Here is a 47,285-nt window from a genome sequence, read left to right as displayed (position 1 = left end):
GTCGAGATGATCCTGCGCCTCGTCGATCAGGCGACAGGACCGATCCGCGCCGTCGAGAGCGAGCTGGAAAAGCTCGACAAGATCGCCGCCCGCGTCGAGACGCATCGCGGCGCCGCCGGGGCCGGCGGCTGGGCCGAGCAGAGCGCGGCGGTTCGCAAGACCACCGAGACGATCGAGCGCCATGCGCAGGCGGTGACGCGCGCCGGCGACGCGCAGGCGGCCGCCGCCCAGCCGATCCGCGCCGTCGAGAGCGAGCTCGACCGTCTGGGGCGGACCGCCGCCACAGCGGCGCGCGCCGATGCGGGCCCGGTGAAGGCGAGCGTCTGGATCGAGCAGCAACAGGCGATTCGCAAAGCGCGCGAAGAGGCCGAGCGTTACGAGCAGACCGTCGCGCGGGTGAACGCAGCGCAGGCGGCGGCAGTGTCGGCCGCGGCGGCGCGCGGCGTCGAGCGCGTCTCCACCGCCATGTGGCGGGCCGGCGTGCGCGAGGGCGTCGCCGGCGAGCATTCGCAGGTGAGCCTCGAAACGCAAGGCAACAGCCCGGCGCAAGTGGTGGAGATACAGCGGGCGGCGGCCGAGCTGTCGCGCCGGCATCGGACCTTCTCGCAAACGCAGATCGAGAACATGCTCGGCGACGCGCAGACCTTCGTCGGCTCGCTCGACCATGCGACGACATTGATGCCGGACCTGCTGCGCCTGCGCGCGATTCAGCAGGGCCAGCACGGGCATAGCGACGACAAGGAGTTCGGCTCTCTCGTCAAGGCGCTGGAGCAAGGCGGCGTCGCCTCAGATCCAGAACGAGCGCGCCGGCGCATCGATACATTCGCGCGGTGGATGGAGGTCTATCGCGACACGTTCCGCGTCAACGACATCAACGAGTTTTATCGGGGCTTGAAAGGCCCGATCGCGCGCTCGCTCGACGAGGATTTTTTGCGCGGCGCCGGCGGGCATTTCATTCAGGAAATGGGCGGCCACAGTGTCGGCAATGCGCTGACACAAATGGCGATGGCGATCCAGGCTGGCCGCGCGCAGCCCCGGGCGCTGGCGGCGCTCGACGAAATCGGGCTGCTCGACGAGAACAAGATCATCCGCGGCGGGCCGTTTGGGATCAAGGCGGCCGAGCCCGGCGCGATCAAGGATGGAGCCCTGTTCGGCCGTCGGCCGGACCTCTGGGTGTGGAACGTGCTCGGCCCGGCGCTCGACAAGCTCGCTCCGGACAAGCGCGAGGAAATCGAGGCCGCGCTATTCTCGGATCAGACGGCGCGCAACATCGCCGACAAGCTGCTGCACCAGCGGCCGGTGATCGAGAAGGACTATGGCTTCGTCATGCGCGCGCCCGGCCTGCCGGCCGCCGAGACCTGGGCGAGCAAGGACCCTGCGATGGCGGCGACCGCCACGCGGTCGCAATTCGACAATTTGATGCGCGATGCGGCCAAGCCATTCCTGCCCGGCGTGGTCAAATTCATGAACTGGCTTTCGGACATCGAGAGCCGGCTGGGCAAGGTCGCGGAGGAGCATCCGGCGGCTTCGGCGGCGGCAGGCGTCGGGGCCATATTCGCAGGATGGACGGCCGCCGCGGCCATCGCGCGCCGTGCGCTGATCTATGGCGGGCAGGCCTGGGGCGAGGGCCTGGCGCGGGCGACGGGCGATGTCGCCAAAGAACCGGGGATCATCCGCCAATCATTCGGCTCTGTGTCGAGGCTGATCGGCACGCCGAGTGATTTCACAAACGAATTCGTGCGCTCGGCCGGCGGTCCCGAGCGCGTCCTCGAAGTCGCCCGTGGCGTCGGCGCGACGATCCGCAACGGCCTCATCACCGGCGCGTTGCAATGGGCCGGGCAATGGGCGCTGGGGAAATTCGAGGAGAAGGCGTTCGGCTGGACGCCGGAGATCATCGCGGGGAAGGAAGCCGAGATCGCGCGGCGGTCTCATGAATGGTGGCGCTCGATCGGCGTCGATATGCCGTGGTGGGAAAAAGCGGAGCCCGCCTCGGCAGCATTCGCGCGCATGCGGAACCAGCACGCCTATGCGCTGCCGCCGGATTTTCAGCGGCCGATCGTGGAGGGCGCTCCGGCTCGGCAGCTCGAGCCGCTGGACCATGGCAAGAAGGGGCGAAAGCTCCCCTTCTTCGCGCGCCAGCCCGAGCCTCCGCCCATGGAGCTGGAGCCGATCGGCCCGCGCCTCGTCGTGCCGACCTTCGCAATGGCCGAGCGCGTGGCGCCGGACCGCCAGGCGGCGGCGTCGGAAGCCGCGACGCCGCATGTCGACACCAGCGAGATCGACGCCGCCAAGCAAAAGGCCAAGGCGGCGGGCGAGGAGATCAAGCAATCGCTCGATGTGACAGCCTCGCCGACGGTCGACGCCGGCTCGCTCGATTCCTTTCTGGCCAAGCTGCGCGAGGCGCGCTCGCTGCTCGGCCAGCTCGATCAATTGGGCGCGCATCTGCGGCGGCAGAGCTTTCAGCATCCGCTGCATGACGGGCCGGAGGCGCATTGATGGCGGCTGTGCTGATGGGCTGGGGACCGCATCGCTTCGAGGTCGGGCGCGCCGCCTTCGAGGAGCTGCGCCGGCGCGTCCATGCGCGCTGGGAAAAGCATGCGATCATCGGCCGGCGGCCGGCGGGCCAATATCTCGGGCCCGGCGAGGAGATCGTGAGCCTGCGCGGCACGATCTATCCGGTCGACCAGGGCGGCGGCGTGGAGCTGCTCATCGCCGCCTTGCTCGCCGATTGCCGGGCCGGTGCGACGCACATCCTGCTCTCCGAATCTGGCGATATCGCCGGGCCGCACCGGCTGGAGGCGGCGCAGACCGTCGAGAGCTTTCATCTTCCGGACGGGACGCCGCAGAAGCTCGTCTACGATCTCGATTTTGCTGTGCATGACGATGGCTTCGGCCAGATCTGGAGCCTATGGCCTTGAGGACTTATGTGACCAGCCGCGGCGACATGGTCGACGCGATCGCGGCGCGCGCCTATGGCGACGAGCATATCGGCGCGGCCGAGGCGATCCTCGCCGCCAATCCGGGCCTCGCCGAGCACGGGCCGATCCTGCCTGAAAATCTCACCATCCTGCTGCCCGATCTCGCCCGCCCGCGGCCGCAGATCGCCACCGTGGATCTGTGGTCGTGACGCCGATCGTCGACGTCTCGCTCGACGGCGCGCCGGTCGCGCTGATCGGCAAGCGGGCGCTCTCCGGCCAGATCGTCGAGAGCGATGGCGAGCGCGCGGATACGCTGCATCTCGAGATCAGCAATTACGACGGGCGGATCGCGAAGCCCGCGACCGGCCAGAAGGTCCTGGTGGCGGTCGGATGGGAGGAGACGGGCCCCGCCAAGATCGGCGAGTTCACGATCACCGAAGTGACCAAGACCGGGCCGCGCGCGGAGCTGCATCTGACCGGCGATTCGGCGGATTTGAAAAAGACTTTGAAGGGTCAGAAAACTCGCTCTTGGAAGTCTCCGAAGACGCTCGGCGACGTGCTGAAGGAGATCGCCTGGGACAATGGGCTGCAGGCGGCGGTTCACGATTCCCTAGGCTCGATCAAGATCGAGAAGCTGATCGCGCAGACGGGCGAGTCGGACATGCATCTGGTGATGCGGCTCGCGCGCCAATATGGCGCGCTGGCGAAGTTTCAGGGCGGCCGGCTGATCTTCGTTCCGCGCGGCGCGGGGCTCACCGCCTCGGGCGGTCAGGCGGGCCGCGTGACGATCACGCCCAACGATTGCGAGGGTTTCACCTTCACGACGAGGGACCGGCAGAAGCGCGGCAAATGCAAGGCGGTCCATTACGATCGCAAGACGGGCAAGCGCGAGGAGATCGCCAGCGAGGCCGGCGAGGCGGGCGACGGCGCGCCCGACTATGTGCATCCGCATGTGTTCGGGACGCAGCTCGAGGCCAAGCATCACGCGGCCTCGCGCAAGGGCAAGTTCGACCGCGACTGCCGGCCGTTTCACGTCACGCTGGCGACGGGACAAATCGGCGTCGGCCCCGGCGGCGTGGTGAGGACGCTGGGCTTCGGCGACGACGACGATCGCGACTGGGTGGTCAAGAGCCGGGCGTTCGGCTTCTCGGCCGCCGGCCTGGTGGTGCGGCTCGCCTGCGAGCCGAAGGAGGAGTGAGCCGACTCGAGGTAGCGGGGCCGGGTCGCCCCGGACGCGGGTAGCGGCCAAGCAAAGCCCGCGCAGCGCATCAGCCGATAACGCTCCCCGCCGCCGCCGTCGACGGCATGGCGCGGGTAGCATGCTCAGGCTTAAGATATGGTGGACGTTTCTGATTTTCGGCCTGTTTCTCCGGCCTCGCCGCCGGCGGCCTATATCGGCGGCAAGAAGCTGCTCGCCAAGCGGCTCTGCGCTCTCATCGAGCGGACTCCGCACGAGCTCTATGCCGAGGCATTCGTCGGCATGGGCGGCGTCTTTCTGCGCCGCCGATCGGCGCCGAAGGTCGAGGCGATCAACGACCTCAACAAGGATGTGGCGACCTTCTTTCGCATTTTACAGCGCCATTATCAGGCATTCATGGACATGTTGAAATGGCAGCTGACCAGCCGGGCCGAGTTCGAGCGGCTGCTCGCGGTCGATCCGGAGACAATGACAGACCTGGAGCGCGCGGCGCGCTTCCTCTATCTCCAGCGCCTGTCCTTCGGCGGCAAGGCGGCGAGCCGCCACTTCGGGATCAGCACCACCTATTCGGCGCGCTTCGACATCACGAAGCTCGGCAGCCTGCTCGAGGGAGTTCATGAGCGGCTCGCCGGCGTGACGATCGAATGCCTGGACTGGCGCGAGTTCCTGGCCCGCTGGGACCGCGCCGGCACGCTGTTCTACCTCGACCCGCCCTATTTCAAATGCGAGCACTACTATGGCGCGCCCTTCCCGCGGGAGGATCACGAGGCTCTGGCCGAGGCTTTGAGCGGCATTAAAGGCCGGTTCATCCTCTCGATGAGCGACACGCCGGAGACGCGCTCGATCTATGGCCGGTTCCGCGTGGAGAGCGCCGACGTGACCTATATGGCGGTGGGCGACAAGGGCGGGCGACGGGCGCGGGAGCTGATCGTCAGGGATAGCGCTTGACGGCTGCCCGTGGCGCGCCTATAAACGTAGGCGTCGGGGGCGGGATAGCCCGCCCCGCCCTAGGGATGGAGCCCTGAGATGACCACCGCGCCGATCACCGGAAACACGTTCGCTCACAAGGACGCCCTGAAGGCCATGGGCGGCCGCTGGGACCCTGCCGCCAAGGGCTGGCGCGTGCCGGCCGAAAAAGCGGCCGAGGCCAATGCGCTGGTCGGCTAAAATCGATCAAGCTGCGTGCGACGAGGCGGAGGACGGACTATGCCGCTGACATTTGTGACACTCGACACGGGCGACATCCAGATTTGCGAGCGCGCCGAGGCGGATGATGGGGCCGTGCGACACGCCGGCGACGTGCTGCGGCGCGCCTTGCACCCGCCGGCGACGCCGACTGCGACGGCGGAGCTGCTGCCCGATAGCTATGTGCGGGCGCTCGACATAGCGCTCGCAGCAATGCATCCGGCGGAACTGCATCCGCCGCCGGACATGAGGCTGCCGACGCATCCGAGCCCCGCCCAGGCCGAGCTCTACCGCTCCGCTGTGCGGCGCGCTCCTCTGAGCGGGTGGACGCTCGATGCGTGCTCGCTCGACGGCCTCGCTGGCCTGCTGGCGACGGTCTATCGTCCCGCCGCCGGGCTGAAAGCGCCAGTGTCGACTTTCGCCGTCGCCCGCGACGACTTCGCCGGCGAGCCGCTCTGGCGGAGGCTCCATGCGGGCGGCCACGGGCGAGGCCCGGTCGCGACCGATCCCGGCCTGCCGCCGCCTGCGCCTTGGCTCGGCGTGAGGCTGGAGATCGGCGCGGCGCTACCGGAAGGGGAGCGCCAGCCCTCGGACCTCGCCGCGCTGGCGGATGTCGAGCGGCTCATCGCCTGGGCATGGCTCGAGACGACCAGGGTGAGGACGTGACGCATCAGAGCATCATCATCGCGATCGGCGAGGCCCTGTGGGGCGAGCGCTGGCAGGCCGAGATGGGCCGCGCGATCGGCGTGCATAAGGACACGGTCCAGGACTGGCGTCAGGGTCGCTCTCGTCCTCGTGACGGCGTGTTCCGCGATCTGCTCACGATCGCGCGCGAGCGTCACTATGCGCTCGGAGACGCGCTGGAGGACCTCGCTCGGTTTATCGACGATCAGCCGCCCGGCGGCTGATCGAAATGTGAGAGAGGCGGGCGGCGCCCCACGATCAAGACCGCGGTCGCGGCCCGGGCGAGGCGAGGCCCCTTTTTTTTTGCCCGCGACAGTTCTCAGCCTATGCCAAATGATCTGTCGCGAGATGCCATTTGATTTGTCGCGCTACAGCGGCGCCGCTCCGAAAGCGTGGGCGCAGCCTTCGAGGGGCGACAGCGCAGCCGGGTCGGGGGACGGCCGACCGCTCCCGGACCGCCAACCGGCCGTCGCCGCTCACGCCATGTGATTGCGCACGAAGGTGATGAGCCCGATCAACGCCCCCCACAGCGTGAGCGAGCCGAGGAAAACCAGGCCGGGATAGAGAATGCGCCGGGGATAGCGCGGCTCTTCGGGAGTCGAGGGCGACTCGATCACCTGCAGGTAGAGCATTTTTCTCTGGCTGAGCTGGCGCGCGGCGTCGAGAGCCGACACCGCCGCCTGATAGCGCGCCTGGGCGATGTTATGCTCGAGATCGAGGCTGGCGAATTTCGTCATTTTGCCCGACAGCGTGCGCTGGGCGAGCGCGGCGACGCCTTTGCTCTCCTGCGCGGTCATCTGCGCCCTGCGCTCGGCCACTTGGCTCTCCAGCGCCTCGATGCGCCGCCGCATCACCCGCAGCTGCGGCGCCGATTCCTCGAGGTAATGGCTGCGAATCTGATATTCCTTCTGCGCCGCCAGCAGCTCGCTCTCGACGCCGGCCAGAACGTCGGTCTGCGACTTGCTCGCGAGATCGACGTTGAGCAGACCCTCTTCATTGCGCGCCCGCTCGAGATCGACCCAGGCCGTCTTCAGGCGGTCCACGGCGAGAGCGACATCCTGCTCCGAGGATCTGACGGTGTCCCCGCGCATGCGCTCGTTGAGGCTGTTGATCAGCGCGTCGCAGTCGGCGACGACGGCGTCGGCGATCCGCCGCGCATGCTCGGGCGAGAACGCGCGCACGGTCAGAGTGACGATGCCGGAGGGAATGCCCATCTTCGCCTCGGCCATCTTCCCCCAATAATCGACGAACAGCTCGATCGACTTGCTCGCGTCGAAACGCGCCCAACGATCGATGGAGGGCGCGCTGTAGAGCGCGCGCAGATCGACCTGCCGCTCGAGCTGCTCGACCAGCGTGCGGCTCTCGAGGAAGCTGGTGATGATCAGCGAATCCTGCATGATCATCATCATCGGCAGATCGATCGTCGCGCCCGATCCGTCGGGCTTCGGCGTCTCCGCGCCGCTCACCGTGAACTTGGCCTCCGCGACATATTGGTCGGAGGCGATGAGGCCGAAATAGACGACGCTCACGATATTGGGAATGGCGACCAGAAGGACGAACAAGGTCGCAAAGGCGACGCGTATCGCCCGCGCGCCGCGGCGCGAGCCGAAGCTGCTGTCCTTATAGGCGCCGCGCACGCGCGCGGAAAAGCGCGCGCGTCGCGCCGCTTCGGCGAGGAAACGCGAAACCGCCTCCGCTCTCTCCATCGGATTGGGCGAGCGCAGCTCGGGCGGCTTTGGCGCGTCGTTCATTGCGTTCCGCTATCTGTTCATCCGATTATAGAACTCGGCGGCCTTGCCGACGGTGTCGAACATCAGCAGCTGCCCGTCGACCAGCACTCCCGCCCGGTCGCAAAAACGCGCGACCGTGTTCATGGAATGCGACACGAAGATCACCCTCGTGTTCCGGCGCCGTTCCGCGAACACTTCCGCGCAGCGCTTCTGGAAGCGCGAATCGCCGACGCCGGTGATCTCGTCGATCAGGAAGACGTCGAAATCAATGGCCATCGACATGCCGAAATTGAGCTTGGCGGCCATGCCGGTGGAGTAGGTATTGACCGGCGCGTCGAAATAATCGCCGAGCTCGGCGAAATCCTCGACGAAAGCCGCAGTCTTGAGCGGATCGGCGCCATAGATGCGCGCCACGAAATGCGAGTTCTCCCGCCCGGTCAGCTTCGGATGCACGCCGCCCGCGAAGCCGAGCGGCCAGGACACGCGCACGGTCCGGATCACCCGCCCCGAGTTCGGCAGCATCGTGCCGGCGATGATTTTCAGCGTCGTCGATTTTCCGGCGCCGTTGACGCCGAGGATTCCATAGGAATAGCTGCTGTCGAAGACCGTCGAGACATGGTCGAGGACGACCTTCATATGCCTCTCGGTCTTGAAGAATTTGAAGACCTTGTTCAACTGGATCATCGTTGAATTGCGGCTCCGATCGATCCCCCCGGACGCGACGAACGGGGCCTTATAGCGTGCCCTCCCGGCTTCGTCCATGCTCGACCGACATGCTCGACCGGCGGCTCCTCCGGCCGGTCTGGCTTATTCGCCGCGCGTCGCGTATAGAAGCCTCGACTCGCCGCCCGCGCCGCCGACCCACGCGGACCGGCGCGGCGCGCCGAAGCAAACGAGGGCGATTGGAAGCGAGCCTTGCTGTTCAAAATTCCCTCCGTGAGACATGCAGGCTTACGAAGACTCGGATGGGAGCGATGGCGGGCGATCGACGCCGATCCGCAATTCGTGTTCGCTCCCTGGCTCGTCGGCGCTTCCTTCCTCCTGTTCGAGATCGAGAACGCCGACCGCGACCTCGATCCGCGCGTCTTCCTCGACTATGGCGAGGACTTCGAGCGCGGCGAGGAGATCGAGCTGCGGCAGACGCGCGACGGCCTCTATGTCGTCGCCGTCAAGAGCTTCGGCCGCGTTCGCCGCGTGCGGTTCGACCCCTCCTCTTTTCCCTCGCGCTTCGCCTTCCGAGCCTTCGCGGCGCGCGATGAGAAGTCCATTCGCGCTTTCGTCGGGCAGAAGCTGCGCAAGGCCGCGATGAGCGGAGCGGCGGCGCCGAGCTGCGAGATCGTGGCGCGCGCCGGCGCCGGCGAGCTCTCCGCCCTCGGCCCGCGCGCCACCAAAATTCGCGGCGTGCCGCAGCATTTCGATCAGGTGATCGCCATGGCGAGCAGCCGCTACGGCGGCGCGGAGCCCTGGCGCGGAACGCGTCCGCTGATCTCCTTCCTCACGCCCGTCTATAATACGAAAGCGTCCTATCTCGATCAGCTGCTCGATTCCTTCCGGCTCCAGCGGCCGGGCGCGGCCGAGCTGATCCTCGCCGACGACGGCTCGACGGACAGGGAGACGACGTCCTGGCTCGATCGTCACGCCGGCGATCCGCGCCTGACGATCCTGCGCGCGGCGGAGAACGGCGGCATCGCCGCCGCGACCAATCTCGCTCTTTCGGCCGCGACCGGCGAATGGATCGCCTTCATCGATCATGACGACGCGCTCACGCCTTTCGCCGTGGACGCGGTCATCGAGACGATCGAACTCAATCCCGAGGCGCTGTTCGTTTACACGGACGAGCTCGTCACCGACGGCCATTTGCGCCCGAAATCCTATGTGCTGAAGCCGGCCTTCGACCCGGTGCTGCTGTCCGGCGTCAATTACGTCAATCATCTCTCGCTCTACCGCCGCTCCCGCCTGACGGCGCTCGGCGGCTTGCGGCAGGGCTTCGACGGATCGCAGGATTATGATCTGCTGCTGCGCTATATGCGCGGCCTCGCGCCCGAGGAGATCGTCCATCTCCCCTACCCCGCCTATCTCTGGCGGCGCGACGGGTCGAGCTATTCGGCCAATTTCCTCGACCGCGCGACCGAGAATGCGCGTCGCGCGCTGTCCGAGGACTATGCGGAGGACGGCGCGCCGGCGCGTGTGGAGCCGGCGCTCAACTCCAATCTCCACCGCGTTCGCCTGCATCCTCCGGGCGGCGATTGGCCGCTCATATCGGTCGTCGTGCCGAGCAAGGACGCCTTCACGCTGATCTCGCGGTTGATGGACGATCTGACGCGCAAGACGGATTATCCGGCGCTCGAGATCATCGTCGTCGACAATGGCAGCACGGATCCGCGCGTTCTCGCGCTCTATGACGACATGCGCAGGACGCATCCCGCGTTTCGCGCCGACATCGTCGCGGCGCCGTTCAACTTCGCCCGCCAGGTCAATCGCGGCCTGCGCGCCGCGCGCGGCGATTGCGTGCTGCTGCTCAACAATGACATAGAAGTGATCGAGTCGGGCTGGCTGAAGGAGATGGCGTCGTGCCTCGCTTATCCGTCGACGGGCATCGTCGGCGCGCGCCTGCTCTATCCCAACGGCTCGCTCCAGCATGCGGGCGTCATCGTCGGCTTGGGGTCCGTGGCCGGGCATTGGTTCTGCGGCATGCCGGGCGATTATCCCGGGCCGATGGCGCGGCTGAAGGTGCGCCACTCCTTCGCGGCGGCGACGGGCGCCTGCCTGCTGATCTCGCGGCCGTGCCTCGAGGCGGTCGGCGAGCTGGACGAGGAGAACTTCGCCATCGCCTATAACGACATCGACTTCTGCCTGCGCGCGGGCCGGGCGGGCTATCGCGTCGTGTGGACGCCGTTCGCGACGCTCTATCATCACGAATCGGCGAGCCGCGGCAGCGACGAGACCAAGGCCAACATCGACCGCTTCAAGCGCGAGCAGGAGGCGCTGCGCAGCAAATACGGCCTGCTCGATTATGACGATCCCGCATTCAACCCCTGGTACAGTCGCGATAACGCCACGCCCCGCCTGGTGCTTCCCGCGCGGCTGCCGCAGCCGCGCCGCTTCCGGACCTGAGCCGGAGGCTGCGCATGTGGTTCAAGCGAAAACGCCCGCCGGAATTCGTCGGCTATGTGGATGGCGCGAACGCGCGGCGCATCGCCGGATGGGTTCATGACCGTACGCGGCCGAGCGAGCGGCTCGACGTCGAGATCTGCTCCGCCGGCGCCGTCATCGGCGTCACGCGCGCCGATGCGTCGCGCGCCGATCTGGTCGAGGCCGGGATCGGCGACGGCTGCTACGGCTTTCGCTTCGACCTGCCCGAGGGCGTGCCGGAGGAGACGCTCGCCGCGCGCGTGAAGCACGGCGGATTCTGGCTCGTCAACAAAGCTTCGGCAATGGGCGTCGGCGCACAGCTGATGAACTCGGCAGGCCGTGGGTTGCCGCTGCTGGAGCCGACGCTTTCTCTGCGCATGGCCGACGAGCGCGACGTGGAGATCGCCGAGCGCCTGCAGAGCGAATGGCGCGCGCGCATCGCCGAATCGCATGCGCGCGCTCTCGGCGGCGGCGGCGCGATGTGGACGACGATCGTCGCCGATCGCCACCAGCAGCTGCTGCGTCTGCTCGAATGCCGCGATCCGCGCGCGCTCGCCATCTATCTCGTGGGCGTGCAGAAGACGCCGGCGGCCGAGGGCCTCGAGCAGGGCGATCGCGCCTATCGCGATTTTCGCGCGGCGACGCCGCAAGGGCGCCGCGCGGCGGTCGCGCCCTATCACGACATGCTGGCCTCGCTCGCGCAATATATGGGGCTGGCGCGCGCCGAATGCGCCGAGCAGAATTACATGGGCGAGACAATGTTCCTCGCGTCGCGCGCGCTCGCCGCGGAAATAGAATCCGCGCTCGGCTTCGAGATCGCGTCGCCCAATGTGTTCGACGGATTGTTCGGGCTCGCCGTCGACGACCGCGTGCTCGACGGCCGCGACATTCAGGCGCTCTATGCGGCGCTGCGCGTCATCGAGGCGAGCGGACTGTCGGCGCCGCGCGTCTGCGAGATCGGCGGGGGCTTCGGCAAGGTCGCGCGCTATGCGCTGATGCGCGACGCGCGCCATTACACTATCGTCGATCTGCCGACCGTCTCGGCGATGCAATATTTCTTCCTGAGCCGCGCTCTTCCGCAAGCGCGCGTCGCCTTCCGCCATCCCGCCGACGCGCCGGGCGAAACCGGCGTCGATCTCGTCTTCGCGCCGCTCGCCGATGCGAGCGCGAAGATCGCCGCCGACATCGTCGTCAATTGCGACTCCTTTCCCGAAATGGGCGAAGCGGTCTGCCGCTCCTATTTCGGCAGGATCGGCGCCTGGGCGCCGCTGCTGCTGAGCATCAATCAGGAAGCCAATCGCAAGGTCGGCGAGTCGGGCGAGCGGCAGTCGGTGGTCGGCGACCTGCTGCCGGATTACGGCTTCGTCCGCCGCTATCGCTTCCGCAGCTGGATCCGCCGCGGCTATATCGAGGAATTGTGGAGCGCGCCGGCGGCGTGAGCGCCGTCGTCGCTTCTGGAGCCTCCTTCGAGACGCGCCCTTCGGGCGCTCCTCAGGATGAAGGACCGGGCTCGCCCGATCAACGCTCATCCCAACAACACCCCCTCACCCTGAGGAGCCCGCGCAGCGGGCGTCTCGAAGGGTGGACGCTGCGCGTGCAGACTCACCCCTGCACGGATTTGGCCGCAGCCGGAGGCGCGCGAAAGCTGATCGCCATGCGATTATACGCATTCATCAGCGAGATCGCCAAGGTGAGGTCGACGACCTCCTTCTGATCGAACTGCGCGGAGACTGCGGCGAAAGCGTCGTCCGGCGCTCCCGTCTCGGAGACGCGCGTCACCGATTCCGCCCAGGCGAGCGCCGCCTGCTCGCGCGCGTCGAAGAGGGCTCCGGCCTCACGCCAGACCGAGACCAGCGCCAGCTTCTCGATCGTCACCCCCTCCTTCAACAGCGCGCGCGTATGCAGGTCGATGCAATAGGCGCAGCCGTTGATCTGCGACACGCGCAGATAGACGAGCTCGACAAAGGCTTTGCCCAGCCCGCAATGCGCGACATAGGAATGCACCCCCGCCATGGCTTTCATGCCGTCGGGAGCGATGGCGGCGTAATCGAGACGCTTGGTCATGAGCAGCCTCCTTCGGTCGAAGCTCACAATTTGCGCAGCGCGACTTCCTCGATTCTGTGATCCGCGCCCTTGGTCAGCACCAGGCTCGCGCGCGGGCGCGTCGGCGAGATGTTGCGGCGCAGATTCTCGAGATTGATGCGCGTCCAGATATCCTTGGCGACGCGCGCGGTCTCGGCGTCGTCGAGATCGGCGTATTTCTTGAAGTAGGAGAGCGGATCGCGAAACGCCGTCTCGCGCAGGCGGCGGAAGCGGTCCACATACCATTGCTCCAGCACATCCTCCTCGGCATGGAGATAGACCGAGAAGTCGAAGAAATCCGAGACGAAGGGAATCTCGCGCCCATCGCCGCGCGGGCGGCTCGCCAGGAGAACATTCACGCCCTCGACGATGAGAATGTCGGGCTTGTCGACAAAGAAATATTCGCCGGGCACGACATCATAGGTGAGATGCGAATAGACCGGCGCCGCGACATTGCGCTGGCCGGCCTTCACATCGGAGAGGAAGCGCAGCAGCGCGCGATTGTCGTAGCTCTCGGGAAAGCCCTTCTTGTCCATGAGGCCTTCGCGCTCGAGCACGGCGTTCGGATAGAGGAAGCCGTCCGTCGTGACGAGCTCGACCTTGGGCGTGTTCGGCCAGCGCGACAGCAGCGCCTTCAGAATGCGCGCCGTCGTCGACTTGCCCACGGCGACCGAGCCGGCGACGCCGATGATATAGGGCATCTTGCCGTCCTCGGCGCCCAGGAACCGTTGCGTCGCCTTGAACAGGCCCTGCGTCGCCGCGACATAGAGCGCGAGCAGGCGCGAGAGCGGCAGATAAATCTCGATGACCTCTTCCAGCGAGATCGGATCGTCGAGCGATTTGAGCCGCGTGAGATCGTCGAGCGTCAGCGTCAGCGGCGTGTCGGCGCGCAGGCTCGCCCATTCGGCGCGGGTGAAGCGCCGATAGGGCGAGAGAACGGCGGCGGCCGGAAGATTGGCCTCGGCGTTCATTTTCCGTCTCCGCGCGACGCCTTCTCTTCGAGGCCGGACTGGGCGGTGCGCCGTTCGAGCTCGGCGAGCACCTCGTCGAGCGCGACGCCGCCGGCCTCGAGCAGCACCAGCAGATGATAGAACGTGTCGGCGGCCTCCGACGTCAAGGCGCGCTTGTCGTTTTGCATGGCGGCGATCACGGTCTCCACCGCCTCCTCGCCGAATTTCTTGGCGATGCGCGGCGTTCCGGCTTCGAACAGGCTCTTCGTATAGGATTGCGCCGCCTCGGCGCTCCGTTTCGAATGAATGATCCGCGCGAGATCGGCGAGCGAAAACCCGCTCATGCGGCGAGGCCGTCGAGACGCATCGGAATTCCTGCCTTCGCCATATGGAGCTTCGCCTCTTCGATGGTGAACTCGCCGAAATGGAAGATAGACGCCGCCAGAACGGCGGAAGCATGGCCGTCGCGCACGCCCTCGACCAGATGGTCGAGCGTCCCGACGCCGCCCGAGGCGATGACCGGCACGTCGACGGCGTCGGCCACAGCGCGGGTGAGCGCGATGTCGAAGCCGATCTTGGCTCCGTCGCGGTCCATCGAGGTCAGCAGGATCTCGCCGGCGCCGAGGCTCGTCACCTCTTTCGCATAGGCTACGGCGTCTATGCCGGTGGGGCGGCGGCCGCCATGGGTGAAGATCTCCCAATGATCGCCGACCCTCTTCGCGTCTATGGCGACGACCACGCATTGCGAGCCGAATTTCTCCGCCGCCCGGCGCACGAAGTCGCGATCGGCGACGGCGGCGGAATTAATGGACGCCTTGTCGGCGCCGGCGAGCAGCAGATTGCGGATGTCGTCCTCGGCGCGCACGCCTCCGCCGACGGTCAGCGGCATGAAGCAGGCTTCGGCGGTGCGCCGCACGACCTCGAGCATGACGCCGCGATTTTCATGGCTCGCGGTGATGTCGAGGAAGCATAATTCGTCGGCGCCGGCGGCGTCATAGGCGATGGCGCATTCCACCGGATCGCCGGCGTCGCGCAAATCGACGAAATTGACGCCTTTGACGACGCGGCCTTCTTTCACGTCGAGACAGGGGATGAGGCGGGATTTCAGCATCACGCGGCTCGCCCGGACGGCCCTTCGGCGGCAGACGCCTCGAGATAACTCCAAAACTGCTGCGGCATATTTGCGGCGCGGCTCGTGCTCGTGATATCGGCCAGGAAGAACATCGTTTCACCGAACAGCTTCTCGCGCAGCCTCTCGGTCAACGATGCGATCTCCTGGGTCGTCTCGACGAAAGCGACATTGTCGCCCATCAGAAACACGGAATCCCCCACATCGAGAATATCGTCCAGCGGCCTGGCCGCTTTGGGCTCCCACGCGGCGCGCCGAGGAAAAGCCCCGGGCGCGACCACAATATATTGCTTTCGGCTCATGGCTCCTCCGGCGACCTCTCCTCGATGCGCAAGCTCAGCCTTTCGACGGCCACATCCACAATATCGCTGTTGTCACCCTGCTTGTGCAGAATTTGAAGCGCTTGATGGCGAAGCTGATATTCCTCGGATTGCAGGCGCGTCGGATCCCGAAACAAGAACACGGCATAAGCTGCGAGAGTCCCCAAGATGGGAAGCGCGCCGAGCGCGGAAAAGCCGTATTTCAAGATCGTGTCGTCACGAAAGAAATACGCCGCCACCCAGCACATGGGCGTGCCGAGGCTGATCGACCAGAGAAGCGGATTCAGGGCATTGCGAACGCGAACGATTCCCGCGCGCGATGTCCAGCTCCTGACCGGGTCGTCCTGCCTCACGCCGCCTCCTTCGCCGCCCGGATCAGCGCCAGCGCCTCGGCCGGGTCGAGCCGCCCATCATAGAGCGCGCGGCCGGTGATCGCGCCCGCGAGCTTCTTGCAGTCGGGCTGCAGCAGGCGCTCGATATCGGCGAGCGAGGCGAGGCCGCCCGAGGCGATCACGGGAATCGTCAGCGCCTCGGCGAGCGCCAACGTCGCCTCTATGTTCAGCCCCTTCAGCACGCCGTCGCGCGAGATGTCGGTGTAGACGATGGCCGAGACGCCCGCGTCCTCGAAGCTACGGCCGAGGTCCGGGGCCGAGACATGGGTGCGGCGCGCCCAGCCCTCCACCGCGACGAAGCCGTCCTTGGCGTCGATGCCGACGGCGATGCGGCCGGGATAGAGCCGAGCCGCCTCGCGCACCAGCGCCGGGTCGCGCACCGCCGCCGTGCCGATGATGACGCGCGAGACGCCCTTCTCCAGCCAGCGCGCGATGGTGCGCATCTCGCGGATGCCGCCGCCGAGCTGCACCGGAATCCCGATCGCGCCCAGAATAGCCTCGACCGCGAGCGCGTTCATCGGCGCGCCGGCGAAGGCGCCGTCGAGATCGACCACATGCAGATATTCGAAGCCCTGGGCGGCGAAGGCGACGGCCTGCGCCGCCGGATCGTCGTTGAACACCATCGCCGAGGACATCTCGCCCTCGACGAGGCGCACGCATTGACCTTCCTTCAGATCGATCGCGGGAAACAGGATCACGGACGCCACCTCAGAAAATTGCCGATGAGAGCGAGGCCGAGCGTCTGGCTCTTCTCGGGATGGAACTGCGTGCCGACGAGATTGTCGCGGGCGACGACCGCCGTCAGCGCCTCGCCGTAATCCGTCGTCGCGACGACATGGGCGCGCGAGGTCGGCAGGAATTGATAGGAATGCACGAAATAGGCATGCAGCCCCGACGCCCCGGTCGCGATCCCCTCGAACAGCGGATGCGGCCGCGCCAGCTCCAGCGTGTTCCAGCCCATATGCGGAATCTTGAGGCTCGAGTCTTTCGGCTCGATCGCCGCGACATCGCCGGCGATCCAGTCGAGCCCCGGCTCCTCGCCATGCTCGAGGCCGCGCGTCGCCATCAGCTGCATGCCGACGCAAATGCCGAGAAACGGCCGTCCGCGAGAGATCGCCGCCTCGCGCAGCGCCTCGTCGAGCCCCGGCCGAGCGGCGAGCCCGGCGCGGCAGTCGCGAAACGCCCCTACTCCCGGCAAGCAGACTCGCTCCGCCCGGCGCACGACCTCCGGATCATCGGTCACGCGAATGGCCGCGGCGGAGCCGCTCTCCCTCGCCGCCCGCTCGAACGCCTTCAACGCCGAATGCAGATTGCCCGAGCCGTAATCGATGATCGCCGTGGTCACGGCCTGATCTCCTCGAACAATCCTCCGATGGCGTGGCGCGTCGCCGCGGCGCCGCCCGACGCCGGCCCGCTCGCGCTCGGGCCGCCCTGCTGCAGCGAGAAGAAGAACGCGGCCTCGGCCTCGTCGAGACTGTCGCCGACGACCACGGCGCTCTCCGTATAGCCGCGGCGCGCCAGCGACCAGGCGACGACACGCGAGCCCTCGAATCCGAGCAGCGCGGCGAGGGCGATCTCCAGCACGGACACAGCCTCCGCCGACAGGCCCGTCGCCGCGAGCGCGCCGATGACGCCGAGCAGGACGGTCCACGAGACAGCCGGAAGCCAGGCCCGCCGCCACAGCAGCCAGATCGGCCCGAGCAGAAAGGCCGCGAGCGAAAACCCGTCGCGCAGGAAGACGATTTTGTCGGGCGCGGGCCGCTCGCCCCATCGGCCCTGCGGAATATGCACGGTATAGACGGCCATGGGCCCGCCTCTCCTCATCAGCTGGTGAGCGTGCCCTTGGTCGAAGGAACGACGCCGCCGCGGCGCGGATCGAGCGCCGCCGCCTTGCCGAGCGCGCGGGCGAAGCCCTTGAAGCAGCACTCGGCTATATGATGCGAATTGACCCCGCGCAGTGACTCGACATGCAGCCCGACGCGCGCATTGGTCGCGAAGGCCTGGAAGAATTCACGCGTCAGCTCGGTGTCGAACTCGCCGATCTTGGCCGAGGGAAAGGCCACGTCGTAGACGAGGAAGGGCCGCCCCGAAATATCGACGACGACGCGGGCCAGCGCCTCGTCCAGCGGCACATGGGCGTCGCCGTAGCGGGCGATGCCCTTGCGGTCGCCGAGCGCTCTGTCCACAGCCTGGCCGAGCGCGATGCCGACGTCCTCGACCGTATGATGGCCGTCGATATGCAGGTCGCCCTCGGCCGCGACGGAGAGATCGAGCGGCGCGTGGCGGGCGATCTGATCGAGCATATGGTCGAAGAAGCCGATCCCCGTGGCAATCTCCGACCGCCCCTCGCCGTCGAGGTCGACGGCGACGGAAATCCGGGTCTCTTTCGTGTTGCGCTCGATGCTGGCGCTGCGCATGGGGTCGACCTGTCTCGTAAATCTCGAAGGGCCGCGCGGGGTATATAGACGGGCCGGTGGCGGCTTGTAGCAATTTGCCGGCCGCTTTGCCAGAAGCGCGGCCACGGCTCGGGCGGCTCGCCGGGGCCGATTCTACCCCTCGCCCGCCCGGCCCGCCCTCCGTTGCAGCCGCGCGATTCGCCTTTCGAGCCGCGCGGGATCGAAGGCCTCGCACTCCCACACGAAGGCGACATAGAAGCCGGCCGCGCGCAAGGCCCGCGCCTTGCGCGCGTCGCGGGCGCGGTTGGCGGCGAATTTCTCCAGCCAGAAGGCGCGGTTCTGCTTCGGAATCGTGCCGCGCCGGCAAATCTTGTGATGGTGCCAGAAGCAGCCGTTGACGAAGATCGCCCATTTGCGCCGCCGGTTGGCGAAATCGGGCGCGCCGGGCAGCCCCTTGCAATTGCGCCGATAGAACAAGCCCGCCCGCCGCAGGCCGACGGCGACCGCCTCCTCGGCCGAAGTGCGCGCCTGGCGCACGCGCTTCATCAGCGCGGAGCGGGCGGGGTCGCTGGCCTTCGGCGTCTTCATTGCGCCGCCGGCGCCCGCATCGCCTCGAGATGGGCGGCCACCGCCTCGCGAAATCCCGGCGCAAAGCGCAGCCGCGCCCGCTGCGTGCGGGCGAGGAAGCCGGCGCTGGCGCGCGCCGAGAGCGGCTTGCCCGGATGCGCGAGGAAGAGATGCAGCGGCGCGCGCTCCCGCCACTGCGGAAATTCCGAGATGGCGACGGCGCGGCGCTCGTGTCCGTCGAAGCGCGCCGCCCGCGGCCAGCGCGCGCCGGCCGACAGCGGCGCGCCGTCGCGGGCGCGATCATAGCAGCCGGGCGCGGCGAGGCGTTCGCCCGCCCATTGCGCCACGGGGACGCTCACCGCATTGCCGATGAGCGACCAGCGCCAGGAGGCGCGGGCGAGGGTTTCGGCCGGCTCGGTCCAATCGGCGGGAAAGCCCTGCAGCCGCTCGGCGTCGCGAATGTCCGGCGTGACGATGGCGCCGCCGGGCAGCAGGATGGCGGGCGGCGAGGCGATGCCGAGCGTCGAGCCGTTCTTCAAGGTCGGCACGGCGTCCGCCGCCCAGCCGAGCCCGCGCACGCCTTCGGTCCAATAAAATCCATGCGCATGCGTACCGAGCGCCGCGCGCCGCGGCGCCGGCGCCGCCTCGTCGACCAACAGCGCGTCGGCGGGATCGCCCGCGCGCGACGCGAGAAACAGCACGCGCTGGCGGCGCTGCGGCAGGAAGGCGAGCGTGTCGACGACGCGATAAGCCCAGCGATAGCCGCGCTCCTCGAAGGCGGCGACGAGACGCGCCATGGCGCGGCCGCCGTCGAGGCGCAGCATAAAGGAGACGTTTTCCAGCAGGGCGAAGGGCGCGCGCTCGGCGTCGAGCAGGCGGAAGACATGCGCGACGAGGCCCGACTTTCGGCCCTCTATGCCGGCGGTGCGGCCGGCCTGGCTCAGATCCTGGCAGGGAAAGCCGGCGGCGACGAGCTCCGTCCCGCCGGGCAGGCGCCGCAGCGAGGCGATGTCGCCGGCGTTCGGAACCTCCGGGAAGCGCGCCGCCAGCACACGCGCCGCGAGCGGCCAGTTCTCGCAGAGGAGCAGGCAGTCATGGCCGGCGCGGGCGAGCCCCAGCTCGAGGCCGCCGATCCCGGCGAAGAGGCCGACGGTTTTCATTGCCGCGACGCGATCCGCGTCGGCGGGACGATTCGTATGCGCATGGCGCGATTGACGCCGGAGGCGACAGGCAAAGTCAAGACGACGCGCTCGAGCCGCAATCAACTCCGCAGATGTACGGCCGGGCGGCGGGTTTCGCCGCGCCCCTCCGCATGATACCGACTGTGAGCCTTGCGACGGCGATATTTCGAGTGAAGTTCATGACGCGGCTCCGCGACGCCTCGCGGATCTCACGAGTGGCCTGCATCATCCGAATTGACGGCCCGCTCCCACGCCCTTCTCCGCTGCGCGGGAGAGGAACGCGTCGACGGGGCGGCGGGCCCACAGACGGGAGCTCACAGATGACGAGCGTCATCGAGCGTTACCATCAATGGCGCAAGGCCACGCTTCCGGCCTCCAAGGCCGATGTCGCCTGGCGCCACAGCGATCTGTCCGGCCGGCTCGACGAGATTGCGCGGGGTGTGAAGGCCCTCGCCATGCCGTCGAGCGCGCCGACGGCGCGCCGCACCGGCGTCGCCGAAACGGCGATCGCGCTCGTCAACAGCATGCGGCAGGGGAAGGCGACCTTTCTCCAGATCGGCGGCAATGACGGGCGCCTCGCCGATCCCCTCCATCCCTTCATCGAGGCCTATGACTGGCGCGGCGTGATCGTGGAGCCGGTGCCGGACTATTTCGAAGCGCTCCGCCAAACTCATGCGGCGCGCCCTGGCGTCACCTGCGTCAACGTGGCGATCGACGTTCGCGCCGGGCGACGCGACATCTACAGGGTCAAGCCGGACGTCGTGCGGGATCAGCTGATGCGCACCGGCGAATATTGGCTGCAGGGCTGCGCGACCTTCGCGAAAGATGTGCTGCTGCGCAGCGGCCTCGCCGAGAGCGACATCGAGCCGGTCTCGATCCGAACCACCACCGGCATGGACATCGTCAAAGATCATGCGCTCGGCGATTGCGATCTGCTGGTCGTCGATGTGGAAGGCGCCGAGGAGCTGGTTCTGTCGAGCTTCGATTTCGCGAGCTGGCGCCCCAAGGCGATCATTTTCGAATCGGAGCTGAAGACGGAAGAGGAGCGCGCGGCGATCGAGAGGCTGCTCCTCGTCCATCGCTATCGGATCAGCTGGGATCCCTTCGACAGCGTCGCGGTGGCGAAGCCCTGACGGCCACGCGCATCGACGCCGCGCGAGACAATCAGAACTCCACCTCGAGCTCCTCGATTTCCTCCTGCTCGAGCTGCGCGGCGGCGATCCATTCCTGCATCGCCGGCCAGGCCAGGATGCGGTCGCAATAGGCCTCGCAGACGCCGTCGAGCGGGACGTCGTAAGTGCGAAAGCGCGTCGCCACCGGCGCATACATGGCGTCCGCCATGGAAATCTCGCCGAAGAGATAGGGGCCGCCATAGGCGCCGATGCATTCGCGCCAGATCTGCGTCACGCGGGCGATGTCGCCCTGCGCCTTCGACCACACTTTGAACTTTGGGAAGCGCCCCTTCAAATTCATCGGCAGCGCCGAGCGCAGCGAGGCGAAGCCGGAATGAATCTCGCCGCAGATCGAGCGGCAATGCGCGCGGCGCATGCGGTCGGCGGGCAGCAGCCCGGCGGCGGGCGCGACCTCGTTCAGGAACTCGCCGATCGCCAGAGTGTCCCAGATTTTGGCGCCCTCATAGCTGAGGCAGGGCACCAGGATCGAGGGCGACAGCAGCAGGATCTCCGCCCGCGCCGCCACATCGTCGGGACTGACGACGACCTCCTCGAACGCGACGCCGGACAGCTTCATCATCAGCCATCCCCGCAAGGACCATGACGAATAATTCTTGCTGCTGATCGTGAGCGTCGTCGCCGGCATGAGTGGGGCGTCCTCCTGTTGTGGACTCAGCAGCAAGCCGTGTGCCATGCTAGAGCGTTCCTATGGCACGGGGCTTGCTCGACCGGCCCCATCGGCAACGGAAGGTTTCGCTGAGCCGCATGATGTATGACGCTTATCAGAGCTATGCCGACGTGAGCAATCGCCTCCGTCTGGCGGCGGCGAGCGGCGAGCGGTTGCTTCGCCTCTGGAAAACCGCGCCCTATGCATCGCCGCTGCGATGCTTCCAAGCCTATTGCGAGCTCGTCGCTCTGCTCGGCTTCACTCATGAGCGTCCGTCCTTCGGCATCGATCAGATCTCCACCCATGACGGCGCGGTCATCGACATCGCCGAGGAGGCGGTCTATTCGACCCCCTTCTGCACGCTGCTGCGCTTTGCGCGCAAGGACGTGGAAAATCTGCCGCGCGTGCTGCTCGTCGCGCCCATGTCCGGGCATTTCGCCACGCTGCTGCGCGGGACCCTCCGCACGCTGCTGCAGGACCACGACGTCTATGTGACCGATTGGATCAACACGCGCGACGTTCCGCTGTCGCAGGGCGTGTTCGGCATGGACGAGTTCGTCCAGCATCTCATCGACTTCATCCGCTTTCTCGGGGCGCCCTCGCATGTCGTCGCGGTCTGCCAGCCGGCCGTCGCCGCGCTCGCCGCCGTGGCGGTGATGGCAAAGGACGACGACCCGGCGCAGCCGGCGAGCCTCACGCTGATGGCGGGACCGATCGACACCAGCGTCTCGCCGACCAAGGTCAATGAATTCGCCACGTCGAAGCCGATCGAATGGTTCCGCGACAATGTGATCGGCGTGGTGCCGCGCGGCCTTCCGGGCGCAGGGCGAAAGGTCTATCCGGGGTTTCTGCAGATCGCCGGCTTCATGAGCATGAACGTCGACCGCCACGCCAACGCTTTCATGGATATGTTCCGCCATCGCGTCGAGGGCGATCACGAGAAGGCGGATCGCATCCGCACCTTCTACGAAGAATATTTCGCCATCATGGATCTCGACGCGCTCTTCTATCTGGAAACGATCGAGACCGTGTTCCATAAGAATGCCCTTTCCGCAGGCAAGCTGCTGTTCAAGGGGCGCCCGGTCACGCCGCGCGCGATCAAGAAAACATTCCTGCTCACGGTGGAGGGCGAGAAGGACGATATCTGCGCCGTCGGCCAGACGCTCGCCGCCCAGGACCTCTGCAGCGGGCTGCGGCCCTATATGAAGTCCCACCATCTGCAGGCCGGCGTCGGCCATTACGGCGTGTTCAACGGCAGGCGCTGGGACAATCAGGTCTATCCGACGCTGCGCGACCATATTCAGAACAGCCTGTGACAGACGCGAGAGAGAACCTCCTCTCAATAGCGACAAAACAATCCCCTCGCCCTGAGGAGGCCTACGCGAGGGGACCGTCTCGAAGGGTCGGCCGCAGCGCGCCCTAGACGCGCGCCGCCTCGGCATGAGGAAGCGCCCCGCCATTCCTTTCCGTCTCGGCATTTCCTGCTGCGGCGCCCAATTCCTGGGCGGCGTGCGCCTCAATAATATCGAAAGGGTTCTACGCGATAGTATCGGGGTGCGACGAAATTTCCCTTGCCGGTTTTTGTGCGTCGCAATATATTCCTCTCAACCCAGACCGGAGCGCTCTCGCGCTGCGGACGCCGAGGGAAGATATGTAGAGCCTCGATGGTCGAGTAGACTCCATGGGGGCTCGGACGAGGTCTATCATGGAATCGATCATCAACTGGTTTCAGGATTGGTCCGACGCCTGCGTCTACGCCAAGGAATGCGCGCCGGACTTCTCCTTCCTTCCCGGAGAGCCTTTCACGGCCCTCGCGAGCATCGCGGCCGTCTGCCTCTTCATTTGGTGGCGCAATGAGAAGGCGCTGCGCGCCTCCGGCCTCGTGGCGAGCGTCGCGGCGGAGCCCGCCGCTTCCTACGCCGATCTGACCGACGTCCTCGATCACGCGCGCGCGCTCGTCTCGGGACCCACGAAGAAAGCGGCTTGAACGCCTGGCGGACCGAACGACCGGACGTCCTTTTTCTCTGGGGCGCCCGGTCGCTGCTTTTTTCGGCGTCCTCGGGCGTCGACACAGGATCGGTCTCGAGCTAGGCGTCGAGCAGTGCTCCGCTCCGACGAGATCCGATGCGTATCCAATCCCGACATTATCGCACCATCTGGCCCAATGCGGACGGAACCGTCGAGGCGATCGACCAGACGCTGCTGCCGCATCGTTTCGAGACACGCCGGCTCGCATCGCTCGGCGACGCCGTCGAGGCGATTCGAACCATGGTGGTGCGCGGTGCGCCGCTGATCGGCGTGACCGGCGCCTATGGGCTGGCGCTCGCCGCCGCCGCCGATCCCGCCGATGCGGCGATCGAGGCGGCGCACGCCCTGCTCGCCGCCGCGCGCCCCACCGCCGTCAATCTGCGCTGGGCGCTCGACCGCATGCGGGCGCTGCTGCTCGCCGCCCCGCCCTCCGAGCGGCGCGCCCTCGCCTTCGGCGAGGCGGCGACCATCGCCGACGAGGATGCGCTCGCCTGCGAGGCGATCGGCGATCATGGCGCGGCGCTGATCTGCGCCGCCGCGGCCGAGCACCCCGGCCGCCCGGTCAACATCCTCACTCATTGCAACGCCGGCTGGCTCGCCGCGGTCGACTGGGGCACGGCGCTCGCGCCGATCTACAAGGCGGCGCGCGATGGCGTGCCCTTGCATGTGTGGGTGGACGAGACCCGCCCGCGCAATCAGGGCGCGAGCCTCACCGCTTTCGAGCTGGCCGGCGAAGGCGTGCCCCATTCGGTGATTGCGGACAATGCCGGCGGCCATCTGATGCAGCACGGCCTCGTCGATCTCATCATCGTCGGGAGCGACCGCACGACGCGGCGCGGCGACGTCTGCAACAAGATCGGCACCTATCTGAAGGCGCTCGCCGCCCATGACAATGGCGTGCCCTTCTATGTCGCGCTGCCGAGCTCGACGATCGATTGGCGCATGCGCGACGGCGTCGCCGAGATTCCGATCGAGGAGCGCGACGCGAGCGAGGTGACCCATATCAGCGGCCGCGCCGACGACGGCTCCGTGAGGCGCGTGCAGCTGACGCCGGACGGCTCGCCGGCCCGCAACTGGGCCTTCGACGTGACGCCGGCGCGGCTCGTCGGCGCGCTGATCACCGAGCGCGGCGTCTGCGCCGCGAGCGAAGCCGGCTTGAAGCAGCTGTTTCCTGATCTCGCCTGAGTCGCTGGAGCGTCATCCGATCCAATTGGATCGGATGACGCTCCAGCCTTCTTTCTTTTGAGCGAATTCTGATCGATCGAACGATTCCGTTCGATCGGAAAGCGCTCTAGTCCCTCTCCCCCGCGTCGCCGGCGCGTCGTGGGGAAGAGGCGCCGCGGCGGCGCGTCACGCCGCCTTTCCGGCCCCGAAGCCGCGCCGGCCCGTCGGCCGGCCGTTCAGCGTCAGCCCCTGGCTGTCGGTCGAGACGCGCACGGTGGAGCCGTCCACGATGTCGCCGGCGAGCAGCGCCTCGGCGAGCGGGTCCTGCAGCTCCTTCTGGATCACCCGCTTCAACGGCCGCGCGCCATAGGCCGGATCATAGCCCTTGGCGGCGAGCAGCGCCCGCGCCTTCTCGTCGAGCTGCAAAGTGATCTTGCGATCGTCGAGCAGCTTCTGCAGCTGCTTGATCTGGATGTCGACGATCGCGCCCATATCCTCGCGCCGCAGCCGATGGAACAGGATGATCTCGTCGACGCGGTTCAGGAACTCCGGCCGGAAATGCGCGCGCACCACCTGCATCACCTCGTCATGCACGGCGGTCGAATCCTCGCCCTCCTGCTGCATCACCAGGAACTCCGAGCCGAGATTGGACGTCATGATGATGAGCGTGTTCTTGAAGTCCACCGTGCGGCCCTGGCCGTCGGTCAGGCGACCGTCGTCCAGCACCTGCAGCAGCACGTTGAACACGTCCGGATGGGCCTTTTCGATCTCGTCGAACAGCACGACCTGATAGGGCCGCCGCCGCACCGCCTCGGTCAGCGCCCCGCCCTCCTCATAGCCGACATAGCCGGGAGGCGCGCCGATGAGACGCGCGACCGAATGCTTCTCCATATATTCGGACATGTCGAGACGCACCATCGCCGTCTCGTCGTCGAACAGGAAGCTCGCGAGCGCCTTGGTCAGCTCGGTCTTGCCGACGCCGGTCGGGCCCAAGAAAATGAAGGAGCCGATCGGCCGATTGGGGTCCTGCAATCCGGCGCGGGCGCGGCGCACCGCCGTCGAGACCGCGGCGACAGCCTCCTTCTGGCCGACGACCCGGCGCGACAGCTCGTCCTCCATATGCAGCAGCTTCTCGCGCTCGCCCTCGAGCATTTTGTCGACCGGAATGCCGGTCCAGCGCGAGACGACCTGCGCGACATGCTCGGGCGTGACCTCCTCCTCGAGCATTTTTTGCGCGCCTTCCTTCTCGCTCTCCGCGAGCTTGCGCTCGAGATCGGGGATCAGGCCATAGGCGAGCTCGCCGGCGCGCTGGAACTCGCCGCGCCGCTGCGCCTGAGCGAGCTCATTGCGCGCCGTCTCCAGCTGCTCCTTATATTTCTGCGCCTGGCCGAGCTTGTCCTTCTCGGATTTCCAGCGCTGCGTCAGCGCCGCGGATTTTTCGGTCAGCTCGGCGAGCTCCGTCTCCAATTTGGCGAGCCGGTCCTTGGACGCGGCGTCGGTCTCCTTGCGCAGCGCCTCCTGCTCGATGCGCAACTGAATGATGCGACGGTCCAGCTCATCCAATTCTTCCGGCTTCGAATCGATCTGCATGCGCAGGCGCGACGCCGCCTCGTCGACGAGATCGATCGCCTTGTCGGGCAAGAAGCGGTCGGCGATGTAGCGGTTGGAGAGAGTCGCCGCCGCCACAATGGCGCCGTCGGTGACGCGCACGCCATGGTGCAGCTCATATTTCTCCTTCAGCCCGCGCAGGATCGAGATCGTGTCCTCGACCGTCGGCTCGTCGACGAACACCGGCTGGAAGCGCCGCGCCAGCGCCGCGTCCTTCTCCACATGCTTGCGATATTCGTCGAGCGTGGTCGCGCCGACGCAATGCAACTCGCCGCGCGCCAATGCCGGCTTCAGCAGATTGGAGGCGTCCATTGCGCCGTCCGCCTTGCCGGCGCCGACCAGCGTATGCATCTCGTCGATGAACAGGATGATTCCGCCCTGCGCCGCGGTGATCTCGCTCAGCACCGCCTTCAGGCGCTCCTCGAACTCGCCGCGATATTTCGCGCCGGCGATGAGCGCGCCCATGTCGAGCGCGAGCAGCTTCTTGTCCTGGAGCGATTCCGGCACGTCGCCATTGACGATGCGCAGAGCGAGCCCTTCGACGATCGCCGTCTTGCCGACGCCGGGCTCGCCGATCAGCACGGGATTGTTCTTGGTGCGGCGCGACAGCACCTGAATGGTGCGACGAATTTCCTCGTCGCGGCCGATCACCGGATCGAGCTTGCCTTCACGCGCCGCCTCGGTCAGATCGCGCGCATATTTCTTCAGCGCGTCATAGGCGCTCTCGGCGGAGGAGGAATCGGCGGTGCGGCCCTTGCGCAGATCCTCGATCGTGGCGCTCAATGTCTGCGGCGTCACGCCGGCTTCGCCCAAAATGCGCGCGGCCTCGGTTCCCTTCTCGAGCGCGAGGGCGAGCAGCAGGCGCTCGACCGTGACGTAAGAATCGCCGGCCTTCTGCGCGATCTTCTCGGCGCTGTCGAAGAGCCGCGCCGTCGCCTGGGAGAGCTGCGGCTGTCCGGCGCCGCCGCCGGAGACTTTCGGAAGCTTGGCGAGCGCCGCCTCGGTCTTGGCGAGCGCCTCGCGCGAGCGCCCGCCGGCGCGATCGATGAGGCCGGACGAGAGGCCCTGCTCGTCGTCGAGCAGAACTTTGAGCACATGCTCGGGCTGAAGCTGCGGATTGCCCTCGCGCGTCGCCAGCGACAGCGCAGACTGCACGAAGCCCTGCGCGCGCGTCGTGTATTTATCGAAATTCATAGACCCCTCCGGCCGGAGAAGCGCCACGCGAATCGGCGCGCCTCCCCCTCACATATGGCGTGAAATCGGCCCCTTCCGGCGACCGCTAGAGGCCGATATGGGAAGGCGCCGCGGCGCCGGAAAGAGGGTGCGACGAACTGGAGCGCAGGGTTTTCGGCTCGGAACATTCACTTGCCGGGAGCGAGCCTGCAGGCTCGCGCTCGTGCGCCTTCACGGATATGTTTCCGCCATGTTGATGACCGAGCTGGCGATCGTCCTCGTCCTGATATTGGTGAACGGCGCGCTCGCGATGGCGGAGCTCGCCGTCGTCTCGTCGCGGCCGGCGCGTTTGCGCGCCATGGCCGAGCGCGGCGTCCGCGGCGCGCGAGCCGCCGCGCGCCTCGCCTCCGATCCCGGAAGATTCCTGTCCACGGTGCAGATCGGCATCACGCTGATCGGCGTCTTGTCCGGCGCCTTCTCGGGCGCGACCCTCGGCGCGCGCCTCGTCGAATGGCTCGCCGCGCGCGGGTTCTCTCCGGCGATGGCGGAGCCGCTCGGCGTCGGTCTCGTCGTCGCGTCGATCACCTATGCCTCGCTGATCGTCGGCGAGCTCGTGCCCAAGCAGATCGCGCTACGCAATCCCGAGCGGATCGCCGCCATGGTCGCGCCGGCGATGCGCGCGCTGGCGATGCTCGGCTCGCCCCTGGTGTTCGTCCTCGATGCATCGGGCCGCATTCTGATGCGCGCGCTCGGCTATGGCGCGGCCGAGGAGCAGCAGGTCTCCGACGAGGAGATTCGCGCGCTCGTCGCCGAGGCCGAGACCGCTGGCGTTCTGGAGCCGGGCGAGCGCGCCATGATCGCCGGCGTCATGCGTCTCGGCGATCGTCCGGTTCGCGGCGTGATGACCCCGCGCGGCGAGGTCGACATGGTCGACCTCGACGGCGAGCCGGAGGCGATTCGCGCCAAGCTCATCGCGAGCGGCCATTCGCGCCTGCCCGCCTATCGCGGCAAGACCGAGAACATGCTCGGCGTGCTGCAGGCGAAGGATCTGCTCGACGCATTTTTGCGCGGCGAGACGCCGGACCCGGCGGCGCATGTGCGTCCGGCGCCGATCGTGCCCGACGCCGCCGACGCTCTCGACGTCGTCGAGATGATCAAGAAGGCGTCAGTGCATGTGGCGCTGGTGTTCGACGAATACGGCCACTTCCAGGGGATCGTCACCGACGCCGATATTCTCGAGGCGATCGCCGGCGGCTTCGGGACCGCCGAAGGGCCGCCGGAGCCGCATGCGGTGCGGCGCGACGACGGCTCCTGGCTCATCTCCGGCGCCATGCCCGCCGATGAGATGCTCGACCTTTTGTCTCTGCCGGCGTCGGAGGACAAAAGCTATCAGACGGCGGCGGGATTCGTCCTCGCCCATATCGGCCGTCTGCCGGAGATCGGCGAGAGCTTCGACGCCAATGGCTGGCGATTCGAGGTCGTCGACAAGGACGGGCGCCGGATCGACAAGATCCTCGCCCGACGCCTCATGCTCGGACAAAGGCGCGCCGCCGGCTGAAGCGGCGCGCCAAGGCGCTCAGTCGGAAGGGCGCTCCGTCGGAAGGCCGCTCAGTCGGCGAGCGGCAGCTCGCCGGAACGCGCCGGCGGCTCGTCGACGCCGTTCGCCTCCTCGCCGCCCGCGCGCGGACGGCGGCGGCGGCGCGAGTTCAGATGAAAGCCGGCGGCCGCTTCTTCATGCTCGCGCACCACCGTTCGCTCGGCCCGCGCGAAGGACTCGGGCGTCTCCTCGCCGCCCGAAGCGCGGATCGGCGCCGGCGCCGTGATGAAGGAGGGCAGAGCGGCCGGCTGCTCGTCGGCGACCGGGGCCGGCTGCGGACGCGCCTGAAAACGACGATTGTCGCGCTCGCGGTTGCGATCGAAGCTGCGCTCGCCGCCGGACTCCACGCCGCGCTCGCCGCCGCGGTCGCGGTCCCTGCCGCCACGGTCGCGGAAGCCGCGATCCTGGCGCGGCTGGCGCTCGTAGCGCGGCGGCGGCTCGCCGCCGCTGATCGGACGCTCCTCATAGGGCTGCGGCTGCTGGCCGAATTGCGGCGGCGGACTGAAATGCGGCTGCGCCGCGGGCTGCGGCTGAAAGCCCGGCTGCGCATAGGGCTGCGGCTGATAGGCGACCGGCTGCGGCAGGCGCTCCGACAAGGGCGCGAAACGATCCTGCGCGCCGCCGAGATCGTCCTCCTCCTCGCCCGCGTCGGCGGCGTCGGCGTCGAAGGGGCGTCCGTAGCCGTTCTGCTGCTGCGCGGCCTGGGCGGCGGCGATGAGGCGGAAATAATGCTCGGCGTGCTGCAGCAGGCTCTCGGCCATGATGGTGTCGCCGGAAGACTGGGCGTCGCGCGCGAGCTGCAGATATTTTTCGGCGATATGCTGCGCCGTGCCGCGAATCTTCACATCGGGACCGTTCGACTCGTAGGACCGCGTCAGGGGATTGGGCCCCTTGCGATTGCTGCGGCCGCGGATACGCTTGTTCTGTCCTGGTCTCATCGAATATCCTCGAGAAGGTCCGTCGCTGTTCTGCATGGGCGTCGCTGTTCCATCCGTCATGCCATCGGTCGAGCGCTTCGACGCGACCTGGACGTGGGCTCGAGACCTGGACGTGGGCTCGACGAGAGGTCGCGAAGTCGTGCGAGGAAACCGCAAGTCGTCAGCGGCTTCATTCGCTTCTGTCTTGCCGCGCGACCCGGCCCCTTCGAGCGATCACGCGAAGGCGCGCGCGCCCCCGGCGCATCGTCGCCTCGTCGAATATTCCCTCCGAGCGCCGGTCGCGACGCTTCGGCGCGGCGCCGACTCTTCCGTCCATTCGAGACGAAACTATTCGGAACTCTCGCCGCGCCCTGCGACGCGAGTCCGGCGCCTTGCCCTACGACGCTTTTGCGCGCTCCTTGTCGCTACGACGCTTTCGCGCGGCGCCCTGCGCCTGTCGAGAAAGCCGCTCGGCGAGGGCAGCCCCACTCAGGGCCTGAACGCGCTGCACTTCAGATCCGCCCGGCTCGGAGTCTCGACCGCTCTCACGAACGAGATCGTGGCATCTCCACGATCGAGCCGCTTGTTCCGATATGGCGCATGTCCCGCATGGATGTGCGCCCCGGCGGGCGACGGGCGGTTCGCGTCGCGCGGCGTCGCCCGTGAAATCGGCGTTCAATCGGGAAGGACTATAATCTAGCGCCTTCCCTCCGCCAAGCGCGAGATCGCGCCCTCGCGCATTTAAATAGGGACTGTGCCGAATTTGTCACGACCCCCGCACGCGCGAATCACGACGTCGGCGTGAGCGTCAGTCGCGACGGCGCGCGCCGATGGCGCGCTCGCATCCGGAAAAATCCTTGCGAATTTCGGCAATCTCGAGGCCTGCCGCGACGAGCAGCGCCGCGATCGTCGGCGCCTGCCCCGCTCCCGCCTCCAACACAGCGAATGAACGCGGCGCCATCAGCCGCGGCAGATCGTCGATGATCTCGCGGTAGCGCGCGAGCCCGTCGACGCCGCCGTCGAGCGCGAGCGCGGGATCGTGGAGCGTCACTTCGGGCGCGAGCGTGGCGATCTCGCCGCTCGCGACATAAGGCGGATTGGAGACGACGAGATCGAAGCGCGCGTCGAGCGCCTCGGCCCATCGTCCACGCAGAATCATCGCGCGCGAATCGAGTCCGCAGCGGGCGAAATTGGTGGAGGCGGCCGCGCAGGCGCTCGGCGAGAGATCGACCGCCACGGCGCGCGCGAGCGGCAGCTCCGACAACAGCGCGCAGACGATCGCGCCCGAGCCGACGCCGAGATCGAGAATCGTCAGCGCCTCGCCGCGGCGCGCGCCGATGAGATCGAGCGCGAGCGCGACCAGCGTCTCCGTGTCCGCGCGCGGATCGAGCACATCGGGCGCGACGACGAGATCCTGCGTCCAGAATCCGCGCGCGCCGAGAATGCGCGAGACCGGCTCGCGCGCCGCGCGCCGGCGCGCGAATCGGTCGAGCCTGCGACGCGCTTCTGGCGAAAGAAGCGCGCTCGGCTCGAGCAGGAGATCGGCGGGAGTGAGCTCTCCCGCCGCCAGCAGAAGCGCGCGCGCGTCGCGTCGCGGTTCTTCGACGCCGCTCCGCTCGAGCAGCGCGGCGACGCGACCGAGCGCCTCGGCGCGCGTCTCCTCGGGCGCGAGCAAGGCTCCATCCATCAGACGGTCTTGCAGACGGTCTCAGCCAGCAGGGCCGTCACGCGCTTCGCGAAGGCGCCGGCGTCGAGCGGCGCTTCGCCGTCGGCGATGCGCGCCGTGTCGAACAACAGCCAGAAGCCGTCCTCGGCGCTCGTTCTGTCGGTCTTGGCCTTGCTCGCCAGCGCGACGACGACGTCGTGAACGGGATTGATCTCCAGCACCGGCTTGCCGAGAAGTCCCTTGCCGCTGTCGGCGAGCATGCGCGCGAGCTGCAGATCGAAGCCGTGATCCGGAGCGACGAGGCACGCGGCGCTCTCGCGCAGACGAGTCGACACGCGCACATCGTCGACATGCTCGCCGAGCGTCTCCTTCATCATCGCGGTGAGCAGCGCGACCTCGGAAGAGGCCTCGGCGGGCGGCGGCTCGGCGGCGCCTTCCGGCGTCGGAATGGCGTCGATGTCGGCCTTACCCTGCGTCGCCGATTTGAACGGCTTGCCGTCGAAGCCGAGCGCGCTCGTCACCCAGAAGGAATCCACCGCGTCGTCGAGCAGCAGCACGTCGACGCCCTTGGCGCGAAAGGCTTCGAGCTGCGGGCTCGCGGCGAGGCGCTTCTTGTCGTCGCCGGCGATATAATAGATCGCCGTCTGATTGGGCTTCAGACCTGCGACATAGTCCTTCAGCGTCAGCCCGCCGTCCGGATGCAGCAGGCTGGAGAAGCGCGCGAGAGCAAAAATCTCGTCGCGGCGCTGCGGGTCGTCGTGCAGGCCCTCCTTGATCACCGCGCCGAAATTCTTCCATACGGCGGCGAATGTCTCCGCGTCATTGGCGGCGAGATCGCCGAGCTCCTTGACGATGCGCGAGGCGATCGCCTTGCGCATGGCGCCGAGCAGCGGATTGTTCTGCACCATCTCGCGTGAGACGTTGAGCGGCAGATCGGCGCTGTCGACGACGAGGCGCACGAAGCGCAGCCAGGGCGGCAGGAGATCGATCTCGCGCGAGATCAGCACACGGCGCACATAGAGCTTGGTGCGGCTCTTGCGCGCGGGATCGAAGAGATCATAAGGCCGCGAGCCGGGAACGAAGGCGAGCACCGTATATTCGGTGCGCCCTTCCGCGCGCCAATGAACGGTCAGCGCCGGCGCGTCGAACTGGCCCGAGAGCTGCTGATAGAAATCCTCATAGTCCTTCTCGGCGATCTCGGACTTCGATCGCGTCCACAGCGCCGTTCCATCCGTCAGACGGCGCGGCTCGCCGCCGGGCGCGTCGACGAGATCGATCGGAATCGCGATCGCGCCCGAATGCTCGCGCAAAATCGCCTCGATGCGCGCCGGCTCGAGGAACTCGTCCGACTCCGCGTTGAGATGCAAGGTCACGCGCGTTCCAGGATCGGGCGCCGCGTCCGGCGAAAGCGGCGCGATCTGAAACGAGCCCTTGCCTTCCGATGTCCAGAGGAAAGCCTCGTCCGAGCCGGCGCGCCGCGTCGCCACCTCGATTTTGTCGGCGACCATGAAGGCGGAATAGAAGCCGATGCCGAAACGGCCGATCAGCGAAGCGCTCTTCTCGTCGCCCTTCTTCTCGAGATCGTCGAGAAAAGCGCGCGTTCCCGAGCTGGCGATGGTGCCGAGCGCCGCGACGAGATCCTCGCGCGACATGCCGACGCCATTGTCCGCGACGGTGAGCCGGCGCGCGTCCTTGTCGATGGCGATGGTGACGAGCGGCGCGGCGGCCTTCGCGGCCAGCGTCTCGTTGGAGAGCGCGTCATGGCGCAGCTTCTCGATGGCGTCGGCGGCGTTGGATACGAGCTCGCGCAGAAATATATCGCGCTCGGAATAGACCGAATGGGTCATGAGCTCGAGCAGGCGCGCGACATCGGCCTGGAAGCCGTAATCGCTCTGCGAAGCGTCGATCGTTGTGGTCTGGTCGTGATCGCTCACGGGGCTGATCTCCAATCCTCGTGCTCGCGTCCGCCGGCGCCGCCGAGCGGCGCAGGGCGCGCAAACGTCTTCATGGTCTGCAATCTGCGTCCCGCCCGGCGGATGGCCGCGAGCGGAGCGCGAGGATGATATCGGCGATCGATGCGCGACTTGCAAGGCGGCGGGAAGCCGGCGCAAAACAAGACGGGCCGGCGCGAGCGTCGCTCGGCCGGCCCGTCCATCGCCACGAACTCATACTGCTCGACACGCACCCTTCCGGGGGGCTGGGGGGCTGACGAATTCCGGAAGACCGCGTTCCGAGCCTGTCGAGGCAATGATCGGAATATTGGTCACGTCCTTTGGCGCGCAAGGGGCTCGATGGGGGCGAAAATGTGAATTCGTCGCTCCGGCCGAGCCGGGCCGTCGCGCCATCGTCATAAATGCGCTTGCTCTCGCCGCGCGCCCGCGCAATCATGGCCGGCGAGCGAGGGATCGGCATGAACGAGACGGAGACGACGGATCCGAGCGGGCGGCGCGGCTCGCTCTCCCTGGTGGCGGGCCGCGCGACCAATTCGGACAGGACCCCCTCTTCCCGGCGGGAGCCGACGGCCGTCGTCTCCTTCGATCGGCGGGAGCTGCGCGTTCTCCTCGATTTCTATGGCGCCAAAGTCGCGACGGGAGAATGGCGCGATTACGCCATTGATTTCTCGCCGGCCAAGGCCGTGTTCTCGATCTTCCGCCGCACCAGCGAGGCGCCGCTCTATCGCATCGAGAAAGACCCCGAGCTGGGCCGCCGCCAAGGCGCCTTCAGCGTCGTCGCCGCGAGCGGACTGGTGATGCGCCGCGGGCACGATCTCGCGCGCGTTTTGACCGTGCTGCAGAAAAAGCTGGAATTGGTGCGGGACTGACGGAAAGCGCTTCGAGATTCTCGTTGCTTTTTTTCAACCCTTGCGCCGCTCGCGGCGCAGCCGCTCCCAATAGTCCAATCGCTTGCCGATCTCACGCTCGAAGCCGCGCTCGACCGGCCGGTAGAAGCTCTGGCGGCCGAGCTTCTCGGGCCAATAATCCTGGCCGGAAAACGCTTCTGGCTCGTCGTGGTCATAGGCGTAGCCCTCGCCATAGCCTTCTCTTTTCATCAATTTGGTCGGCGCATTGAGAATGACCTTCGGCGGCGTCAGCGAGCCGGCCTCTGCGGCGATGCGCCGCGCCGCCTTATAGGCCACATAGCCGGCGTTGGATTTGGGCGCGGTGGCCACATAGATCACCGCCTGCGCGAGCGCCAGCTCGCCTTCTGGGCTGCCGAGAAAATCATAGGCGTCCTTGGCGGCGTTGGCGACCACCAGCGCCTGGGGATCGGCGAGGCCGATATCCTCCACCGCCATGCGCACGATGCGCCGCGCCAGAAACAGCGGGTCCTCGCCGGCGTCGAGCATTCGCGCGAAATAATAGAGCGCCGCGTCCGGATCCGAGCCGCGCACGCATTTGTGCAGCGCGCTGATGAGATTGTAATGCCCCTCCTGCGCCTTGTCATAGATGGGCGCGCGCCGCTGCACGACCGCTGCGAGCCGCGCGCGGTCGAAGATTTCGTCCGCCCCCGCCGCGCGCCAAATGTCCTCGGCGAGCGTCAGCGCCGCGCGCCCGTCGCCATCGGCCATTGCGATCAGCGCCGCGCGCGCATCGGCGTCGAGCGGCAATGGCCGGCCCTCTGTCTGCTCGGCCCGCACCAGCAGCTTCTCGATCGCCGCCGCGTCGAGCCGCTCGAACGACAGCACGCGGGCGCGAGAGAGAAGCGCCGCATTGAGCTCGAAGGACGGATTCTCCGTCGTCGCGCCGATCAGCGTGACGGAGCCGTCCTCCATCACCGGCAGGAAGGAATCCTGCTGGGCGCGGTTGAAGCGGTGGATCTCGTCGACGAACAGCAGCGTCCCCTGCCCCGCGACGCGGCGCGCGCGCGCCGCCTCGAAGGTTTTCTTCAAATCGGCGACGCCGGTGAAGATGGCCGAGATCTGGACGAAGGCGAGATTGGTCTCATGCGCGAGCAGCCGCGCGACCGTCGTCTTGCCGGTGCCGGGCGGCCCCCAGAAGATCAGCGAGCCGATCGAGCCCGAGCGAATCATTCGCGTCAGCGCCCCGTCGGGGCCGAGCAGGCGATCCTGTCCGGCGACCTCGTCGAGGCGCTGCGGCCGCAGCCGGTCGGCGAGCGGGTGGGGCGTGTCGCGATCGAGCGCGGCGGCGGAGAAGAGGTCGGTCATGCGGCTATTATAGGCCTTCCGGCAAAAGACGCTCCCGCCTTCGCGGGCGACGGCGATCTCGCGCGTCGTCTCGCCTGTTGCGGAACCTTAACCGTCGTAAACCCGGGTTAACCCGAGATTAACCTTTCGCGGAGTAATAGGAATTGTTAAATTTCGACGATCCTCCCTTGTGTTGCGTGGCGTCCCCGGCGGCGTAGGAGCCCAACTTTCAACACAGGTCAACTCGCATGCGCACTATCGCATTCGTCACGCAAAAGGGCGGAGCCGGAAAGAGCACGCTCGCAAGCAGCATCGCCGTCGCCGCCCGTCGGGCGGGAGAGCGCGTTTTCATTATTGATTTGGATCCGCTTCAATCTCTGGTCAAATGGTCGCAGGCTCGCGAGGCCACGGATGTGCCGGTCGAGCACGTGCCCTGCGCCAAGCTCGGCAAGGCGCTCGCCGCTCTCGAGAAAAAGGGCGTCACGCTCGTCGTCATCGACGCGCCCGGCGCCGACACCGAAAACTCCGACGCCGCGATTCGCGCCGCCGACCTCTGCATCATTCCGGCGCGCCCCAATGTCTTCGATCTCTGGGCGAGCGAGCTCACCCGCGCGAGCATCAAGGACAAGAAGAAGGATTACGCCTTTCTGCTCAATCAATGCCCGCCGGCGCAGCAGAACATACGCGTCGAGCAAGGCGTCGCGACGCTGCAGACGATGGGCGCGCTGCTGACGCCGCTCGTCTCCGCGCGCGTCGACTATCAAGAGGCGGCGCGCCTCGGCCTCGGCGTCAGCGAGCTACATCCCGACGGCGTGGCGGCGCAGGAGATGCGCGACCTCTGGGCTTCGATCAAGAAGCGATTGAAGAAGGGCGCCGCTGCTCCGGCCAAGCCGATCAAGCCGGAGCCGGCCAAGGCCGAATCCGTCAAGGCCGAGTCTGTCGAGGCAGAGCCCGAGGCGAAAGCGAAAGCCGAGTCCAAGATCGAGAAGGCGAAGGTCGAGGCCAAGTCAAAGGCCGAGCCCAAGCCGGCCAAGGTCGTCGCCAAGGTCGAGACGAAGCCCGAGGCGGCGAAGGAACCTGCGGCCGTGGCGGAGAAGCCCGCCGCCAAGGCGCCGGCCAAGCCGGCCGTGAAAAAGGCGGCGTAAGAGTTCAGCCGAGCCGCGCGACCCGCGCGGTTCGGCCGATCGTCAGGCGATCTCGACGATGGTCGCGCTGTGGCTCCCGACCTCGGCGCTCTCGCCGACGCCTTTGCCCATCAGCGCCTCGGCCAGAGGCGCGACATAGGGAATGAGGCCCTTCGACGGATCGGCCTCGTCCTCTCCGACCAGACGATAGCTCCGCCGCTTGCCGGTCTCGTCCTCGACGACGACGCGATGACCGAAGCGCACCTGCCCCACATCGGCGATCTTGTGAATTAGCTCGGCGCTGGCGCGGCGCGCGCTCCAATAGCGCAGATCGCGCGTCACGCGCGCGAGCGCATGCTTATCGTCACCCTGCTGCGCGGCGTCGAGTTCGGCCTGCAGGCGCGTAAGCTCGGCCTCGATCTGCGCGAGCCCCTCGGGCGTGACCAGATTGCGATGCGGGCTGATCGGACGATCCGGCAGCTCCTCGCGAAGCTCGTCGTCGTCCTGTTCTTTCGTGAAAGCTCCGCTCATATTTCCCCCGTGAATGCGGTCTTCCGTGCGGACGAGCGTCGGCGCGCCGACGCCTTTCCGCCCGGCGCCTCTTTTCTCAGCCGATCTCGATCACCAGCCGGCCGCGAATCTTTCCTGCGACGATCGATCGCGCCCGCTCCAGCGCCTCGTCGAAGGGCGCCGTCTCGGTCATGGCTGCGAGCGTCCCCTTGTCGAGATCGCGCGCGAGCCGCTCCCACGCTCGGCGGCGCAAGGATATGCACGGCCGCACGCTCTCGACGCCCAGCAGCGACACGCCGCGCAGGATGAAGGGCGCGACGGTCGCCGGCAGCTCCATGCCCTGCGCATTGCCGCAGGCCGCCACCGCGCCGTCCCACATCGTGCGGGCCAGGACATTGGCGAGCGTGACCGAGCCGACCGTGTCGACGCCCGCAGCGAACTGCTGCGTCTGCAGCGGCTTGCCCGGCGCGGACAATTCGGCGCGATCGATGATCTCGGCGGCCCCCAGTGATTTCAGATAGGCGTTCTCCTCCGAACGTCCAGTCGAGGCGATCACATGCCAGCCGAGCCGCGCCAGCAGCGCCACCGCGACAGAGCCGACGCCGCCGGCCGCGCCCGTCACGACGACCGGCCCCCGCCCCGGCTCCAGCCCATGGCGCTCCAGCGCCAGCACGCAGAGCATGGACGTGTAGCCAGCGCTGCCGATCGCCATCGCCTGCGCCGCCGTCAGCCCCTCCGGCACAGGAACCAGCCAGTCGCCGCTGACGCGCGCGCGCTCGGCAAAGCCGCCGAAATGAACCTCGCCCAGGCCGCAGCCGCCGGCGATCACCGCATCGCCCACACGGAAATCGGGATGGGCCGAGCGCGTGACCAAGCCGGCGAAATCGACGCCCGGGATCATCGGAAAGCGGCGCACCACCGGCGCCTTGCCGGTGACGGCGAGCCCGTCCTTGTAATTGACCGTGCTGTGAGTGACGGCGACGTCGACATCGCCGTCCATCAGATCGGCGTCGCCCAGCTCGGCATAATCGGCGCGATAGCCGGACTCGTCCTTGTCGATGCGAATGGCCCGGAAAGCGCTTGCCATTGTCGGCTCCCAGCATACGTGTAGAACAGTCGAGACAGGGTCGATCGACGCTGAAGCGACAGCATCGCTGTCATCTTTTCGCGATTATTTCTACAAATTAAATAAATGCAATGTTTCCGGAACACGGATTACCAAACATTAAGTTGATTTTCGACGTCGGCGGACGAAATTTAGTAGGCGTCTCCTCAACATCCGGTGACAACCATGAAAAAGCATCTTCTCGTTACGGCCACGGCGCTGGCGCTGGCCTTCCCGGTCCTTTCCTCCGCCGCCTTTGCCGAGCCCGATCGCCATCACGAGATGTCGACCGAGGATCATGCGGCCTTTATCGACGCCAAGGTCGCGGCGCTGAAGGCCGGGCTGAAGCTGACCCCCGCACAGGAAAAGAACTGGCCCGCCGTCGAGACCGCGCTGCGCGACATCGGCAAGGCGCGCCAGGCGCGTTTCGCCGAGGCGAAGGAAAAGTTCAAGGACATGCAGGAGCATCGCAGCGTGATCGACGGCCTGCGCTTCCGCTCGAAGGCGCTCGCCGCCCGCTCGGCCGAAGCGGAAAAGCTCGCCGACGCGGCCAAGCCGCTCTACGACAGCCTGGACGATGGGCAGAAGCGCCGCTTCGGCCTGTTGCTCCGCACGATCGCGCACGGCCACATGCACCACTGGGGCCATCACGATCACGACCAGCGCGAGGACGCCGAATCCCGCTGACGTCTCCGAAAAAGTGCGTCCCTTCTCCCGCGAGCGGGAGAAGGGACGCACGTCAGTATGCGCGCTGCACGCAGAAATCGACGACCTCGAGCAGCGCGGATTTCCACGGTGAGACCGGGAAGATCTCCAGCGCGTCTCGCGCTATGGCGCCGTAGTGGCTGGCGCGCTCGACCGTGTCCTTCAACGCGTCGTGCTTCTTCATCAGGGCGCAGGCGGTCTCGACGTCGCCCTCGGCGATCTCGCCCTTCTCCAACGTGCGCCGCCAGAACTCCCGCTCCTTCTCGCTGCCGCGCCGGAAGGCGAGCACCACGGGCAGAGTGATCTTGCCCTCGCGGAAATCATCGCCGACATTCTTGCCGAGCTTGGCCGACTGGCCGCCGTAATCGAGCGCGTCGTCGATGAGCTGGAAGGCGATGCCGAGATTCATGCCGTAAGAGCGGCAGGCCGCCTCGTCCGCCTTGGAGCGGCCGGAGAGCATGGGGCCGACCTCCGCCGCCGCGGCGAACAGCTCCGCCGTCTTGGAGCGGATCACCGCCATATAGGCGTCCTCGGTGGTCTGCGTGTCCTTGGCGGAATTGAGCTGCAGGATCTCGCCCTCGGCGATCACCGCCGCCGCCTGCGAGACGACGGAGAGGCAGGGCAGCACGCCGGGCTCCACCATCATCTTGAAGGCGTGGCCGAGCAGGAAATCGCCGACCAGCACGCAGGTCTCATTGCCCCACAGCATGCGCGCGGCGATCTTGCCGCGGCGCATGTCGCTCTCGTCGACGACATCATCATGCAGCAATGTGGCCGTATGCATGAATTCGATGCCGGCGGCGAATTTGATGTGGCCGTCGCCGCGATAGCCGCACATGCCGGCGGTGGCCAGCACCAGCATCGGCCGCAGCCTCTTGCCGCCGGCCGAGATGAGGTGGTTGGCGACCTCCGGAATGGTCGTGACATCCGACCCGGTTCGCTGCAGGATCAACTGATTGACGCGCTGCAGATCGGGGCCGATGAGCGCGAGCAGATTGTCGAGGCCGGCGGCTTTCTCTTCTCTTTCTTCCAGCGGAATGACGATACCCACGTAGCCCCCTCGCCTGCTCTCTTGCGAATGCGGTGGGAACTTAAGACCTTGGAGGGCGGGCGGCAAGCTTAGGATGCGGACGTAGGCTGCGGACGCGGCGGCGATGCGACGCAGCTCGGCGGCCATCGCGAGAAGGTCGAGCGTCCTATGCCCCCGATCGTCGCATCTTCGTTTCAATTCGAAACAACTTCCCTGTTCGAAGGAGGCGTTTCATGTCTGAAGACTCGCCGTTCCGCATGCTCGAGAAGGTGGTGGGGATGGACGACGCGACATGGGCGCGGCACGCCAATCCCTGGAGCGGCTGGTCGCGCGTCGCGATTCTGCCCCTCTTCGCCCTCGCCGCCTGGAGCCGGATCTGGATCGGCTGGTGGGCGCTCGCGCCGATCGGAGCGCTGCTGATCTGGGCGTGGCTGAATCCGCGTGTGTTTCCGCCGCCCGAATCGACGGAGAATTGGATGTCGAAAGCCGTGCTGGGCGAGCGAATCTGGCTCTCGCGCGGCGACGACCCGAGGATCGCGCATCATCGGCCGGTCGTCAGGATGCTGGCGCTGGCGGCGTCGGTCGGCGCCGTCTTGCTCCTCATGGGCGTGGCGCTGCCGAACCTGCCGATGACGGCGGCCGGCCTCGCCATCGCCATGCTGTCGAAATTGTGGTTCGCCGACCGGATGGTCTGGATCCGCGCGGATATCGGCCGCGACGAGGATCTGCGCCGAGACGAAGGACCGCTCTCAGCAGCCGTTCATTCGCTCGAGACGCCGGATTCGCTGAACCTGACGGCTGTCCGCGCCGCTCAGCCGGCCATAGGGCGGATAACAGCCCTCGCCGAAGGTCGCGCGGCCGCGGTCGGTGCTGAAGCAATGACCGGCGCGCGCGTAGATCGCATTGCGCTGGCGCCAGAGCTGCTCGCAGGAGAATCCTCTCGCCGGCTGCGCGCCCGCCGGCAAGGGCGCGCCGACGCTGGAAACGGTCGACAAAACGGCGATTGCGGCGACGCGGCCGATCAAGCTTCTGGTCGATTTCATTCGCAGTCTCTCCCGCTCGCGCGTCGCCGACCGCTGGATGCTTGTCGGGCCGATGGCGCTGTGACATTTTCGCAGGCGATGAACGTCCACCGAGCGACGAACGTTCCGCCGAGCTCGGAGCAGCGGGCGCCGAGGGGCGAGAGCTTCCTCGCGGGCCGCCTGCGCCTGCGGCAGACGCCGCGCGGCCATCGGGCGGGAACCGACGCCGTGCTTCTCGCGGCGGCCGCGACGCCCGAGCGCCGCGGCCTCGTGATCGACGCGGGCGCGGGAACGGGAGCCGTCGGCCTCGCCGCTGCGCTGCGCGCGCCCATCGCGCGGGTCTCCCTGATCGAGATCGATGCGGAGGCCGCAGCGCTCGCGCGCGAAAATATCGCCGCGAACGAGCTGACGGAGCGCGTGCGTCTCCACGAGGCCGATCTCGTCTCCGCCGCCTCGCGCCGCGCGGCGGGACTGTTGGAAGAGGCCGCCGACCTCGTCCTCACCAATCCGCCTTTTCTCGATCCCGCCCGCTCGCGCGTCTCGCCCGATCCACGCCGGGCGCTGGCCCATGTCGCCGCGGGCGGGCTCGAGCCCTGGCTGCGCGCCTGTCTCGCGCTGCTGCGTCCCGGCGGCGAGCTGGCGCTGATCCATCGCGCCGACGCGCTGGCGGACTGCCTCGCGAGCCTCGGCGCGCGGGTCGGAGCCCTGCGCATCCTGCCGGTCGCGGCGCGGGCGGGCGAGCCGGCCACGCGCATTCTCCTGCGCGGCGTGAAGGGATCCAAGGCGCCGCTCGCGCTACTGGCGCCGCTCGTGCTGCACGAGGCGGACGGGGCCTTCACGCGAGACGCCGAGGCGCTGGCGCGGGGCGAGGACGCCCTGCCCTGGTGAGACTCAAAAAGCGGTGGGAACGCGGCTCGAGCCGAGCTAGATTTTTCGTCCGACCGGGAGACGAATCGATGACCGCGCTACGCGCCGCCGCGCTGATCGGCCTTGCCTGCCTCTTCGCCCCTTGCGCACCCCTCGCGCAGGAAGATTCGGAGAACTCCGACCTGCCGCCCTATTCCAGCTTTCGCCAATCGCTCCTCTCGGACGGCTGGACGCCGGACGCCAATTTCGGCCTCAGGGTCGCATCGGGCAAGCCGCTCTATCGCTTTCCGGAAGTGCTGTGCGGCCCGAAGATCTGCCACGCGCGCTGGCTGGCGCGCGGCGGCCGCGAGAAGATCGTCACGCTGCTGCGCGGCGGCCTCACCGACGAATATCGCGTCGCGCCTTGAATGCTTCCGACTCTCGACGCGCTCTCCTTCTCCCGCCATCGCGGGAGAAGGGAGCGCCTCACGCCGCGAGGTCGGCGACCACGGCGTCGAGCACCGGAAAGCCCTCGGAGCTGACGCGCAGGCGATTGTCGCGGGTGAGCTCCACGAGACCGTCGCCGACCAGCTCGGCGACGCGCGATTGCGACAGCTTCTTGCCCGTGAGCGCGAAAAAACGGCCGGGATCGATCCCCTCGCGCAGGCGCAGGCCCATCAGCAGGAACTCGTCGCCCTCCTGCTCGGCGGAGAGCAGCTCGTCCTCGACGAGCCCATGCCCCTCCGACTCGACCACGGTCAGCCACATTTCCGGATGGCGCTCGGTCGCCTGGGCCCGGCGGCCGCGCGGCGTGATCAGCCGCCCATGCGCGCCCGGGCCGACGCCGGCATATTCGCCATAGCGCCAATAGACGAGATTGTGCCGGCACTCGGCGCCCGGCCGCGCATGATTGGAGACCTCATAGGCCGGAAGGCCGGCGCGCGCCGTCATCTCCTGCGTCACGTCCCAGAGCGCGCGCTGCGCGTCATTGTCGGGAAGGTCGAGCTTGCCGGCCTCGTACATGCGTTCAAACACGGTCTCGGGCTCGATCGTCAGCTGATAGAGCGAGACATGCTCGGTGACGCGGGCGAGCGCCAGCTCCAGCTCCTTGCGCCAGGCGGCGGGCGTCTGCTGCGGCCGCGCGTAGATGAGATCGAAGGAGGTGCGCTCGAACACCTTATTGGCGACGTCGAGCGCCGCCAGCGCCTCGGCCACCGTATGCTGGCGTCCGAGCGAGCGCAGCTCGATGTCGTTGAGCGCCTGCACGCCGAGCGAAACGCGATTGACGCCGGCCGCCTTGAAGCTGCGGAAGCGCGAGGCCTCGACGCTGGTGGGATTGGCCTCGAGCGTGACCTCGACGTCCGGAGCCAGAGGCCAGCAATCGGCGATCGCGCGCAGAATCGCCTCGACGGTCGAAGCGGACATGAGCGAGGGCGTGCCGCCGCCGAAGAATACGGAGCGCGTCTCGCGTCCCGGCGCGAGCGCGGCCCTATGGCGGATCTCCGTGCGAAAGGCGTCGACGAAGCGATCTTCGTCGACCTCGCCCTTGCGGACGTGACTGTTGAAGTCGCAATAGGGGCACTTCGACAGGCAGAACGGCCAATGCACATAAACGCCGAACCCCGGGTCGAACGCGTTTCGAATCGTCGCAGCCATAGAGCCCTTATGCCACGAAGGGCCGAGAAGGTCACGCTGCGCGAAGGAGGAAACAGCCGGCAAATCGAGGCAAGGGCGCCGCCCGAGCGGACCGGCCCCGTCAGCGGCTCGCGCCTCGGCGCGAAGATCGCCGATCGGAGTTGTCCCGGCGATGGCTGCGCCATGAGACGAACCGGCTCCGTCTCACTCCGCCAGCGGCAAGGTGAAGCGAAGCGCCGTTCCGCCTCCCTCACTGAGCTCCGCCCAGATCTTCCCGTAATGCGCCTCGATGATCGAGCGCGACAGCGCCAGGCCGACGCCGAGGCCGACCGCTTTGCTCGTCTTGAACGGCTCGAACAGACGCGCTCGCGCCGCCTCCGAGAGTCCCGGGCCGGTGTCGGCGATGTCCACGCGGATCATGCCGCCCTCGATCGCCGCAGTCGATATCACGAGCCGGCGGACGTCCGCCCCCTGCAGCGCCTCTATCGCATTGCGGATGAGGTTCACCATCACCTGCTTCAGCTGAACCGCGTCGCCGACGATACGGTCGCATCCGGCGTCGAGCTCGAGAGCCCCAATCACCCCGGCGTGGGCGGCGGTCGCCGCGGTCAACCGCCAGGCGCTCTCGATGAGCGCGTGGAGACGCTCGCATGTCTTGTTGGGCTCACGGCGCGCGATGAACTCGCGCGTGTGGCGGATGATGTCGCCGGCGCGCAGGACCTGCTCGCAGGCTTTGGCCAGCGCCGCCTCGGCTTCGTTCGAATCCGGACCGCCCTGCTTGGCGAGGATGCGTTTGGCGGCTTTCAGATAAGCGACGGTCGCCGTCAGCGGCTGGTTGAGCTCATGCGCCAGCGTCGTGGCCATGCCTCCCATCGCGAGCAGCCGGTCGCTGTGCAGCTGCCTCACGCGCGCCTCGATCTGACGGCGTTCGGTCAGGTCATGCAGGCAGATCACGAACAGCCGGCTCGGGTGATCGACCCTGATCTCGCTGATGGCGCATTCGACCGGAACGGCCGAGCCATCCCTGTGGCGCCAATGCAGCTCGCGCCGCCGTCCGAAATAGCCGCGATCGACGATCGCGAGATAATCGGTCCGATTGCGCTCGCGCGAGCCGCGGCCGCGCCCGAGCAGCAGGGCGACGCTCTCGCCGAGCAGCTCGTCCAGCCGATAGCCGAACATCGCCGCGGCGGCCGGATTGGCCAAGGTCACCTCGCCGCGCTCGTCGACGGTGATGATTCCATCGGTGGCGCTCTCGATGGTGGCGCGCAGCCGAATCTCGCTCTGGCGGAGCGCTCGCTCGGCGCGGCGGCGGCCGTAGCTCTCGACCGCTCCCCACCGGTCCCCCTGCCGCAGCAGGGCGAATTGGTGATTGGCCATCACCTCGCAGGTCCTCGCCCGGTCGCCGTGCGCGAGCGAATAAGTGCAGAGCGCGATCATGCGCGAGGAGCCGATGATCGGATCGACGTGTTTTTCATAATGGACGAAATCGTCCCATTCCTCCGCCTGCAGCCAAGAAGTGTCGCCGGAGACGCGCATGCCGTCGAAGCCGCGCGCCAGCGCGGCTTCATACCGGCTGTTCCAGCCGCGGCAGACGCGGCCCGCGTCGAAACTGCTGGTGATCTTGTACCAGTCGCGAAAATCGAGAATTTCCAATTGGCCCCGGTCGAGAAAGCTCTGCAGATTCGGAACGGCCGCCCGCAGCGCGACCATCGCTTGCGTCTTGCCGATCGTCTCGGAGGTGATCCACATGCAAAACTCGTTCGACGCCAAGCCTGCGGCGAAATAAGGAACGAGAATCTCCAGCAGCTCGCTGTCGCTGTCGTAGAACTGGCAGAAATGCGCACCCCAGGGCACGTCTCCCAAGCCCTTGACGCCGGAGGGCCGCAACTGGTCTCGATTGGCGCCCGTCAACGTGACCGTCGCCTTCAGTGCGCTGACATGCTGATTCATCGTTTTGGAATCTCGTGTGTTTCTTTCACTATATCACGAGTCGCCGCAAATTCTGTGGGCCGACGCTAAGTAGTTTCCCCAATAGATGAGCGAAGGCTGCGCTCGAGCTGGCCTTGAAACCAGCGTTTTCGGCCTTAACTGCCCGCTCGAGCCGGCATGTCGGCTCCCTCTTTCGCAGCGCGCCTGCGCCGTTGCTCACGCCCGACGACCGCAGAGGCATGATCGATCTCATCGTCCATTACGGCGTCTTTGCGGCGACCGCCTTTCTCCTCGGCGCGCTCGTCGCCTTCGGCAGCCGGCCGCGGACAGCGGACGCGACGGGCTTTCTGCGCCGCGGCGATCACACCATCGCTCTGTCGGCGCTGCTCGCCGTCGCCGTCGCGCAAGTGACGCTCGGCCGCATGTCGCTCTATTTCGACGGCGCTCTGCTGCTCGTCGCCGCCTTTGCGACGGGATTCGGCGCGACCGCGGCCGTCTGGGGACCGATCGCCCGTGACCGTCTCGCTTGGCGCATCGGCGCCGCCGCGCTCGCTCTCACCTGCGCCGTTGCGAATATGGAGGCGGCGCGCAACCTCGAAGCCGCACTGCGCCACAAGCTCGGATCGCTGCTCGCCCGCGCGGGCGACGATGCGCTGAACTTCGAAGTCAGCGGCCGCGATGTGTTTCTGCCCGGCGAAACGCCCGGCGGCGGCGCGGCCGCGGCGCGCCTGCGGCAGGCCGTCGGCGTGCGCTCGGTCTGGACGGTCGACGCGCTGTCGCCGCCCGCCGCGGCGCTGCGCGATCGCGCTCTCGCCGCGGAAGCGGCGCGGGCGGCGGAGGCCAAGGCCGCGCTCGCCAAATGGGAGACCGAATGGGAGAAGAAGCGGCGGGCCGCGCTCGCCGCTTCCTCCTCGGGCGCCGCTCCGCTGGAGCGCCGCAGCGCCGCCGATTCTCACGCCGGGACAAAGGCCGGAGCGCGACCCGCGGCGCCGCCCGGACCGATCGTCTGGAATCCGCCCCTCGATCCGACCCTGCCGCCCGTCGCGCGCAAGGAGCCCCCGCCCGCCGAGCCGCCCTCCTGCAAAGCCGCGCTCGCCACGCTCGCCGCCGCGCAGCCGATTCGTTTCGCCGCGGCCAGCGCCGCCCTGCGCGCCGATTCGCAGCAGGCGCTCGTTCGCCTCGCGGAGCTGCTGAAGCAATGCCCGCAGGCGGTTCTCGAGATCAGAGGCTATGCGGATTCGCTCGGAAAGGCCGCGAAGAACCGACGGCTGTCATTGCGGCGCGCGCGCACGGTCGCCGACTATCTCGGGCGCGTCGGCGTCGGCCGCGAACGCCTCGTCGGCGCAATCGTCGACGAGAAGCGGACGACCGACGGCGGG

Annotated in this window: 47 protein-coding genes and 1 pseudogene (1 of these 48 only partly in view); 22 read left to right on the top strand and 26 right to left on the bottom strand. The window is 67.5% G+C overall.

What is annotated here, in order from left to right; all coding sequences use genetic code 11:
• From K3F48_RS13690 to K3F48_RS13655, 8 genes are all read left to right on the top strand, one after another.
• A partial coding sequence (locus K3F48_RS13690; protein ID WP_222575994.1) for a hypothetical protein occupies positions 1-2,496 on the top strand: 2,496 nt, incomplete at its 5' end.
• Positions 2,496-2,918 carry a phage tail protein gene (locus K3F48_RS13685; RefSeq protein WP_222575993.1) on the top strand — a complete coding sequence of 141 codons (423 nt, stop codon included), beginning with the start codon at positions 2,496-2,498 and terminating at the stop codon, positions 2,916-2,918. The genes K3F48_RS13690 and K3F48_RS13685, both read left to right, overlap by 1 nt.
• On the top strand, positions 2,909-3,127 hold the full coding sequence (locus tag K3F48_RS13680; protein ID WP_222575992.1) for a tail protein X: 219 nt from the start codon (positions 2,909-2,911) through the stop codon (positions 3,125-3,127). The genes K3F48_RS13685 and K3F48_RS13680 overlap by 10 nt, the downstream gene beginning before the upstream one ends.
• Complete coding sequence (locus K3F48_RS13675; RefSeq protein WP_222575991.1) at positions 3,124-4,116, top strand: contractile injection system protein, VgrG/Pvc8 family; 993 nt, start codon at positions 3,124-3,126, stop codon at positions 4,114-4,116. The genes K3F48_RS13680 and K3F48_RS13675 overlap by 4 nt, the downstream gene beginning before the upstream one ends.
• 138 nt (positions 4,117-4,254) lie before the next feature.
• The gene (locus K3F48_RS13670; protein WP_222575990.1) at positions 4,255-5,064 is read left to right on the top strand and encodes a DNA adenine methylase; all 810 of its coding nucleotides are present in this window, start codon (positions 4,255-4,257) and stop codon (positions 5,062-5,064) included.
• Between the two features lie 78 nt (positions 5,065-5,142).
• A complete protein-coding gene (locus tag K3F48_RS13665) occupies positions 5,143-5,283 on the top strand; it encodes a hypothetical protein (RefSeq protein WP_222575989.1) in 141 nt (46 codons plus the stop codon).
• A 39-nt stretch (positions 5,284-5,322) separates the two neighbouring features.
• Positions 5,323-5,967, top strand: a complete 645-nt coding sequence (locus K3F48_RS13660; protein WP_222575988.1) for a hypothetical protein — start codon at positions 5,323-5,325, stop codon at positions 5,965-5,967.
• On the top strand, positions 5,964-6,209 hold the full coding sequence (locus K3F48_RS13655) for a hypothetical protein (protein WP_222575987.1): 246 nt from the start codon (positions 5,964-5,966) through the stop codon (positions 6,207-6,209). The genes K3F48_RS13660 and K3F48_RS13655 overlap by 4 nt, the downstream gene beginning before the upstream one ends.
• Before the next feature lie 252 nt (positions 6,210-6,461).
• On the opposite strand, the gene K3F48_RS13650 is transcribed toward K3F48_RS13655, so the two are convergent.
• Together K3F48_RS13650 and K3F48_RS13645 are read right to left on the bottom strand one after the other, a co-directional pair.
• Positions 6,462-7,736 (bottom strand): lipopolysaccharide biosynthesis protein, encoded by a 1,275-nt coding sequence (locus tag K3F48_RS13650; protein ID WP_222575986.1) that lies wholly within the window; start codon positions 7,734-7,736, stop codon positions 6,462-6,464.
• A gap of 9 nt (positions 7,737-7,745) precedes the next feature.
• A complete protein-coding gene (locus tag K3F48_RS13645) occupies positions 7,746-8,399 on the bottom strand; it encodes an ABC transporter ATP-binding protein (RefSeq protein ID WP_222575985.1) in 654 nt (217 codons plus the stop codon).
• A 252-nt stretch (positions 8,400-8,651) separates the two neighbouring features.
• Between K3F48_RS13645 and K3F48_RS13640 the strand changes: the two genes are divergently transcribed.
• The gene (locus K3F48_RS13640) at positions 8,652-10,829 is read left to right on the top strand and encodes a glycosyltransferase family 2 protein (protein WP_370631420.1); all 2,178 of its coding nucleotides are present in this window, start codon (positions 8,652-8,654) and stop codon (positions 10,827-10,829) included.
• A gap of 14 nt (positions 10,830-10,843) precedes the next feature.
• Complete coding sequence (locus K3F48_RS13635) at positions 10,844-12,286, top strand: putative sugar O-methyltransferase (protein WP_222575983.1); 1,443 nt, start codon at positions 10,844-10,846, stop codon at positions 12,284-12,286.
• 163 nt (positions 12,287-12,449) lie between these two features.
• Here K3F48_RS13635 and K3F48_RS13630 read toward each other — a convergent pair whose 3' ends face one another.
• The 12 genes from K3F48_RS13630 to K3F48_RS13575 form a co-directional block, all read right to left on the bottom strand.
• The gene (locus K3F48_RS13630; protein WP_222575982.1) at positions 12,450-12,911 is read right to left on the bottom strand and encodes a carboxymuconolactone decarboxylase family protein; all 462 of its coding nucleotides are present in this window, start codon (positions 12,909-12,911) and stop codon (positions 12,450-12,452) included.
• Between the two features lie 23 nt (positions 12,912-12,934).
• The gene (gene coaA / locus K3F48_RS13625; RefSeq protein WP_222575981.1) at positions 12,935-13,900 is read right to left on the bottom strand and encodes a type I pantothenate kinase; all 966 of its coding nucleotides are present in this window, start codon (positions 13,898-13,900) and stop codon (positions 12,935-12,937) included.
• Positions 13,897-14,223, bottom strand: a complete 327-nt coding sequence (locus tag K3F48_RS13620; protein ID WP_222575980.1) for a phosphoribosyl-ATP diphosphatase — start codon at positions 14,221-14,223, stop codon at positions 13,897-13,899. The genes coaA and K3F48_RS13620 overlap by 4 nt, the downstream gene beginning before the upstream one ends.
• Entirely contained in the window at positions 14,220-14,990 is a 771-nt protein-coding gene (hisF, locus tag K3F48_RS13615; RefSeq protein ID WP_222575979.1) for an imidazole glycerol phosphate synthase subunit HisF, read from the bottom strand. The genes K3F48_RS13620 and hisF overlap by 4 nt, the downstream gene beginning before the upstream one ends.
• Positions 14,990-15,310, bottom strand: a complete 321-nt coding sequence (locus K3F48_RS13610; protein WP_222575978.1) for a hypothetical protein — start codon at positions 15,308-15,310, stop codon at positions 14,990-14,992. The genes hisF and K3F48_RS13610 overlap by 1 nt, the downstream gene beginning before the upstream one ends.
• Positions 15,307-15,681 (bottom strand): hypothetical protein, encoded by a 375-nt coding sequence (locus K3F48_RS13605; protein ID WP_222575977.1) that lies wholly within the window; start codon positions 15,679-15,681, stop codon positions 15,307-15,309. Before K3F48_RS13605 ends, K3F48_RS13610 begins: the two co-directional genes overlap by 4 nt.
• The gene (hisA, locus tag K3F48_RS13600) at positions 15,678-16,427 is read right to left on the bottom strand and encodes a 1-(5-phosphoribosyl)-5-[(5-phosphoribosylamino)methylideneamino]imidazole-4-carboxamide isomerase (protein ID WP_222575976.1); all 750 of its coding nucleotides are present in this window, start codon (positions 16,425-16,427) and stop codon (positions 15,678-15,680) included. The genes K3F48_RS13605 and hisA overlap by 4 nt, the downstream gene beginning before the upstream one ends.
• Positions 16,415-17,065, bottom strand: a complete 651-nt coding sequence (gene hisH / locus K3F48_RS13595; RefSeq protein ID WP_222575975.1) for an imidazole glycerol phosphate synthase subunit HisH — start codon at positions 17,063-17,065, stop codon at positions 16,415-16,417. The genes hisA and hisH overlap by 13 nt, the downstream gene beginning before the upstream one ends.
• Entirely contained in the window at positions 17,062-17,526 is a 465-nt protein-coding gene (locus K3F48_RS13590) for a DUF2628 domain-containing protein (RefSeq protein WP_222575974.1), read from the bottom strand. The genes hisH and K3F48_RS13590 overlap by 4 nt, the downstream gene beginning before the upstream one ends.
• 17 nt (positions 17,527-17,543) lie before the next feature.
• The gene (gene hisB / locus K3F48_RS13585; protein WP_222575973.1) at positions 17,544-18,137 is read right to left on the bottom strand and encodes an imidazoleglycerol-phosphate dehydratase HisB; all 594 of its coding nucleotides are present in this window, start codon (positions 18,135-18,137) and stop codon (positions 17,544-17,546) included.
• Between the two features lie 132 nt (positions 18,138-18,269).
• Positions 18,270-18,704: a DNA mismatch endonuclease Vsr gene (gene vsr / locus K3F48_RS13580; protein ID WP_222575972.1), complete on the bottom strand. Its 435-nt coding sequence runs from the start codon at positions 18,702-18,704 to the stop codon at positions 18,270-18,272.
• On the bottom strand, positions 18,701-19,843 hold the full coding sequence (locus tag K3F48_RS13575; RefSeq protein ID WP_222575971.1) for a DNA cytosine methyltransferase: 1,143 nt from the start codon (positions 19,841-19,843) through the stop codon (positions 18,701-18,703). Before K3F48_RS13575 ends, vsr begins: the two co-directional genes overlap by 4 nt.
• A 341-nt stretch (positions 19,844-20,184) precedes the next feature.
• On the opposite strand from K3F48_RS13575, the gene K3F48_RS13570 reads away from it, so the two are divergent.
• Positions 20,185-20,997 carry an FkbM family methyltransferase gene (locus tag K3F48_RS13570; protein WP_222575970.1) on the top strand — a complete coding sequence of 271 codons (813 nt, stop codon included), beginning with the start codon at positions 20,185-20,187 and terminating at the stop codon, positions 20,995-20,997.
• A gap of 31 nt (positions 20,998-21,028) precedes the next feature.
• Here K3F48_RS13570 and K3F48_RS13565 read toward each other — a convergent pair whose 3' ends face one another.
• Positions 21,029-21,682 (bottom strand): glutathione S-transferase family protein, encoded by a 654-nt coding sequence (locus K3F48_RS13565; protein WP_222575999.1) that lies wholly within the window; start codon positions 21,680-21,682, stop codon positions 21,029-21,031.
• 119 nt (positions 21,683-21,801) lie between these two features.
• Here K3F48_RS13565 and phaZ point away from each other — a divergent pair, with 119 nt between their 5' ends.
• The 3 genes from phaZ (at position 21,802) to mtnA (ending at position 24,916) form a co-directional block, all read left to right on the top strand.
• Complete coding sequence (gene phaZ / locus K3F48_RS13560) at positions 21,802-23,019, top strand: polyhydroxyalkanoate depolymerase (protein ID WP_222575969.1); 1,218 nt, start codon at positions 21,802-21,804, stop codon at positions 23,017-23,019.
• A gap of 389 nt (positions 23,020-23,408) precedes the next feature.
• Positions 23,409-23,690 (top strand): hypothetical protein, encoded by a 282-nt coding sequence (locus K3F48_RS13555; RefSeq protein ID WP_222575968.1) that lies wholly within the window; start codon positions 23,409-23,411, stop codon positions 23,688-23,690.
• Positions 23,691-23,827: 137 nt separating this feature from the next.
• Complete coding sequence (gene mtnA / locus K3F48_RS13550; protein ID WP_222575967.1) at positions 23,828-24,916, top strand: S-methyl-5-thioribose-1-phosphate isomerase; 1,089 nt, start codon at positions 23,828-23,830, stop codon at positions 24,914-24,916.
• Between the two features lie 165 nt (positions 24,917-25,081).
• Here mtnA and clpB read toward each other — a convergent pair whose 3' ends face one another.
• Positions 25,082-27,697, bottom strand: coding sequence for an ATP-dependent chaperone ClpB (gene clpB, locus K3F48_RS13545; protein WP_222575966.1), 2,616 nt, complete (start codon positions 27,695-27,697; stop codon positions 25,082-25,084).
• A 229-nt stretch (positions 27,698-27,926) separates the two neighbouring features.
• On the opposite strand from clpB, the gene K3F48_RS13540 reads away from it, so the two are divergent.
• On the top strand, positions 27,927-29,234 hold the full coding sequence (locus K3F48_RS13540) for a hemolysin family protein (protein WP_222575965.1): 1,308 nt from the start codon (positions 27,927-27,929) through the stop codon (positions 29,232-29,234).
• Positions 29,235-29,284: 50 nt separating this feature from the next.
• Here the strand turns inward: K3F48_RS13540 and K3F48_RS13535 are convergent, their stop codons facing one another.
• The 3 genes from K3F48_RS13535 to htpG all read right to left on the bottom strand — a co-directional run bounded on the left by K3F48_RS13535 (position 29,285) and on the right by htpG (position 33,790).
• The gene (locus K3F48_RS13535) at positions 29,285-30,211 is read right to left on the bottom strand and encodes a DUF4167 domain-containing protein (protein ID WP_222575964.1); all 927 of its coding nucleotides are present in this window, start codon (positions 30,209-30,211) and stop codon (positions 29,285-29,287) included.
• 787 nt (positions 30,212-30,998) lie between these two features.
• A complete protein-coding gene (prmC, locus tag K3F48_RS13530; protein ID WP_222575963.1) occupies positions 30,999-31,877 on the bottom strand; it encodes a peptide chain release factor N(5)-glutamine methyltransferase in 879 nt (292 codons plus the stop codon).
• Positions 31,877-33,790 (bottom strand): molecular chaperone HtpG, encoded by a 1,914-nt coding sequence (gene htpG / locus K3F48_RS13525; RefSeq protein ID WP_222575962.1) that lies wholly within the window; start codon positions 33,788-33,790, stop codon positions 31,877-31,879. Before htpG ends, prmC begins: the two co-directional genes overlap by 1 nt.
• 476 nt (positions 33,791-34,266) lie before the next feature.
• On the opposite strand from htpG, the gene K3F48_RS13520 reads away from it, so the two are divergent.
• Positions 34,267-34,677, top strand: a complete 411-nt coding sequence (locus K3F48_RS13520; RefSeq protein ID WP_222575961.1) for a DUF2794 domain-containing protein — start codon at positions 34,267-34,269, stop codon at positions 34,675-34,677.
• Between the two features lie 33 nt (positions 34,678-34,710).
• Here K3F48_RS13520 and K3F48_RS13515 read toward each other — a convergent pair whose 3' ends face one another.
• Positions 34,711-36,021, bottom strand: a complete 1,311-nt coding sequence (locus K3F48_RS13515) for a replication-associated recombination protein A (protein WP_222575960.1) — start codon at positions 36,019-36,021, stop codon at positions 34,711-34,713.
• Positions 36,022-36,248: 227 nt separating this feature from the next.
• Between K3F48_RS13515 and K3F48_RS13510 the strand changes: the two genes are divergently transcribed.
• The gene (locus K3F48_RS13510; protein ID WP_222575959.1) at positions 36,249-37,145 is read left to right on the top strand and encodes a ParA family protein; all 897 of its coding nucleotides are present in this window, start codon (positions 36,249-36,251) and stop codon (positions 37,143-37,145) included.
• Positions 37,146-37,187: 42 nt separating this feature from the next.
• On the opposite strand, the gene greA is transcribed toward K3F48_RS13510, so the two are convergent.
• Entirely contained in the window at positions 37,188-37,655 is a 468-nt protein-coding gene (gene greA / locus K3F48_RS13505; RefSeq protein ID WP_222575958.1) for a transcription elongation factor GreA, read from the bottom strand.
• Positions 37,656-37,731: 76 nt separating this feature from the next.
• Positions 37,732-38,721 carry an MDR family oxidoreductase gene (locus tag K3F48_RS13500; RefSeq protein ID WP_255608990.1) on the bottom strand — a complete coding sequence of 330 codons (990 nt, stop codon included), beginning with the start codon at positions 38,719-38,721 and terminating at the stop codon, positions 37,732-37,734.
• Between the two features lie 204 nt (positions 38,722-38,925).
• On the opposite strand from K3F48_RS13500, the gene K3F48_RS13495 reads away from it, so the two are divergent.
• Positions 38,926-39,426, top strand: coding sequence for a Spy/CpxP family protein refolding chaperone (locus K3F48_RS13495; RefSeq protein WP_222575957.1), 501 nt, complete (start codon positions 38,926-38,928; stop codon positions 39,424-39,426).
• Between the two features lie 52 nt (positions 39,427-39,478).
• Here K3F48_RS13495 and K3F48_RS13490 read toward each other — a convergent pair whose 3' ends face one another.
• Positions 39,479-40,495, bottom strand: a complete 1,017-nt coding sequence (locus K3F48_RS13490; RefSeq protein WP_222575956.1) for a polyprenyl synthetase family protein — start codon at positions 40,493-40,495, stop codon at positions 39,479-39,481.
• Between the two features lie 212 nt (positions 40,496-40,707).
• On the opposite strand from K3F48_RS13490, the pseudogene K3F48_RS24900 reads away from it, so the two are divergent.
• Positions 40,708-41,175 (top strand): annotated as a pseudogene (locus tag K3F48_RS24900) (DUF6653 family protein); the annotation flags it as partial.
• Positions 41,176-41,223: 48 nt separating this feature from the next.
• Here K3F48_RS24900 and K3F48_RS13485 read toward each other — a convergent pair.
• Positions 41,224-41,517 carry a YARHG domain-containing protein gene (locus tag K3F48_RS13485; RefSeq protein ID WP_222575955.1) on the bottom strand — a complete coding sequence of 98 codons (294 nt, stop codon included), beginning with the start codon at positions 41,515-41,517 and terminating at the stop codon, positions 41,224-41,226.
• 78 nt (positions 41,518-41,595) lie between these two features.
• Here K3F48_RS13485 and K3F48_RS13480 point away from each other — a divergent pair, with 78 nt between their 5' ends.
• Both K3F48_RS13480 and K3F48_RS13475 read left to right on the top strand, forming a co-directional pair.
• Positions 41,596-42,384 (top strand): tRNA1(Val) (adenine(37)-N6)-methyltransferase, encoded by a 789-nt coding sequence (locus tag K3F48_RS13480; RefSeq protein WP_222575997.1) that lies wholly within the window; start codon positions 41,596-41,598, stop codon positions 42,382-42,384.
• A 68-nt stretch (positions 42,385-42,452) separates the two neighbouring features.
• Positions 42,453-42,770, top strand: a complete 318-nt coding sequence (locus K3F48_RS13475; protein WP_222575954.1) for a hypothetical protein — start codon at positions 42,453-42,455, stop codon at positions 42,768-42,770.
• Between the two features lie 58 nt (positions 42,771-42,828).
• Here K3F48_RS13475 and hemW read toward each other — a convergent pair whose 3' ends face one another.
• Both hemW and K3F48_RS13465 read right to left on the bottom strand, forming a co-directional pair.
• Positions 42,829-43,998 (bottom strand): radical SAM family heme chaperone HemW, encoded by a 1,170-nt coding sequence (gene hemW / locus K3F48_RS13470; protein ID WP_222575953.1) that lies wholly within the window; start codon positions 43,996-43,998, stop codon positions 42,829-42,831.
• A 183-nt stretch (positions 43,999-44,181) separates the two neighbouring features.
• The gene (locus K3F48_RS13465) at positions 44,182-45,927 is read right to left on the bottom strand and encodes an MEDS domain-containing protein (RefSeq protein ID WP_222575952.1); all 1,746 of its coding nucleotides are present in this window, start codon (positions 45,925-45,927) and stop codon (positions 44,182-44,184) included.
• 218 nt (positions 45,928-46,145) lie between these two features.
• Between K3F48_RS13465 and K3F48_RS13460 the strand changes: the two genes are divergently transcribed.
• Positions 46,146-47,285 carry the 5' portion of an OmpA family protein gene (locus tag K3F48_RS13460; RefSeq protein WP_222575951.1) on the top strand. Its footprint extends 42 nt past the window's final position, so the window shows 1,140 of its 1,182 coding nt (coding positions 1-1,140); the start codon lies at positions 46,146-46,148; the stop codon falls past the right edge of the window.

This window comes from Methylosinus sp. Sm6 (assembly GCF_019802345.1).
In the GTDB taxonomy this organism is placed as follows: domain Bacteria; phylum Pseudomonadota; class Alphaproteobacteria; order Rhizobiales; family Beijerinckiaceae; genus Methylosinus.
Note: the sequence above shows the minus strand (reverse complement) of the source record. Positions and strands in the feature narration are given on the sequence as shown.

Excerpts from the sequence above, each read along its gene's own strand:
- K3F48_RS13680 (WP_222575992.1), top strand. The coding sequence starts at position 2,909 with ATGGCCTTGAGGACTTATGTGACCAGCCGCGGCGACATGGTCGACGCG.
- hisF (WP_222575979.1), bottom strand. The coding sequence starts at position 14,990 with ATGCTGAAATCCCGCCTCATCCCCTGTCTCGACGTGAAAGAAGGCCGC.
- K3F48_RS13515 (WP_222575960.1), bottom strand. The coding sequence starts at position 36,021 with ATGACCGACCTCTTCTCCGCCGCCGCGCTCGATCGCGACACGCCCCAC.
- K3F48_RS13535 (WP_222575964.1), bottom strand. The coding sequence starts at position 30,211 with ATGAGACCAGGACAGAACAAGCGTATCCGCGGCCGCAGCAATCGCAAG.
- hisB (WP_222575973.1), bottom strand. The coding sequence starts at position 18,137 with ATGCGCAGCGCCAGCATCGAGCGCAACACGAAAGAGACCCGGATTTCC.
- K3F48_RS13565 (WP_222575999.1), bottom strand. The coding sequence starts at position 21,682 with ATGCCGGCGACGACGCTCACGATCAGCAGCAAGAATTATTCGTCATGG.
- K3F48_RS13475 (WP_222575954.1), top strand. The coding sequence starts at position 42,453 with ATGACCGCGCTACGCGCCGCCGCGCTGATCGGCCTTGCCTGCCTCTTC.
- K3F48_RS13590 (WP_222575974.1), bottom strand. The coding sequence starts at position 17,526 with ATGGCCGTCTATACCGTGCATATTCCGCAGGGCCGATGGGGCGAGCGG.
- K3F48_RS13500 (WP_255608990.1), bottom strand. The coding sequence starts at position 38,721 with ATGGCAAGCGCTTTCCGGGCCATTCGCATCGACAAGGACGAGTCCGGC.
- hemW (WP_222575953.1), bottom strand. The coding sequence starts at position 43,998 with ATGGCTGCGACGATTCGAAACGCGTTCGACCCGGGGTTCGGCGTTTAT.
- K3F48_RS13540 (WP_222575965.1), top strand. The coding sequence starts at position 27,927 with ATGTTGATGACCGAGCTGGCGATCGTCCTCGTCCTGATATTGGTGAAC.
- K3F48_RS13480 (WP_222575997.1), top strand. The coding sequence starts at position 41,596 with ATGAACGTCCACCGAGCGACGAACGTTCCGCCGAGCTCGGAGCAGCGG.
- K3F48_RS13570 (WP_222575970.1), top strand. The coding sequence starts at position 20,185 with ATGACGAGCGTCATCGAGCGTTACCATCAATGGCGCAAGGCCACGCTT.
- K3F48_RS13635 (WP_222575983.1), top strand. The coding sequence starts at position 10,844 with ATGTGGTTCAAGCGAAAACGCCCGCCGGAATTCGTCGGCTATGTGGAT.
- K3F48_RS13495 (WP_222575957.1), top strand. The coding sequence starts at position 38,926 with ATGAAAAAGCATCTTCTCGTTACGGCCACGGCGCTGGCGCTGGCCTTC.
- K3F48_RS13555 (WP_222575968.1), top strand. The coding sequence starts at position 23,409 with ATGGAATCGATCATCAACTGGTTTCAGGATTGGTCCGACGCCTGCGTC.
- vsr (WP_222575972.1), bottom strand. The coding sequence starts at position 18,704 with ATGAAGACGCCGAAGGCCAGCGACCCCGCCCGCTCCGCGCTGATGAAG.
- K3F48_RS13620 (WP_222575980.1), bottom strand. The coding sequence starts at position 14,223 with ATGAGCGGGTTTTCGCTCGCCGATCTCGCGCGGATCATTCATTCGAAA.
- phaZ (WP_222575969.1), top strand. The coding sequence starts at position 21,802 with ATGATGTATGACGCTTATCAGAGCTATGCCGACGTGAGCAATCGCCTC.
- K3F48_RS13645 (WP_222575985.1), bottom strand. The coding sequence starts at position 8,399 with ATGATCCAGTTGAACAAGGTCTTCAAATTCTTCAAGACCGAGAGGCAT.
- K3F48_RS13520 (WP_222575961.1), top strand. The coding sequence starts at position 34,267 with ATGAACGAGACGGAGACGACGGATCCGAGCGGGCGGCGCGGCTCGCTC.
- K3F48_RS13485 (WP_222575955.1), bottom strand. The coding sequence starts at position 41,517 with ATGAAATCGACCAGAAGCTTGATCGGCCGCGTCGCCGCAATCGCCGTT.
- K3F48_RS13610 (WP_222575978.1), bottom strand. The coding sequence starts at position 15,310 with ATGAGCCGAAAGCAATATATTGTGGTCGCGCCCGGGGCTTTTCCTCGG.
- K3F48_RS13650 (WP_222575986.1), bottom strand. The coding sequence starts at position 7,736 with ATGAACGACGCGCCAAAGCCGCCCGAGCTGCGCTCGCCCAATCCGATG.
- clpB (WP_222575966.1), bottom strand. The coding sequence starts at position 27,697 with ATGAATTTCGATAAATACACGACGCGCGCGCAGGGCTTCGTGCAGTCT.
- K3F48_RS13670 (WP_222575990.1), top strand. The coding sequence starts at position 4,255 with ATGGTGGACGTTTCTGATTTTCGGCCTGTTTCTCCGGCCTCGCCGCCG.
- K3F48_RS13665 (WP_222575989.1), top strand. The coding sequence starts at position 5,143 with ATGACCACCGCGCCGATCACCGGAAACACGTTCGCTCACAAGGACGCC.
- K3F48_RS13685 (WP_222575993.1), top strand. The coding sequence starts at position 2,496 with ATGGCGGCTGTGCTGATGGGCTGGGGACCGCATCGCTTCGAGGTCGGG.
- K3F48_RS13465 (WP_222575952.1), bottom strand. The coding sequence starts at position 45,927 with ATGAATCAGCATGTCAGCGCACTGAAGGCGACGGTCACGTTGACGGGC.
- coaA (WP_222575981.1), bottom strand. The coding sequence starts at position 13,900 with ATGAACGCCGAGGCCAATCTTCCGGCCGCCGCCGTTCTCTCGCCCTAT.
- prmC (WP_222575963.1), bottom strand. The coding sequence starts at position 31,877 with ATGGATGGAGCCTTGCTCGCGCCCGAGGAGACGCGCGCCGAGGCGCTC.
- K3F48_RS13575 (WP_222575971.1), bottom strand. The coding sequence starts at position 19,843 with ATGAAAACCGTCGGCCTCTTCGCCGGGATCGGCGGCCTCGAGCTGGGG.
- K3F48_RS13660 (WP_222575988.1), top strand. The coding sequence starts at position 5,323 with ATGCCGCTGACATTTGTGACACTCGACACGGGCGACATCCAGATTTGC.
- K3F48_RS13510 (WP_222575959.1), top strand. The coding sequence starts at position 36,249 with ATGCGCACTATCGCATTCGTCACGCAAAAGGGCGGAGCCGGAAAGAGC.
- greA (WP_222575958.1), bottom strand. The coding sequence starts at position 37,655 with ATGAGCGGAGCTTTCACGAAAGAACAGGACGACGACGAGCTTCGCGAG.
- K3F48_RS13630 (WP_222575982.1), bottom strand. The coding sequence starts at position 12,911 with ATGACCAAGCGTCTCGATTACGCCGCCATCGCTCCCGACGGCATGAAA.
- mtnA (WP_222575967.1), top strand. The coding sequence starts at position 23,828 with ATGCGTATCCAATCCCGACATTATCGCACCATCTGGCCCAATGCGGAC.